The 56,573-nt window shown below is 64.5% G+C and carries 52 protein-coding genes and 2 pseudogenes (1 of these 54 only partly in view); 25 read left to right on the top strand and 29 right to left on the bottom strand.

The genetic code is table 11. The features are described from left to right. The coding region (locus tag RCO31_RS26955; protein WP_308971450.1) for an IS3-like element ISRj2 family transposase at positions 1–842 on the top strand (842 nt) is incomplete at its 5' end. Between the two features lie 1,098 nt (positions 843–1,940). On the opposite strand, the gene RCO31_RS26950 is transcribed toward RCO31_RS26955, so the two are convergent. Both RCO31_RS26950 and RCO31_RS26945 read right to left on the bottom strand, forming a co-directional pair. Next, on the bottom strand, positions 1,941–2,135 hold the full coding sequence (locus RCO31_RS26950; protein WP_167520709.1) for a hypothetical protein: 195 nt from the start codon (positions 2,133–2,135) through the stop codon (positions 1,941–1,943). Positions 2,136–2,500: 365 nt separating this feature from the next. After that, entirely contained in the window at positions 2,501–3,574 is a 1,074-nt protein-coding gene (locus tag RCO31_RS26945) for a hypothetical protein (RefSeq protein WP_145640733.1), read from the bottom strand. 234 nt (positions 3,575–3,808) lie between these two features. On the opposite strand from RCO31_RS26945, the gene RCO31_RS26940 reads away from it, so the two are divergent. After that, positions 3,809–4,849: a patatin-like phospholipase family protein gene (locus RCO31_RS26940; RefSeq protein WP_145640732.1), complete on the top strand. Its 1,041-nt coding sequence runs from the start codon at positions 3,809–3,811 to the stop codon at positions 4,847–4,849. 7 nt (positions 4,850–4,856) lie between these two features. On the opposite strand, the gene RCO31_RS26935 is transcribed toward RCO31_RS26940, so the two are convergent. Both RCO31_RS26935 and RCO31_RS26930 read right to left on the bottom strand, forming a co-directional pair. After that, positions 4,857–5,285, bottom strand: a complete 429-nt coding sequence (locus RCO31_RS26935) for a CBS domain-containing protein (RefSeq protein ID WP_145640729.1) — start codon at positions 5,283–5,285, stop codon at positions 4,857–4,859. A gap of 212 nt (positions 5,286–5,497) precedes the next feature. Further along, positions 5,498–6,292: a rhomboid family intramembrane serine protease gene (locus RCO31_RS26930; protein ID WP_145640725.1), complete on the bottom strand. Its 795-nt coding sequence runs from the start codon at positions 6,290–6,292 to the stop codon at positions 5,498–5,500. A gap of 452 nt (positions 6,293–6,744) precedes the next feature. Here RCO31_RS26930 and RCO31_RS26925 point away from each other — a divergent pair, with 452 nt between their 5' ends. From RCO31_RS26925 to RCO31_RS26910, 4 genes are all read left to right on the top strand, one after another. Beyond that, a complete protein-coding gene (locus tag RCO31_RS26925) occupies positions 6,745–7,299 on the top strand; it encodes a PAS domain-containing protein (RefSeq protein WP_145640723.1) in 555 nt (184 codons plus the stop codon). 131 nt (positions 7,300–7,430) lie between these two features. Further along, a complete protein-coding gene (locus RCO31_RS26920; RefSeq protein ID WP_145640721.1) occupies positions 7,431–8,564 on the top strand; it encodes a DJ-1/PfpI family protein in 1,134 nt (377 codons plus the stop codon). Positions 8,565–8,586: 22 nt separating this feature from the next. Beyond that, a complete protein-coding gene (locus tag RCO31_RS26915; RefSeq protein WP_145640718.1) occupies positions 8,587–9,093 on the top strand; it encodes a GNAT family N-acetyltransferase in 507 nt (168 codons plus the stop codon). 123 nt (positions 9,094–9,216) lie between these two features. After that, positions 9,217–9,510 (top strand): hypothetical protein, encoded by a 294-nt coding sequence (locus tag RCO31_RS26910; RefSeq protein WP_145640715.1) that lies wholly within the window; start codon positions 9,217–9,219, stop codon positions 9,508–9,510. A 75-nt stretch (positions 9,511–9,585) separates the two neighbouring features. On the opposite strand, the gene RCO31_RS26905 is transcribed toward RCO31_RS26910, so the two are convergent. The 4 genes from RCO31_RS26905 to RCO31_RS26890 form a co-directional block, all read right to left on the bottom strand. Continuing rightward, entirely contained in the window at positions 9,586–11,535 is a 1,950-nt protein-coding gene (locus RCO31_RS26905) for a DEAD/DEAH box helicase (protein WP_145640713.1), read from the bottom strand. Between the two features lie 225 nt (positions 11,536–11,760). Further along, on the bottom strand, positions 11,761–12,177 hold the full coding sequence (locus RCO31_RS26900) for a VOC family protein (protein ID WP_145640711.1): 417 nt from the start codon (positions 12,175–12,177) through the stop codon (positions 11,761–11,763). 8 nt (positions 12,178–12,185) lie between these two features. Continuing rightward, positions 12,186–13,337 (bottom strand): zinc-binding dehydrogenase, encoded by a 1,152-nt coding sequence (locus RCO31_RS26895; protein WP_145640708.1) that lies wholly within the window; start codon positions 13,335–13,337, stop codon positions 12,186–12,188. A 166-nt stretch (positions 13,338–13,503) separates the two neighbouring features. Continuing rightward, on the bottom strand, positions 13,504–14,253 hold the full coding sequence (locus RCO31_RS26890; RefSeq protein ID WP_308971449.1) for a bifunctional 2-polyprenyl-6-hydroxyphenol methylase/3-demethylubiquinol 3-O-methyltransferase UbiG: 750 nt from the start codon (positions 14,251–14,253) through the stop codon (positions 13,504–13,506). Positions 14,254–14,469: 216 nt separating this feature from the next. Here RCO31_RS26890 and RCO31_RS26885 point away from each other — a divergent pair, with 216 nt between their 5' ends. The 5 genes from RCO31_RS26885 (at position 14,470) to RCO31_RS26865 (ending at position 19,186) form a co-directional block, all read left to right on the top strand. After that, positions 14,470–14,970, top strand: a complete 501-nt coding sequence (locus RCO31_RS26885; RefSeq protein ID WP_145640703.1) for an AAA family ATPase — start codon at positions 14,470–14,472, stop codon at positions 14,968–14,970. 135 nt (positions 14,971–15,105) lie between these two features. Continuing rightward, positions 15,106–16,317 carry an MFS transporter gene (locus tag RCO31_RS26880; RefSeq protein ID WP_145640751.1) on the top strand — a complete coding sequence of 404 codons (1,212 nt, stop codon included), beginning with the start codon at positions 15,106–15,108 and terminating at the stop codon, positions 16,315–16,317. Between the two features lie 70 nt (positions 16,318–16,387). After that, positions 16,388–17,551 carry a CynX/NimT family MFS transporter gene (locus RCO31_RS26875; protein WP_145640700.1) on the top strand — a complete coding sequence of 388 codons (1,164 nt, stop codon included), beginning with the start codon at positions 16,388–16,390 and terminating at the stop codon, positions 17,549–17,551. Positions 17,552–17,620: 69 nt separating this feature from the next. Then, on the top strand, positions 17,621–18,232 hold the full coding sequence (locus tag RCO31_RS26870; protein ID WP_008565596.1) for a PilZ domain-containing protein: 612 nt from the start codon (positions 17,621–17,623) through the stop codon (positions 18,230–18,232). Positions 18,233–18,562: 330 nt separating this feature from the next. Continuing rightward, positions 18,563–19,186 (top strand): transglutaminase-like cysteine peptidase, encoded by a 624-nt coding sequence (locus tag RCO31_RS26865; protein ID WP_167520708.1) that lies wholly within the window; start codon positions 18,563–18,565, stop codon positions 19,184–19,186. A 117-nt stretch (positions 19,187–19,303) separates the two neighbouring features. Here the strand turns inward: RCO31_RS26865 and RCO31_RS26860 are convergent, their stop codons facing one another. From RCO31_RS26860 to glsA, 5 genes are all read right to left on the bottom strand, one after another. Beyond that, positions 19,304–21,049 (bottom strand): CYTH and CHAD domain-containing protein, encoded by a 1,746-nt coding sequence (locus RCO31_RS26860; RefSeq protein ID WP_145640696.1) that lies wholly within the window; start codon positions 21,047–21,049, stop codon positions 19,304–19,306. A gap of 229 nt (positions 21,050–21,278) precedes the next feature. After that, on the bottom strand, positions 21,279–22,619 hold the full coding sequence (locus RCO31_RS26855; protein ID WP_145640694.1) for an amidohydrolase family protein: 1,341 nt from the start codon (positions 22,617–22,619) through the stop codon (positions 21,279–21,281). Positions 22,620–22,636: 17 nt separating this feature from the next. Beyond that, on the bottom strand, positions 22,637–23,200 hold the full coding sequence (locus RCO31_RS26850) for an HdeD family acid-resistance protein (protein WP_145640692.1): 564 nt from the start codon (positions 23,198–23,200) through the stop codon (positions 22,637–22,639). 377 nt (positions 23,201–23,577) lie between these two features. Then, a complete protein-coding gene (locus tag RCO31_RS26845; RefSeq protein ID WP_231088449.1) occupies positions 23,578–25,221 on the bottom strand; it encodes an MFS transporter in 1,644 nt (547 codons plus the stop codon). A 69-nt stretch (positions 25,222–25,290) separates the two neighbouring features. After that, positions 25,291–26,286 carry a glutaminase A gene (gene glsA / locus RCO31_RS26840; protein ID WP_145640690.1) on the bottom strand — a complete coding sequence of 332 codons (996 nt, stop codon included), beginning with the start codon at positions 26,284–26,286 and terminating at the stop codon, positions 25,291–25,293. A 360-nt stretch (positions 26,287–26,646) separates the two neighbouring features. Here glsA and RCO31_RS26835 point away from each other — a divergent pair, with 360 nt between their 5' ends. After that, the gene (locus tag RCO31_RS26835; RefSeq protein WP_145640688.1) at positions 26,647–26,856 is read left to right on the top strand and encodes a hypothetical protein; all 210 of its coding nucleotides are present in this window, start codon (positions 26,647–26,649) and stop codon (positions 26,854–26,856) included. 38 nt (positions 26,857–26,894) lie between these two features. On the opposite strand, the gene RCO31_RS26830 is transcribed toward RCO31_RS26835, so the two are convergent. Together RCO31_RS26830 and RCO31_RS26825 are read right to left on the bottom strand one after the other, a co-directional pair. Further along, entirely contained in the window at positions 26,895–28,439 is a 1,545-nt protein-coding gene (locus tag RCO31_RS26830) for an FAD-dependent oxidoreductase (protein ID WP_167520707.1), read from the bottom strand. A 391-nt stretch (positions 28,440–28,830) separates the two neighbouring features. Beyond that, on the bottom strand, positions 28,831–29,538 hold the full coding sequence (locus RCO31_RS26825; RefSeq protein WP_145640686.1) for a GntR family transcriptional regulator: 708 nt from the start codon (positions 29,536–29,538) through the stop codon (positions 28,831–28,833). A gap of 269 nt (positions 29,539–29,807) precedes the next feature. On the opposite strand from RCO31_RS26825, the gene RCO31_RS26820 reads away from it, so the two are divergent. The 6 genes from RCO31_RS26820 (at position 29,808) to RCO31_RS26795 (ending at position 35,388) form a co-directional block, all read left to right on the top strand. Continuing rightward, positions 29,808–30,794 carry an ABC transporter ATP-binding protein gene (locus tag RCO31_RS26820; protein WP_145640684.1) on the top strand — a complete coding sequence of 329 codons (987 nt, stop codon included), beginning with the start codon at positions 29,808–29,810 and terminating at the stop codon, positions 30,792–30,794. A 44-nt stretch (positions 30,795–30,838) separates the two neighbouring features. Beyond that, on the top strand, positions 30,839–32,128 hold the full coding sequence (locus RCO31_RS26815; protein WP_145640681.1) for a PotD/PotF family extracellular solute-binding protein: 1,290 nt from the start codon (positions 30,839–30,841) through the stop codon (positions 32,126–32,128). Next, entirely contained in the window at positions 32,128–33,087 is a 960-nt protein-coding gene (locus tag RCO31_RS26810) for an ABC transporter permease (RefSeq protein WP_145640678.1), read from the top strand. The genes RCO31_RS26815 and RCO31_RS26810 overlap by 1 nt, the downstream gene beginning before the upstream one ends. Before the next feature lie 3 nt (positions 33,088–33,090). After that, positions 33,091–33,969, top strand: a complete 879-nt coding sequence (locus RCO31_RS26805; RefSeq protein ID WP_145640676.1) for an ABC transporter permease — start codon at positions 33,091–33,093, stop codon at positions 33,967–33,969. A gap of 18 nt (positions 33,970–33,987) precedes the next feature. Then, positions 33,988–34,719: an aspartate/glutamate racemase family protein gene (locus RCO31_RS26800; RefSeq protein WP_145640674.1), complete on the top strand. Its 732-nt coding sequence runs from the start codon at positions 33,988–33,990 to the stop codon at positions 34,717–34,719. Positions 34,720–34,893: 174 nt separating this feature from the next. Then, complete coding sequence (locus RCO31_RS26795; protein ID WP_145640672.1) at positions 34,894–35,388, top strand: hypothetical protein; 495 nt, start codon at positions 34,894–34,896, stop codon at positions 35,386–35,388. Between the two features lie 186 nt (positions 35,389–35,574). Here the strand turns inward: RCO31_RS26795 and RCO31_RS26790 are convergent. Together RCO31_RS26790 and RCO31_RS26785 are read right to left on the bottom strand one after the other, a co-directional pair. Further along, positions 35,575–35,942, bottom strand: a pseudogene (locus tag RCO31_RS26790) (hypothetical protein). Positions 35,943–36,045: 103 nt separating this feature from the next. Continuing rightward, positions 36,046–36,351, bottom strand: a complete 306-nt coding sequence (locus RCO31_RS26785) for a hypothetical protein (RefSeq protein ID WP_145640670.1) — start codon at positions 36,349–36,351, stop codon at positions 36,046–36,048. Positions 36,352–36,445: 94 nt separating this feature from the next. Between RCO31_RS26785 and RCO31_RS26780 the strand changes: the two genes are divergently transcribed. Next, entirely contained in the window at positions 36,446–36,610 is a 165-nt protein-coding gene (locus RCO31_RS26780) for a hypothetical protein (protein ID WP_167520706.1), read from the top strand. A 31-nt stretch (positions 36,611–36,641) separates the two neighbouring features. On the opposite strand, the gene RCO31_RS26775 is transcribed toward RCO31_RS26780, so the two are convergent. The 3 genes from RCO31_RS26775 to RCO31_RS26765 form a co-directional block, all read right to left on the bottom strand. Then, the gene (locus RCO31_RS26775) at positions 36,642–38,339 is read right to left on the bottom strand and encodes a PAS-domain containing protein (protein ID WP_145640667.1); all 1,698 of its coding nucleotides are present in this window, start codon (positions 38,337–38,339) and stop codon (positions 36,642–36,644) included. A gap of 107 nt (positions 38,340–38,446) precedes the next feature. Continuing rightward, on the bottom strand, positions 38,447–38,977 hold the full coding sequence (locus tag RCO31_RS26770; protein WP_145640664.1) for a gamma carbonic anhydrase family protein: 531 nt from the start codon (positions 38,975–38,977) through the stop codon (positions 38,447–38,449). Positions 38,978–39,049: 72 nt separating this feature from the next. Next, entirely contained in the window at positions 39,050–39,379 is a 330-nt protein-coding gene (locus RCO31_RS26765) for a DUF6949 family protein (RefSeq protein WP_145640661.1), read from the bottom strand. A gap of 220 nt (positions 39,380–39,599) precedes the next feature. Between RCO31_RS26765 and RCO31_RS26760 the strand changes: the two genes are divergently transcribed. Continuing rightward, positions 39,600–40,307, top strand: a complete 708-nt coding sequence (locus RCO31_RS26760; RefSeq protein ID WP_145640659.1) for a hypothetical protein — start codon at positions 39,600–39,602, stop codon at positions 40,305–40,307. Between the two features lie 310 nt (positions 40,308–40,617). Here the strand turns inward: RCO31_RS26760 and RCO31_RS26755 are convergent, their stop codons facing one another. Both RCO31_RS26755 and cysE read right to left on the bottom strand, forming a co-directional pair. Then, positions 40,618–40,836: a DUF3126 family protein gene (locus tag RCO31_RS26755; RefSeq protein ID WP_007602550.1), complete on the bottom strand. Its 219-nt coding sequence runs from the start codon at positions 40,834–40,836 to the stop codon at positions 40,618–40,620. Between the two features lie 121 nt (positions 40,837–40,957). Continuing rightward, a complete protein-coding gene (cysE, locus tag RCO31_RS26750; RefSeq protein WP_145640657.1) occupies positions 40,958–41,782 on the bottom strand; it encodes a serine O-acetyltransferase in 825 nt (274 codons plus the stop codon). 275 nt (positions 41,783–42,057) lie between these two features. On the opposite strand from cysE, the gene RCO31_RS26745 reads away from it, so the two are divergent. Then, a complete protein-coding gene (locus tag RCO31_RS26745; RefSeq protein WP_167520705.1) occupies positions 42,058–43,416 on the top strand; it encodes a hypothetical protein in 1,359 nt (452 codons plus the stop codon). An 824-nt stretch (positions 43,417–44,240) separates the two neighbouring features. Here RCO31_RS26745 and RCO31_RS26740 read toward each other — a convergent pair. Further along, a complete protein-coding gene (locus RCO31_RS26740; RefSeq protein ID WP_145640653.1) occupies positions 44,241–44,618 on the bottom strand; it encodes a PRC-barrel domain-containing protein in 378 nt (125 codons plus the stop codon). 461 nt (positions 44,619–45,079) lie between these two features. Between RCO31_RS26740 and RCO31_RS26735 the strand changes: the two genes are divergently transcribed. Further along, positions 45,080–46,048, top strand: a complete 969-nt coding sequence (locus tag RCO31_RS26735) for an ABC transporter substrate-binding protein (RefSeq protein WP_145640651.1) — start codon at positions 45,080–45,082, stop codon at positions 46,046–46,048. A gap of 561 nt (positions 46,049–46,609) precedes the next feature. Here RCO31_RS26735 and RCO31_RS26730 read toward each other — a convergent pair. The 3 genes and pseudogenes from RCO31_RS26730 to RCO31_RS26720 all read right to left on the bottom strand — a co-directional run bounded on the left by RCO31_RS26730 (position 46,610) and on the right by RCO31_RS26720 (position 51,349). Continuing rightward, positions 46,610–50,020 (bottom strand): AAA family ATPase, encoded by a 3,411-nt coding sequence (locus RCO31_RS26730; RefSeq protein ID WP_145640649.1) that lies wholly within the window; start codon positions 50,018–50,020, stop codon positions 46,610–46,612. A 298-nt stretch (positions 50,021–50,318) separates the two neighbouring features. Next, a pseudogene (locus RCO31_RS26725) lies at positions 50,319–50,780 on the bottom strand (alpha/beta fold hydrolase); the annotation flags it as partial. 155 nt (positions 50,781–50,935) lie between these two features. After that, a complete protein-coding gene (locus RCO31_RS26720) occupies positions 50,936–51,349 on the bottom strand; it encodes a hypothetical protein (RefSeq protein WP_145640647.1) in 414 nt (137 codons plus the stop codon). 106 nt (positions 51,350–51,455) lie between these two features. On the opposite strand from RCO31_RS26720, the gene RCO31_RS26715 reads away from it, so the two are divergent. After that, complete coding sequence (locus tag RCO31_RS26715; RefSeq protein WP_145640645.1) at positions 51,456–52,391, top strand: LysR family transcriptional regulator; 936 nt, start codon at positions 51,456–51,458, stop codon at positions 52,389–52,391. 29 nt (positions 52,392–52,420) lie between these two features. Here RCO31_RS26715 and RCO31_RS26710 read toward each other — a convergent pair whose 3' ends face one another. Together RCO31_RS26710 and RCO31_RS26705 are read right to left on the bottom strand one after the other, a co-directional pair. Continuing rightward, positions 52,421–53,176, bottom strand: coding sequence for an alpha/beta fold hydrolase (locus RCO31_RS26710; RefSeq protein WP_145640643.1), 756 nt, complete (start codon positions 53,174–53,176; stop codon positions 52,421–52,423). 167 nt (positions 53,177–53,343) lie between these two features. Next, a complete protein-coding gene (locus tag RCO31_RS26705; protein WP_145640641.1) occupies positions 53,344–54,480 on the bottom strand; it encodes a hypothetical protein in 1,137 nt (378 codons plus the stop codon). A gap of 307 nt (positions 54,481–54,787) precedes the next feature. Here RCO31_RS26705 and RCO31_RS26700 point away from each other — a divergent pair, with 307 nt between their 5' ends. Continuing rightward, positions 54,788–55,033, top strand: coding sequence for a zinc-finger domain-containing protein (locus RCO31_RS26700; RefSeq protein ID WP_008562814.1), 246 nt, complete (start codon positions 54,788–54,790; stop codon positions 55,031–55,033). Between the two features lie 19 nt (positions 55,034–55,052). Then, positions 55,053–56,255 (top strand): FAD-dependent monooxygenase, encoded by a 1,203-nt coding sequence (locus tag RCO31_RS26695; protein WP_145640640.1) that lies wholly within the window; start codon positions 55,053–55,055, stop codon positions 56,253–56,255. Between the two features lie 15 nt (positions 56,256–56,270). On the opposite strand, the gene RCO31_RS26690 is transcribed toward RCO31_RS26695, so the two are convergent. Continuing rightward, positions 56,271–56,573, bottom strand: partial view of a twin-arginine translocation pathway signal gene (locus RCO31_RS26690; protein ID WP_145640638.1) — the 3' portion only. The gene runs 123 nt beyond the window's last position; only the last 303 of its 426 coding nucleotides appear in the window; the start codon falls outside the window, past its right edge; it ends in the stop codon at positions 56,271–56,273.

The following is a 56,573-nucleotide window of genomic DNA, read 5'->3' as shown; positions in this document are numbered from 1 at the left end:
CTGAGCGCAAAGCGATGATCGACCGCGGTCATGATCTTTCTATCGTGCGCCAGGCGAAGGTCCTGAAGCTGGCTCGCAGCACGGTCTACTATGAACCTCGGCCAGTTTCGGCCGAGGACCTTGCCTTGATGCGTCGGCTCGATGAGCTGCATCTCGATTATCCCTTCGCGGGAGCGCGTATGCTGCGATCGTTGCTGCGGCGGGAGGGGGTATACGCCGGTCGCCGCCACATCGCGACGCTGATGAAGCGCATGGGGATCGAGGCGGTCTATCGTCGCCCGAACACGAGCAAGCCGGCTCCGGGTCACAAGATCTACCCGTACCTGTTGCGCGGATTGAAGATCGAGCGGCCCGACCATGCGTGGGCAATGGACATCACCTACATTCCGATGCGGCGTGGCTTCGTCTATCTCGCGGCGGTCGTCGATGTGTTCAGCCGACGGGTCCTGGCCCATCGCGTCTCGATCACAATGGAGGCGGCCTTCTGCGTCGAAGCGGTCCAGGAGGCGTTGGCGAAGCACGGCAGGCCCGCGATTTTCAACACGGACCAGGGCAGCCAGTTCACCAGCCTCGAGTTCACCGATGTGCTGCTGGACGCGAAGATCGCCATCAGCATGGATGGCAAGGGCGCCTGGCGCGACAACGTGTTTGTCGAGCGGCTCTGGCGCACGGTCAAATACGAAGAAGTTTATCTCCGCGCCTACGACAGCGTGTCCGAGGCGCGAGCGTCAATTGCCAAGTATCTGGCCTTCTACAATCAGGGACGCCCTCACTCGAGCCTTGACGGGCGCACGCCCGACGAGGCTTACTTCGGCACGCAAGCTATGGTGATGGCCGCATGACCGTCGCCGACGATTTTGTCGTCGCTCTGGTCGGGCTACGCCCTCCCGACGCAACGACAAAATCGTAAAGCCCCGCGTTCAGCATAACCCGGCAGGAATCCACTTAAATCCAGCGGGGCGCTGTCCAAACAACCGGGGCCAGCTCTGGTTCCGTTCGGTGACTATGACAGTTTTAAGTCAGGTGTTGGTTAGTGGGTGTTAGAGACTATGACGGTTGTGCAAACTGCGCTCGTCCGGGCATGCGCTGGCATTTTGGTCCACGACTGCTTTCGTCATTGCGAGCGCAGCGAAGCAATCCAGGATCTTTCCGCCGCGGCAGTCTGGATTGCTTCGTCGCAAGGGCTCCTCGCAATGACGGAGTGTGGGGCAACAGCTTCGCTCCATCGATCTTTGCAGGCACGCCTTCGCAGCCTCGCGGCAAATCGCGCCCGAGTTTTGCGTCGGTGCCTCACCCTCGATTGAAGAAGGGCGCAGGGAAGACCGGGTGCCGGCCGGGCACCCACGGTCCACTGTGCGAAAGCGTGTGCTTACAAAGATTGCACAGCGGCATACAGGTGAAGCCAAGCAACCGGCCTTCCCTGCGCAGTGGGTTTACGGCGTATGTCGTGCTCTCCCCGGGGAGCGATGCACTATTGCCCCCGTCGCCTTGCGGATGGCTGATGCTGCGAACCCGGTCGGGCCGCCTCATCACCGCAAGACTTGGCGTACAGACCCCGGACGCCAGGACGACACGATTTTGCCGTACGCGAACCGCACCCGTCGTTGGCGCGACGCTTTCGCTCACGGTTGCCCGCCCTGCGAAGCCCTTCGCGCCGGTGTGGTCCACGTCCCACCGCCGCCCGGCCCGCGTTCGTGACGATCGCGATACGCCCCTCTTCGTTGGGCCGGGTTGCGGCGATACATACGCCGTTTCCGAATTTCGGTAAAGTGGAATATTTTCGACGGTGCACGTTGACTCAGCTCTGGCGTGTTTTGCCCGGCGGGCAACGCAAAGCCTAGTAGCCCGGATGAGCGCAGCGACATCCGGGATTCTGCCGGCACCGTCCCGGGTGTCGCTTCGCTCACCCGGGCTACGAGGATGTACGCGCAGGAACGCCGCTAATCCTCGCTCGAGGCCGCGGAGCGGTTGTGCAGATAGGCCTGCGACAACAGGAAGAACAAGGCGCGCTCGCCTTGATATTTGGCGGACGGCCGGGTGCGCTCGAAGCCGTCGGCAAAGACCTTGCCGGACTGGTCGCACACTTGCCATCGCCAGCCAAACCGCTTGCGCCTGGTGAGGATCACTTCGAACATGCCGACGGGCTAGGTCCCCTGCTCCTGCCGGTCTCGCAAGGCACGCGCCTGCTCCGGCCTCCCCCGTTAGACGGATGCCCGACATATAACGCAGCAGGATGGAAAGAGAATAAAATTGATGATCGGAAATTGGTCTCTTCCACCACTGTGGTGAATTCACGGCGCATCGGAATAAGACGGCGCCCGCGGTGTAAGTCCAAGCTCAGCGCAACAGGCCGGTAGCAGTCATGGTATTCAAGGCAGTACACAAGAAATAACGAATGGTGAGCATCCGCTTACCCGACATGCAACGACAGAGGTAAGAAGGGATAGATCAATCGTGCGCTAGATGAGATGTGTCGTATCTGCAGCGTTACAGAAGGCCGCTACCGCGCGACGACCTCGACTTCGCCGTCGACGCCGTTCACGACGTTGAAGCCACGCTCGTAGACCTTGCCCTCGTTCTTGGCGATGGCGCGGTATTCGCCTTCGGAGAGCACGACGCGCGGAAAGGCGCCGATCGATTCCTTGATGACGTCGCCGCCCGGGGTGATCACCGACCAGGCGGTGTTGGCAAGCGCTTCGCCGCCCCTGTCGCTGACGAGCTTGAGCGTGATCACGGCGGCGCGGTGGGTGATGGTGACGTCGGTGAGCTTGCCGGCCTGGACGCGGATGTCCGAGCGCACCACCGAATTGGCGTCGCCGTAGTTGGAGACGATGTAATAGGTGCCTTCCGGAATCAGCACGACGTCGCCGGCGGCGACGTTGGGAACCAGCGAGGCGCGCTCGCCGGATTCGAACTGGCTGCCCTTGTAGATCGAGAACGAGATCTGGTTTTGCGGAATGCGGCTGGTGCCGACGCGGCCCTCGATGCGCAGGCCGCCCGCGGGCAGGACGAAGGATTCGCGGTCGGTCTCCGCCTTCAGGCTGACGGTGCGCACCGCGCTGACGAGGCCGAAAGCGACGTGGACGACGTAATTGCCGGGCGGCAGCACGATGTTGGGCGCGGCATTGCGGTCCTCGCGGATCAGCTTGAAGGTGCCGTTCTCGTCGGGACGGTCGGCGAACACGCGCCAGACCAGGCCGCTGGTGATCGCAGGAGAATCCTTGCCGTATCTTGCGGTCAGCGACAGCACGCCCTGGCCGGGCACGGCCGCATTCAGCGGCGCGGCCGGCGGCACGGTCGTGACCGCGGGCGGCGGCATGCTGGGCGAGAGCGGCTGCATCAGGGTCGGCGGCAGGCTCGGGGGGCCGGCGCCCGGCCCGGAGGGTGCGGCCAGATTGATGGCGGCGCCGGGATCGGGCACCGAAGCAGGGGGCACCGGCGGCGGACGATCGGAGAAAAGCTGCGCCTGAGCGGCGTTCTGGCCCAAGATCATGAGGCAGGCGGCAAGGCTCAGCGCCGGCAGCAGCCGAACGCTGCGCCGCCATCCGATGATGCCGTCACCCCCGCGTGTCATGCCTCCTGCTTTTCACCGAAAACGCGGCAAATTCAAGCCTCGGAACCCCCAGGAAATACGGTTCTCGGGAACCCGATTGACGCCTGCGTGATTGGCCGAGGACGACCAGCCGTCGCCACACTGCTGCCCCCTGCTTCCCGAACGGTATAAACCATGCTTCACCCTCGTTATGGCGGAGCGGAGGTCCGGCGCCTACTCTGGTGTGAGGGCTGGCCCGGGCAGGAGAGTTTTTCGGTGCTGGATATTTTGAAGGGTCGGGGCGCGAACGGCTCCAATGGGGAAAAAGCGGGGGAGAAGGTGGGGCTCGGCACCACCCGCCGGCCGGTCATCGGCCTTGCCCTCGGCGGCGGCGCGGCGCGCGGCTTTGCCCATATCGGGATCATCAGAACTCTGATCGCCAATGGGATCGTGCCCGACGTCGTGGTCGGCACCTCCATCGGCGCCGTGGTCGGCGGACTCCATGCGGCCGGCCGGCTCGATACGTTCGAAGATTGGGGGCGCAGCCTGCAGGGCATGCGCAACATCCTCGGCTATCTCGATATCCGCCTCAACGGCTCCGGCCTGCTCGGGGGCGAGAAATTGGCAACCCGGCTCGAGGAGGCGGTCGGGCAGGCCCTGATCGAGGACCTCCCGATCAAGTTCGCCGCCGTGGCGACCGAGGTCCGCACCGGCCACGAGATCTGGCTGACGCGCGGCCGCGTGGTCGATGCGATGCGCGCCTCCTATGCGCTGCCCGGCATCTTCGCGCCCGTGCTGATCGGCGACCGTTGGCTGGTCGACGGCGCGCTGGTCAATCCGGTGCCGGTCTCGGCCGCCCGCGCGCTCGGCGCCGAAATCGTCATCGCCGCAAATCTTTCCAGCGACATCTTCACCCATTCCACGACGATCTATTCGCACGGCGCGATGCCCGCGCCAGTGGCAGTCGTACCCGAAGTGTCGACTGCCAAGCGGCGCTTTCCGCGATTTTTCTCACCCGAGAAGACCATGAAGCGCGAGTTCTTCGGCGGCGGCGGACGGCCCGGCATCTCCTCGGTGATGGTGGATGCCTTCAACATCATGCAGGACCGCATCACGCGCGCCCGCCTTGCCGGCGATCCGCCCGACCTGTTGATCACACCGCGCGTCGGCCAGTTCGGCTGGTTCGACTTCCACCGCTCCGAGGACCTGATCGCGCACGGCACGCGCGCCGCCGAGCGCGCGTTGGACTCGATCCAGGAGGCGATCCACGTGCTGGCGCCGCCGCCTGAAGGGGCAGCGCCCACCGCACAAGAGTGAGATCCGATCAGGCGGTCTTGATGTAGTCGCGCAGGGCTTCCTGCTCGGACTCGTATTCCTGGACGCGGCGCTTGACGATGTCGCCGATCGAGATCAGGCCCACCACCTTGCCGTTGTCGATCACGGGCAGATGGCGGAACTTGCCCGTGGTCATCGTTTCCATGAGCTCGGCGACCGTATCGGTCTCCTTGCAGGTGACGACCTTGCGAGTCATGACCTGGGCAACCGGTTCATCCAGCACGCTGGCGCCGCGCTCGCCGAGCACGCGCACGATGTCGCGCTCGGACAGGATGCCTTCGAGCCGGCTCTGGTTCATCACCAGCACCGCACCGATCTTCTTTTCGCCCAGCAGCTTGACCGCGGCCGACAACTTGGCGTCGGGCTCGACGCTCATGATCTGATGGCCCTTGGTACTGAGAATGGAACGTACCGTCATTGTCGCCTCCCAGAATCGGAGCCGTTCGCGTTCGGCGGTCCGGACTTGTTCGCGAGTCTTCAACTAACAGTTACAGCGCCGGTTTCACGCTCGTGCGCTTTGCGAAGCGCTGCCGCTATGGGCTTGCCGCTTCGGAACATTCTTCCGGGGAATGATGGATGAATTCGGGCGGCGCTGCAAGCGCCGCTTCAAATATGGTCTGAAACGTCGCGTTATGACGCATCCGCAGCATCGCTTCGCACGCGCGGCACGGGATCGAACAGCGCGAACAGCAGGAGCCCTGCGAAAAAGCCGCCGATATGCGCCTGCCAGGCCACGCTCGTTGTCTCCGCATCGACGCCGATCGCGCCGAGACCGAAAATGATGTTGACGCCGAACCAGACCGCGAGGAAGCCGACCACGCGCCCGTCGCGCAGCGCGCGCGACAGCGGCAGCGCCGGAACCTTCGCGGCGGTAGCGGCGTCCGAGCGGCTGAACGAGAGAAAGCTGCCGCGGGCGAAGGCGAAGCGGATCGCCGCCGCCATTGCGCCGGACACCGAAGCCGAGGCGCCGATCATTGGCGCAACCGCATGCTCATGGGTGATGAGATGGGCGAGCGCGCCGGCCGCCGCCGTCACCGCCATGAACACGAAGAACCTGACGGCCCCGAACCGCCGCGCCAGCGCGCTGCCGAACGGCAACAGCCACAGCAGGTTGAAGCCGAGATGGGTCAGATTGGCGTGCAACAGCGAATAGGTGACGAAGGTCCAGACCTTCGCCCCCGTCCCGCCCGGGATCTGCAGATTCAGTAGCGAGGAATCGTACCGCTTCGGGATGAAGCCGAAGACGTCGATGGTCCAGTTCTCGAGCTCCGGCGGCAGCAGCACCCGCAGATGGATCACCGCGAGCAGAACGATATAGGCGGTCAGCGCCGCCGGCAGTGTCAGGATCGGCTCGCGCGGAGCCTTCTCCTGGACGGCCGGCAGATCCGGAGACTCCTGCGGCGGAGAATTTGGCGGGGAATCCAAGGCAGCTTCGCTTTCAGCGCGATCGGAGCGACATGCTTGGAGATAGTCGCCTTTGCCGCCCCTGCGCAAGTGCACAAGAGGAAAAGGCAGGGCCCCTGGGGAGCCCTGCCTGTCCATGTCGGTCTTCCGGTACTCCAAGGAATAAGGTGTATCCCCACCCCTCCCCGCGGCCCGTGACCAAACTGTTTGACGCCCTGTGTACAAGCCTCGCCGAGAACCTGGAAAACCGGCGGGGCTTGCGTCCGCGGTCACCATAGCAGCGGGGCTGCCGGCGGGAAGCGCATAGTTAATTTAACGTTAACGGTGCAAAGAAAGCTCCCAGGGGGCCTAAAACACGCCCGCGGCATGGACGCTGCAAATCCCCTCCTGCACAACAACCAAAGGGATCGCGGGTGCACTGAAGCGGGACAGGGTTGTCCCGTGGGGTTGCACCCCGGGGTTAGCGTTCAGTCATGAAACATCCGTCGAGCCGCGCGTTCTTCGCGTATTGGGACAAGAAGCGTGGCACCGCGCGGGCCCCTGATCGGGCCGACATCGACCCGGCTGCCGTCCGCGATCTGCTCAGCGACATCTTCGTGCTGTCCTGCGAGCCCAATCTCGGCTTCCCGTTCCGCGTGGCCGGCACGCGGGTCTGCGCGCTCGCCGGGGGCGACCTCAAGGACCGGAGCTTTGCGGCGCTGTTCACGCCGGAAACCCGCGGCGAGATCGAGGAGATCACCACCATTGTCGCCGACGAGACGCTGGGCGCAATCGCCGGCCTCACCGCCGCGCGCGAGGACGGCAGCAAGGCGCATCTCGAGCTGCTGCTGCTTCCCTTCAACGCCCGCCCGCACACACCCGTCAGCGTGACCGGCGTGCTGGCACCGTTCGACGATGAATGCGGCACGCTCGGTGCCTTCACCCTCACCTCATGGCGCTATCTGCATCAGCCGGAGAAGCTGCTGCCGCGCGCAATCCGCAAACTGCAGATCGCACGCGGGCTGATGGTGTATGAGGGGCTGCGCTAATCTCGAAAGCGCAGGCGACCGTGTCGATCGTCGCGCGGCATGGCCGCTTTTGCCGGATTTGCGTCATTCCTGAAGTAGCCGCGAGCGGCTAGCTTCCGCGCCGCGTGAGACGACGAGCGGGTGACATCATCATGAGCTGGCGCATTCTGGGCTGGACCGTAGTCGGCGGCGTGGCACTGCTTGCCGCGATCGGCGGAACATGGCTGCTTCTGCTGCCCGGCGCGCCATCATCGGGAACCGCGTCTGCGATCTCCAGCGAGGAAGCCGCGGCGACGCTGGCCGCGTTGAAACCGCCGAAACGAAAGCGCCCCTTGATCGCCATCGTCGGCATCAACGACATGAGCGAGACCACCGACTATCTCATGCCCTACGGCATCCTCGCACGCGCCGACATCGCCGACGTCCTCACCTTGGCGACGCAGCCCGGGCCCGTCACGCTCTATCCTGCGCTCAAGGTGCAGCCGCACGCGACCATCGCCGCCTTCGATGCAGCACACCCCGACGGCGCCGACTACGTCATCGTGCCCGCGATGAGCCGCGACGACGACGCAGCGGTCCTGCAATGGATCAGGAGCCAGGCCGGCAAGGGCGCGATCGTGATCGGCGTCTGCGTCGGCGCCACCGTCGTTGCCAAGACCGGGCTGCTCGACGGCAAGCGGGCCACGACGCATTGGTATTCCGTGCGCGACCTCCAGAAGCATACGACGATCCGCTATGCGCCGGATCGCAGACTGGTCGTCGACCAGGGCGTCGCGACGACCACCGGCATCACCGCATCCATGCCGATGGCCCTCACCTTGATCGAGGCGATCGCCGGCCGGGCCAAGGCCGAGGCGGTCGCCCGCGAGATCGGCCTTGCGGCGTGGGATGCGCGCCACCGCAGCGACGCCTTCAGCTTCACGCGCCCCTTCGCGCTGACCGCAATCGCGAACACGCTCGCGTTCTGGAACCGCGAGCAGCTCGGCATCGCCTTGACGCCCGGCATCGACGAGGTCTCACTCGCGCTGATCGCCGATGCATGGTCGCGAACCTATCGCTCGCGCGCCCTCACCTTCGCCGCCACGCCGCAGGTTCAGAAGAGCCGCGGCGGTCTCGGCATCCTGCCGGAGCGGATCGCCGACGATTGGCCGGCACACCAGACGCTGCCGGATACCGTCACCTCGCCGCCAGCGCAGGCACTGGACGAGACGCTGCGCGCGATCGAGACGCGCTATGGATCGCGCACGGCCGACTTCGTGGCGATGCAGCTAGAATATCCGCGATAGCGGCAGTAAAGATTTGTTCGACATGAGCAAGCCGCATTGGCGTCCCGCACGCGCGTCCGATCTCGCTGCGATCAGCGCGATCGCGGCGCGAATCCATCCTGGTCTGTTCGAGCGAACCGACGTGCTCGCGGAGAAGATGCGGCTTTGTCCCGATGGATGCCGCGTGCTCGCTGCGGACGAAGCGATCGTCGGCTACGGGCTCGCCCATCCCTGGAAGCAACATCGGATTCCACCGCTCGACGGCTTCCTCACTGGATTGCCCCACGATGCGGACTGCCTCTACGTGCATGATGTCGCCGTGCTGCCCGACGCCCGCGGCGGTGTCGCACGCGCCTATATCGCGATGATCGAGCAACTCGCGCGCGCATCCGGCATCACGGCGCTGGCGCTGGTCTCGGTCTATGCCACGCAGCCGCTGTGGCAACGCCTCGGCTTTCGGCCCGTGGCGGCAGACGCGGAATTGCGTACGAAGCTCGCCTCCTACGGCGAGGGCGCGACCTACATGCTTCGCGATCTCGCTGCGGCGTGACGCCCTTCCCGGTCGCGGCTCACGCGGGCGTGAAGCCGCCCGCTCGAACCGGCTTCGGCCGGCCTCCGTCGAAGAAACGTGCGGACCGTTCCGGTCTCGCCGAACCGAGACTGGAGACCTTCCATGAAGCTCACATTGTCGAAAGTTGCTTTGATTGCATTCGCTGCGACGGCCGCGTTCAGCGCGACCAGTGCCAACGCCACGCAGTACCGGGCCTACGGCTGCGAGTTCGCCTTCTTCGAGGGCTGTGCCGGTCTGGTCGAGGTGCCGAACCAGGGCGGACGGCGCGCTCGTACCGCTCCCGATATCTCGCCCGTCTACATGAAGCAGACCGACCCGCGCTACAATTCGGTGCTGCATGACGCCGGTGGTGGCGGCGGCGGAGGTGGCGGTGGTGGTGGCGGCGGCGGCCGCTGAGCCCACCGGACTTTTCCGATGATGTCGCCGGTGCGATCCGGCGGCATCATTGCCGTCCGGACTGGATGACGAGGCTCACCCGCGACGCTTCTTCTTCGCCTTCTTGCCTCCCGCACCCTTGACGGGCCATGGCGTGACTGAAGGCTCCGCGTGGGCCGGCTTGTTTCGCTGCTTGTTCTTCCTTCCGAAGGAAGGAGCCTCGTCGACTCTCGGACCGCGCTCGCCGTGAGCCTTGTCGCGCGGCTTGAATGCTTTTGTGTCGCGTGCGCGATCTTCACGACGCGGGCGGCGATCGGCATCGGCGCTCTCGCGCCGGGGCGTATATGACCTCTCCTCCGACGGCGCCTGCCGCTGCGGCGCCTCCGCCATCGGCTCGATGCGGATGCTGTCTTCCTTGTCCGGACGCTTGATCTTGGCGGCGAAGGACTCCGCCACGCGCTCGGAAATCTCGAACTCGGTGGTGGTGTCCATGATCTTGATGGCGCCGATGTCGCGCTTGTCGATGCCGCCGCGGCGGCAGATCATCGGCAGCAGCCAGCGCGCCTCCGCATTCTTGCGCCGACCGATCGCGGCGCGGAACCAGACGCTGCCCTCTGCCATATTGTGCTTCGACGATCCCTTGCCGGGCTTCGATCGCGACTTGCCAGGACGATCCTCGTCATCCGCACCTTGAAATTTGTCGCGACCGCGATCCTCCCGCGGCTTGCCGCTGCGTTCGCCGGGATCGAGGATGTCTTCGGGGGACGGCAGCCGTGCCCGATAAAGCCGCGCCAGCGCGGCGGCGATGTCCTCCGCCGACCGCTCGGCCAACAGCGCCTGCGCCAGCACCAGATCGTCCGGCGTCGTCTCCTCCGTGAACAACACGTCCTTCATGCGGGCGTGGTCGAGCTTGCGGATTTCGTCGGCCTGCGGCGCGGTGCCCCAGTCCGCATCGATGCCGGAAACATTGAGCAGCAGCTCGGCGCGCCGCCGCCGTGCCGGCGGCACGAGAAGAACGCTGGTGCCCTTGCGGCCCGCGCGCCCGGTACGGCCGGAGCGATGCTGCATCACCTCGGCGTCATTGGGCAGATCGGCATGGATGACGAGGTCGAGGCTCGGCAGATCGATGCCGCGGGCGGCAACGTCGGTCGCAACGCAAACACGGGAACGTCCGTCGCGGAGCGACTGCAGCGCCATGGTGCGCTCGTTCTGCGTCAGCTCGCCCGACAGCGCGACCACGGAAAAGCCGCGCTCGAGCAGCGCCGCCTGCAGATGCCTGACGGCATCGCGCGTGCTGCAGAACACCAGCGCGCTCGGCGCCTCATAGAAGCGGAGCATGTTGACGACGGCGTGCTCGATATCGCCAGGTGCGATCCGGATCGCGCGATACTCGATGTCGGCGTGCCCGCCTTCGTCGCCGGCGACCTCGATCCGGAACGCGTCGCGTTGATATTGCCTTGCCAGCGCGACGATGCCGCGCGGGAACGTCGCCGAGAACAGCAGGGTGCGGCGCGTCTCCGGCGTGGTCTCGAGAATGAACTCCATGTCCTCGCGGAAACCGAGATTGAGCATCTCGTCGGCCTCGTCGAGAACGACCGCCTTCAATTCCGAGATGTCGAGCCGGCCGCGGCGCAAATGATCGCAGAGCCGCCCGGGCGTGCCGACGACGATGTGCGCACCGGCGGCGAGCTCGCGCTGCTCGCGGCGCGGATCCATGCCGCCGACACAGGAGACGACGCGGCCGCCCGCATGCCCATAGAGCCAGGCAAGCTCGCGCTGCACCTGAAGCGCGAGCTCGCGGGTCGGCGCCACGATCAGGGCAAGCGGCGCGGCCGCCTGCCCGAACCGCTCGGCGTCATCGAGCAGATTCCTGGCGATCGCGAGCCCATAGGCGACGGTCTTGCCAGAGCCGGTCTGGGCCGAGACCAGGAGGTCGCGGCTGGTGGCTTCGTGGGCGAGCACCGCGAGCTGGACGGGGGTCAGTGAATCATAGTTCCGCTCAGCCAAAGCGCGGGCGAGCGGCGGGGTCAGGGCCGGAAGAGACACGAGATGGGAAACCTTGGTTAATTCAGGCGCGGCACAGCGAGCCGAGGCGCCTAAAGCTGCGTGCGCGGCAACGGCCCGGCCGCACGCCGGATTTGATCTGGCGCTCTTTACGCCAACAGGCCGGAAATCACCAGTGCCGTGATGCATGGCTTGGCGGAGAGTGCCGCGCCAAGGTTGCAGCGGATATCTGCTCTCGACCCCGGCATTTGTACCATCCGCGTGACCTCAGATCTCCGCGTAGACCTCCAGCAGGTTGCCGTCGGGATCGCGGAAGAACAGCGTCCGATGACCAAAGGGCTGGTCCGTCGGCGGCGACAGCAGCGCCACGCCCTGGCGCAGAAGCTCGTCGGCGCATTGGTCGACCTCGGGTGCAGACACTTTGAAAGCCAGTTGCAGCGAGGCGCTGCCTTCAGGCGTCGGCGCATCGGCCGCAGTCCGGCCCGGCTTCGCCAGCACCAGCGTGTTGGGGCCGAGGCCATACTCGATCCAGTTCGGCGACAGCTCGCGCAGCAGGGACAAGGCGAGCACGTCCTCGTAGAAGCGCCGCATCGCCGCCATGTCGCGCACGAAGATGACGGTGTAGTCGATCGCGCGGATGGCGCTGAAGGGCGAGCGGGCGGGCGCGCTGGATTCGCCTGTCATCGTCGCCATCATTCCACCAGCTCCGGCCACGGCACGATGGTGGACTTCACCGTCTTCATCGCCATCGCGTCCTTGACCGCCTGCGCGACGCCCTTCTCCGTAAACGGATAGATCGTCTGCATCTTCAGCCACGGATATTTGCCGGCCGTGCGGTAGAGCATGTCGACGCCGAGCGGCAGATCATTGCCGGTGAAGCCCCAGGATCCCAGCACGTTGAGGTCCTTGGTGCAGATGCGGTGCCAGGAGGTGTCGATCGAGCCGGCATCGGTGAACTGGCCCATCTCGACATAGGTGCCGCCGTCGCGCAGCATCTCGATGCCTTCGGGGCCGGCGGTGGGGTGGCCCGAGCAATCCATCACGAGATCGGCGCCGAAGCCGCCGACGATGTCGCGGACGCGCGCAATGCGCTCTTGCGGCGACGTCAGCTCTTCGATGTTCACGGTTGCCTCCGCGCCGAATTCGCGCGCGAGCTTGAGCCGCGGCTCCTCCGGGGCGCCGACGCAGATGATGCGCCCTGCCCCCATCTCCCTGGCCGCGGCGACCGCGAGAATGCCGATCGGGCCCGAGCCCTGTATCACTACCGTATCGCCCCAGGTGAAACCGCCGGCGCGGCTGGCGCGATTGAAGGCGCGGATGCAGGAGGTCAGCGGCTCCGACAGCGCGCCGAGGCGCAGCGACATGTCGTCGGGAAGCTTGTAGATTTTCGTGCCCGGCAGCATGTCGAGATCGACATAGACATATTCGGCCCAGCCGCCCCACATGTGCGGCGCCTTGTCGAAGCCGAGATAGCGGCCGTAATAGACCGGCGTCAGGCATTTGTTCGCGGTCTGCGGATAGTGGATGCAGTAATAGCAACGGCCGCACGGCATCAGCGGCGGGATCATCACCTTAGATCCGACCTTGAGCGGCTTGCTCATGAAGTCCTCGGTGAACTCATCGCCGCACTCGACGATGACGCCGCCAATCTCGTGGCCGAGCGTGAACGGCCAGGGCAGCGGCTTCGGCCAATGTCCCTTGAGAATATGCAGATCGGTGCCGCAGACACCGCAGGCGCCGACCTTGATCAGCGCAGCCTTGCGGCCGACCTTCGGCCACGGCACGCTGCGGATGACGGGCTCGGTGCCGGGACCGGCGTGGGTGCAGACGCGAATGGCTTCCATGGATGTGTCCTCAGTGCCCGCTTGTTATGATTGATGGGTGCAGGCTGACGACAAGCGTATGTGAGATAGGACGTCGTGCCAAGCAGCAGTCTCGTAGCCCCGCATGAGCGAAGCGACATGCGGGAAGATATGCCCCGGATATCGCTTCGCTCATCCAGGCTACGAACTAGAGACCGCAGAGACAGATCTGACGCATGCTGCCCGCAGTCAGAGGACTGTGATCGAAATCACCAAAGCGTGCGATGAGGCCGAGGCCGCCCGAAGCGATCAGCAATGGCATCTCCTGCGGGAAGATACTGCGCATCGGCAATTTCACCCGCCAAAAATCCGTTTCGGTCTCGCTCGACCAGTACCACTCCACATGCCTGACCTGTGCGAGCGGGTCGTATCGTGCCGTCTCCTCAATGGTGATCATGCCAAGGTCATCGTGGACGACCGTGCCGATCAACTCCCGCTTGTCGGGATCAGCGTTGAGCATGGCGATGTTGGGCAGGAACGCATCGAACACGAGCCGGCCGTTCGGCGACAGGTGCTTGCCGACCGATCCGAAGAAGCCTTTGAAGTCATCGAGGCTATGCAGGTGCAGGACCGAATTCATGGCGACGATGATGGTGTCGAAGGTCCGTCCCCCGAGATCGAAATCGCGCATGTCCACCTGGGCGAAGCCGGGCTCGACCGATTGCGCTCTGGCGTGATTCCGCGCGCGCTCCAGCATCGCCGAAGACAAATCGGCTCCGACGACCTCGAGCCCGGCTTGCGCCAGCGGAATGGTCAGGCGACCGCTGCCACATGCAAGATCGAGAACGCGCCTTCCGCGCTCGCGCGCAATCTCGACATAGAAGCGTTCGAGCATCGCGTTTGGCGGAGCCATCAGGTCATAGAGATCCGGGCGGTCATAGAGGCTGTTCGGTTCCATGGGGGGATCGTAGCCGATAATCTCGAGGCCCGCGCGGGGCGACTTGTCCGCCGCTGCTCGAGCGACGGCCTCAATCGGGCAGCCCGGATTACGCTTCCGCTCCAGCCAACCTACTGGACTTCGTCGCCCGCGTGAGCGAAGCAAACCTAGGAGCGTGCTCCGGCCTCGACGAACGAACCGTAACCGATCACAAGACATGACCAGCAATCGCCCCCTGTGTTGCTCGTATTCGGCGGCCTTCCGGCCACCGGCAAGACGACGGTCTCCCGCGAGTTGGCAACGCGGCTAAAGGCAACATACCTCCGCATCGACACCATCGAACAGGCCTTGCGGCAGGCTGGCCTGGCGGTCGGCACGACAGGGTATGCCATAGCGAATGCCATCGCCGCCGAAAACCTCAAGCTCAGCCGAACCGTGGTTGCCGATTGCGTAAACCCGGTGCTTCCGAGCCGTGCCGGCTGGCGGAAGACGGCGGCGGAAAATTCGATACATATCGTCGAGATCGAATTGATCTGCCGTGACCTCGCCATCCACCGGAGACGGGCGGAAGACCGCGTCGCCGATATCAGTGGCCACGAACTCCCAAACTGGGAGGAGATAGTGAACCACCACTATGAGCCGTGGGATCGAGAGCATCTCGTGCTCGATACGGCCGATGGGTCTGTCGATCATCTCCTCGAGCGGGTGGAGAAATACGTTCGGGGCAGGATCGGCTAGCCTATCAAGAGCCGGCCATCGCTTTGCACATATGGGCTGCGCACCCATGCATCTTGAAGCGCCCATTGATGAGCGTGTACGCACGGGCGAAATCTCACCCTTGGTGCTCCCTTGAATCCCCTTCCCCAAAATCCCATGGCCGCGTCCGGCTCGTTCGCGGCGATGAAATCCGTGCCGTATCGGCTCCAGTTCACGGCCTATGTGCTCGCGATGATGGCCGACAACATCGAGCATGTGATCAGCTATTGGGTGGTGTTCCAGAAATTCCATTCGCCGGCGCTGGCGGGCTTTGCCGTGCTGTCGCACTGGCTCCCCTTCCTGCTGTTCTCGGTCGCGGTCGGCGGGCTCGCCGACCGGTTCGATCCGCGCCGCATCATCCAATGCGGCATGCTGCTGTTCATCGTGGCGTCCGCCGGATGGGGCTTCTTCTTCATCACCGACACCATCCAGATGTGGCACGCGATGCTGCTGCTGGTGATCCATGGCTGCGCCGGCGTGCTCTGGCAGACGCCGAACCAGCTCCTGCTCTACGATCTCGTGGCGCCTGCGGACCTGCCGAGCGCGGTGCGGCTGAACGCGATGGCGCGCTATCTCGGCATCCTGGTCGGGCCTGCGGTGGGCGGCGTCATCATGCTCACCCTCGGCACCTCGCACGGCATCATCTTCAACACGCTGTTCTACCTGCCGATGCTGCTCTGGCTGTTCTGGGCACCGGTCCGCGACAGCAGCGTGGCGGTGCGGCGCTTCGCGGTGCGTGGCCTTGCCGACATCGTGCTGACGATGCGCGCGATCGGCACTCAGCCGGTGCTGGCGGCGATGACCTGGCTCGCCGGCCTCACCTCCTTCATGATCGGCAACGCCTATCACGCCCAGATGCCGGGCTATGCCGGTGATCTCGGCCATGGCGACCCCGGCGTCTCCTACAGCGTGCTGCTGGCGGCGGATGCGGCCGGCGCGGTGCTCGCCGCTATCGCGCTGGAATCCTGGGGCCGCCTCAAGGGCACGCCGCGCACCGCGATCATGCTGGCGATGCTCTGGAGCATGGCGCTGCTCGGCTTCGCCCTGGTCCGGATCTATCCGGTCGCCATCGTGCTGCTGTTCTGCGCGGGCTTCTTCGAGCTCTCGTTCAACACCATGGCGCAGGCGCTTGTGCAGCTGAACGCGCCGCACGACATCCGCGGCCGCGTCGTCGGCCTCTATAATATGGCCGGGCTCGGGATGCGGGCCTTCAGCGGCATCACCGTCGGGCTGTCAGGCGCGGCGATCGGCATCCACTGGTCGCTCGGCCTGTCTGCCGCCGTCCTGCTGGTGCTGCTGCTTCTGCTGCGCGCTGCGAAGCCGACGTAGCGAAGCGGGCCCGGTTGACTCCCGCCTGTCTCCGCCGCACGCTTGCAGCGGCGGCCGGGGAGACGACACGTTGCGCAATCGCTGGGGCATTCTTGCAATCCTGTTCGTCGTGCGCCTCACCATCGCATTTCAATTTCAGAGCGTGGCCGCGGTCGCGCCGCTGCTGCAAGGGAGCTTTGGCGTCGGGATTGCCGATATCGGGATCCTGATCGGGCTCTATTTCACGCCTGGCATCGTGCTGGCACTGCCAAGCGGCGCGATCGGCCGGGCTCTCGGCGACAAGCCGACGACGATCCTGGCGCTCTTGCTGATGACGGCCGGCAGCCTGGTCATGGCCACAACCGACATCTGGGGCTGGCAGATGGCCGGCCGCCTGGCCTCGGGCGCCGGCGGCGTGCTGCTGACGGTGCAGCTCACCAAGATGGCCACCGACTGGTTTGCCGGCAGGGAGATCGCGACCGCGATGGCGATCTTCGTCAATTCCTGGCCGGTTGGCGTTGGGATCTCGCTTCTGGTGCTGCCTTCGATCGGGACCGCCTATGGCGCAGGCGCGGTGTTCCTGGCAGCAGGTGTACTGACCGCAATCGGTATTGCGCTGATCATGTTCTACCAGCCGCCCCCGGCGGTAACGGTTGGCGCTGCCGCCTCGGGCTGGCCCGATGCTCTTGCCCTGCTGGCGGTGATCGTCGCGGGCATGATCTGGGGCCTTTATAATATTGCCTTTGCCATGATCTTCTCGTTCGGCCCGACGCTGCTGACGGAGCGCGGCTGGAGCATCGCGGCGGCGGGCTCGGCGATCAGCGTCGTGATGTGGCTGTCAGTGATCTCGGTACCGGCCGGTGGCTACCTCGCCGATCGCGGCAAGCCCTTTGTTCTGACGATCGCGGCCAGCCTCGTCGTGGCCGCCCTGCTGGCCTGGATGAGCCGATCCGACGCCGTGATCACCATCCTGATCCTGGGCGGACTGGTCGGCGGCCTTCCGGCCGGCCCGATGATGAGCCTCGCCGCCCGCGTCCTTGCGCCGGAGACGCGCGCCCTTGGGATGGGCGTGTTCTACACCCTCTTTTATGCCGCGATGATGTTGGGGCCGGCTCTCGCGGGCCGGCTCGCCAAGTCGGCCGGCACGGCCGCAGCTGCGTTCGACCTCGGCGCACTGACGGTGCTGGCCTGCCTGCCCCTGATGTTGCTTTTCGAGCGTATTGTGTCTGTCCGTGAGCGGCGCGCCCGATCCTAACGCGGCATTAACCCTATGCACCTTAGGGTCGTGCCGGACTCCGCCCGGGCGGGGGGTCGGGTGTTGAAAATGGCGTTGGCGAACAAAAAATTTCTTCCGGCCGCCGAGGAGCGTCGGCGTTTCCAGCGGGTGAAGGTGCACCTGCTCGGCCGTTACATGCTGCCGGACCGACGTGAATTCCCCTGCCAGGTCATCAACATGTCGCCGGGCGGGCTCGCGCTACTCGCCCCCGGCATCGGCAATGTCGGCGACCGCGTGGTTGCCTATCTCGACCATATCGGCCGGGTCGAGGGCAAGATCACCCGCATCATCGACAATGGCTTCGCCATGACGATCGGGGCAACGCCGCGCAAGCGCGACAAGCTCGCGGCCCAGCTGACCTGGCTCGCCAACCGCGACATCCTCAACCTGCCCGAGGACCGCCGCCACGACCGTATCGTGCCCCGCAACCCCATCGCCGTGCTGACGCTCGAGGACGGCACCAAGATGACCTGCCGCATCATCGACCTCTCGCTGTCAGGTGCTGCGATCGCCGCGGAAAACCGCCCGCCTCTGAAATCGACTGTTTTCCTCGGGCGGGTGCAGGGCCGCGTGGTCCGCAACCTCGAAGACGGCTTCGCGCTGGAGTTCATGCACGAGCAGCCGATCGAGACTCTCGAAGAGAGCGTTACCGCGCGGTAAAGCGCGACAGCGGGAACCCCCCTGTATTTCAAGCCTCGAAGGCGGCCTCCGCGATGCGGACGCCGCCTTTTTCGTGCGTTGCGGCCATCCCGATGCGAGTTAACGCAAGCGAGCAATTGCGCGCAAACGACGGTTCCGCCAGCGTTTGCGCGTTAATAGATAAAATTTGAATCAGTTGCAGTCATTTCAAATTTTATGAGAATTCGATTCAAGTATAGATCGAATTCGCCTCGCCTTTTACTTGCATTCGTCTCAACTTGACTTGACCGACTTAGCGGCAACTCAAAAGCTGCATGTCAAATGTGGTCCCAACAAGAAACGGGGGCCGCAATGTTTGATTTCAGGGGACAGGGGAAGGTGCTGGCGCTGGCCGCCATGCTCTTCGGGATCAGCGCAGCAGCGCAGGCCGGCGAGAGCCGACTGCTCTATGCGAGCCTCGGCGACACCACGCGTGCGCCGATCGGCTGGGTCGAATTCTGTGCGGACAACGCCGCTCAGTGCAAGGGCGCGCCGACGCAGGCACGCGACATCGTGATGTCGCAGGCGGCATGGCGCGACCTCGTCAAGGTCAATCGCTGGGTCAACGAGACCGTGAAGCCTTTGACCGACCAGGAGCACTGGGGCGTGATCGAGAAGTGGTCGCTGCCGACCGACGGTTACGGCGACTGTGAAGACTACGTGCTGTTGAAGCGCAAGATGCTGATGGATGCCGGATGGCCGCGCGAGGCCCTGCTCATCACCGTCGTGCGCGACAAGAAGGGCGAAGGTCACGCCGTGCTGACGGTGAAAACCGACAAGGGCGAGTTCGTTCTCGACAATCAGAACGAGAACGTCCTGGCCTGGACGGAGACCGGCTACCGCTTCGTCAAGCGCCAGTCGCAGAGCGATCCCAACGTCTGGGTCTCGCTCGGCGATACCAAGCCGGCGGTCTCCACCGCCAGCGCGAGAGATTAGGAACGAGACAACAGGTTACGCGACCCGGTCACATCCCCACCCCTCCCCGTCCCAGACCGGTTCGCGCGCGGCCAGCCATCCCCCAATGGCTGGCCGCAACTTTTCGAGGATGCGCAATCAGCCCTGTGACGCCCACGGCACCCGCGCGGCGGTGAAATCGCGCCACGTGCCTTGCAGTGATGGCTGGACGCCGATCGAGGCGCGCGCCTGCCAGCCGGCGATGGCCGCGGCGGCGACGGCGCTGTCGGGCTCGGCATCGAGCCCCTCGAGCAGCGATGCCGTGACCGCCATGTCGTTGAAGGCGCCGAGTTCCTCCTGCAGAGCGGCGAGCCGGCGCGAGAAGCGCTTGGTGGATTTGCGATCCTCGTAGAGCGGCAGCAGGAACTCGCTGAGATAGCGCAGCCGCTTGGTCGCGAGCCGCACCCGATGCAGCTGTTCCACGGAAAGCGATTTGAAACGGCGGCCCCGCTTGAGCAGCTTCACATATTGCTCCGACAGGATACGCTGGGCAAAATTGACCGCGGGCTCGGCGAGCCGGCCGAGATCTTCGGCAGGGACATCGCTGCGCCAGCCCCGCGCCTCGATCCAGTTGCCAAGGCCGATCAGGAATAGTGCACAGCGGCGATCGGCGAGCGCATGATGCGCCTTGCGATAGGCGCCGGACTGCCGCTGGGCCGCAGCCCGGCCGAGCGCATCGAAGCCGGCGACGGAAGGACAGGCCTTCGCGATCGTCGGCAGGGTTTCGAGCTGGAACACGTCCCAATCGCGCGCGGCGGACAGATCCTGCGCCAGCCATTTGGCTTCCGAGCGCAGCGCGTCGAGATTGCTGAGCGTGCCGACCGATCGCATCAGGTCCAGAGCCGACCGGAGCCGACGCAGCGCGACGCGGAGTTGATGCACGCCCTCCGGATTGCGGCCGTCCTCGGCCGCCGGCAGCGACTGCAGCAGATGCAGGAAGCAGGAGCGCAGGATCGTTGCGAAGGCGTCGTCGAGCGTGACTGAAGGATCGAGGCGAAGTTTGCGCGGACGGCGGGCCGCCGGCGGCACGCCCGCTGCGAGATCGAAGCCGCGCGCCGATTTGCTGCGGATGGACGGCTTCACCACCCCGTGCTCGGCCAGCCGCAACGCGATCTCGTAGATCGTGCTCGCGCTGCCATCCTTGAGCTCCAGCTCGATCTCGCTCACCGGCATCGACCGATCGCCGGCCGCCAGCTCGCCACGGTCGAAGGCGACCTCCACCGTTCCCGACGGCAAATCGACGATCCGGGCGTGGCGATGGGTGTCGGCGGTGAAGACGGCTTCGAGCGCCTGCGCTTCGAGAACGCCGCGAAGCTTCTCCGGGACGAAGGGCATCGCCAAAGCAAGATCGGGCGCGAGCGAAGGCACGCTCGCCTCCCACTCGCCACGACGCAGCGGATCATCCGCGGCATCGGTCTTCACGGTCTGCACGAAGCGCGCCCCGCTCTGGCGCACCCGCAGGCTGAGGCCGTTGCGCCGAAGCGTCCGCTCGGGCGTGTCGTAATAGACGGACTTCAGATGCTTCCGCGAGCCCTTGTTCCGCGCATGCGCCGCGATGACTGGCGCGGCGTTGAAATGCGCCATGCGATCGGCATCGACGATGAGCTTGAGCTCGATTTCGCCGGCGGGCTTTGCGGTGGCGGCCGACCGAGTTGACGGAGGGGTCGCGTCTTGCGATGGCGTCTGATCAATCACAGCGCCCTCGGTATTCGCGGGTTCCGCGCCGTCCTCAATTTGCCTCAGGAAGCCCGCAGCGACTTGCGTTCTCTTGTTGTCCTTGGGAGCAGGATTGGCGTCCCGCGCGCTCGGTGTCTTGCGAAGCGGCGCTGCGTCTGATTTTAGCATCTACGATAACATGACAGTTCAATGACAGAGCCACAGCATATAGCTGGACTGGTCCGCGATGAACAGTAGCCTTGAGCTTTCCCGGCATTCACATGACGCGCCAGGGGCCAGGATCGGACAAGTTGTCACAATGCGGCGCGACATGACGAGCTAAGTTGCTGCGGCGCCATCGTCAGGCAATCGAATCGATAGCGAGTCGCGCCGAGCTCGAAACCGACATGATCGCGCGTCAGTGCGCGAGCGTGTTCTTGTAGATCCTGCCATCCTTCATGATCACGACGAAATTCTTCGCGGGATCCTGGATGATCCTGATGTCGTCGAGCGGATTGCCGTCAACCAGCAAGAGGTCCGCGAGCGCGCCTTCCTCCACCACGCCGAGCCGGCCGGGGTATGGATTTCGCGGGCCCGAGAGGCCCAGCAGTTCCGCGTTTGTGGACGTTGCCATGGTCAGCGCTTCGGCCGGCGTGTACCAGCGCGTCAACGCGGCCAGCATCGAGCCCTGCTCGTCCGCCAGCTCCTTCGAGAACAGCACGTCGGTGCCGAACGCGGTCTTGATGCGGTACTTTTTCGCCAGCGCATAGACACGGTCGGTGCCGGCAACGACCTGCCGCAGCTTATCCTGCTCCGCTGGTCCCAACCCAGCCGCGGCGGACAGATCCAGGAACGGCTGCGTGCTGAGCCAGATTCCCTTTTCGGCGATCAGCTTCGCGCTCGCCTCGTCCATGAGATGGCCGTGCTCGATGCATCTGACGCCGGCCGCGATCGAGCGCTGGATCGCGACCGGCGTGTAAGCGTGCGTGACGACATAGGTGCCCCAATTGTCGGCGGCCTCGACCGCCGCGCGCAGCTCCGGCTCGGTGAAGGTGGAGACATCGAGCGGACTGAAGGGCGACGCGACGCCGCCGCCCGCGGTGAGCTTGACCTGCGAAGCGCCCTGCATGAGCTGCTCGCGCGCGCGCACGCGGACCTCGTCGGGGCTGTCGGCAACCATGCTGCCGCCGATCCGCTCCATGCGGCTGAGCATGCCGCCGATGGTGCGCGGCAGATCGGAGAGCTGCCGGAAGTCGCCGTGACCGCTGGTGACGGTGATGATGGCGCCGGACGGATAGATGCGGGGACCGACGACAAGGTCCTCGTCGATGGCCTGCTTGAGGCCGAAGCTCGGCCCGCCCATGTCGCGCACGGTGGTGAAGCCGCGCATCAGCGTCGCGGTGGCCTCAGCCGCCGCAAGCAGATTGTTGTAACCGATATCGCCCGCAAGCGCAGCCATCGGCGTCGGACGCACCAGCATCGTATGCCAGTGCGCGTCGATCAGCCCCGGCATCAACACGCGGCCCGCGCCGTCGATTATCTGATTGGAGGCGGTCAGGTCGCCGGACGAGATCTTCTCGATGTTCCTGTCCCTGACGAGGACATTGGACGCGGCCGAGAGCGTGCCGTTCTTCCCGTCGAATATCCTGACGTTGCGGAACAGGATGGCGGAGTCCTGCTGGGCCGGCGCAGGCAGCGCGCTACAGAGAAGCACCGCGAGCATCACCGCGAGTCCGGCTCGCGCCTTCAATCCTGACATGACCATTCTCCGTAGCGCTACGCGGGTCTGGCCGCGGGCAGCCAGGCGAAGGTCAGCCACCCGATGCCGTGGGACAGAAGGTCGATACCGAGCAGCAGTCCAAGGACCCAGATCCCCGTCATCGGAAAGCCCGTGAGGATGACGAGACCCGCCAGAACGCCGAACAGGCCGGATGCGACCATGATCCCGCCGCCCTGCTGCCACCGGCCGAAGCCAATCAGCATGCGCACAACGCCGGAGATGAGCAGCGCAAGGCCGAGCACATAGGTGAGCAGCAGCGCGCCCGTCAGTGGCTGGCTAACGAGGATGATGCCGAAGGCGATGTAGAGAATGCCGAGCACCACTTGCCAGAGGAAGCCGCCCCAGCCCTTGGTCCAGAACGCGTGGAATATCTCGAAGGCGCCGGTGGCGATGGCCACCCAGCCGATGAAGAGGGCACTGACCACGGTGAAGAACGCGACGTCGCCCAGCACCATGAGTCCCGCGAACATCATGAAGAGCCCCAGCAGGACGCAGACCCAGCGGGATGGTTGCGGCAGGCCGGTAGCGCCCATCGGCGCGCTGTGATCGTAAATCGTCATGACGTCCTCCTTCGATTATCTCCAGCGCCAGCCGCAATGGCGGCGGCCGCGATGCCACCAGCATTCCCAGCGCCGGCGTCGCCGATGCCAAGACGGCGGCCGGTGCGGTGGTCGATGTGGCGGACGATGGCTTGGTGCCGGCAATGGACGGGCATTTTGCGCAAAGTCGCGACCGGCGCCGTCACGTCTGGACGGAGTTGTGGCATCGATCCGTTCCAACTCCGGCAATGCAGCTGCGTCCTGCGGCCACAGGCTCACGCCGGCGCCCGCGAGGATCACGCCTCCCAACAGTGTGCGCAGCGCGTCGCGGCGATCCATCTCACTCATCGATCTCATGTCCGGGCTCTCCTTCGGAAAGTCCCTGCCCCTAGTTCAACTCACGTTTTTGCAGTGGACTCATCGCTCGGGATTTCGCCCGGCAGATAGTCTGGAAGACGCCCCGCCGGGATGATTGCGATCAGCGAGAGACCCGCCATGATCAGGAGCCCGATCTTCAGCGCGCGCAGTCGCGCCTCGGTGTTGACGCGGACGGCCTCCGTGACTTGCTCCGGCGTGCCGCTGGTGCGCTCGAGCACGCTACGCAGGCGGTCGTTGCTGACGAAGGTGATGTTGTCGAGATCGACCTGGGCCTGGAGCTCGGGCGTGAGGACCGGATTTGCCGTGATCTTGCCGAGGGCGATGGTACTGAGGAGACCGACCATAAGTGCACCGGCCACCGCGGTCCCGACTGCGGCGGCAAGGTTTTGCGTCGTGCCACGCAGGGAGCCGACATCGCCGGCGAGCGCTTTTGGAGAGGCCGTCACCAGCACATTGAACAGCAGTGTCACCAGCGAGCCCTGGCCGATGCCGAACAGGACGAGCCCGAACAGAACCGGAATCTCGCTCCAGTCATTGCGCACGACGAAGGCGAGCCAGACCAGCGCGATGGTGCAAAGCGCAAAGCCATAGCGGCCGATCTGTCGTGGCGTCAGCCGTTCGTAGACGTTGACGATCAGCATCGCCGAGAAGAAGACAGTGAGGTTGAAAGGCATCATTGCGACTGCCGTGGCAAGCGGCGAACGCCCCTGCACGATCTGGATGTAGAGCGGCACCGTGAAGTTCAACGCGGCTTCCAGCGCGACTACGGCAAATAGCGCGAAGACCGCGCAGCGCTCCTCCGGCGAATCGATCACCTCCAGCGCCAGCAGCGGCGTCTTGCCGGCGGCCTGCCGCCGGTGCGTCCACAGCAGAAACGCCTGCCCGAGGACGACCCCGAGCACGATCATGACCGGTGCAGGTGAGAACCCGAGCAGATCGAACGGCGCGCTCGGCGTCGCCACCGCGAGACCCCAGCCGTTCAGATTATTGAAGCCGAAGCTGATCAGGATGATCGCGCTCGCGGCAAGCGCAACGCCGACGAGATCGATCTGCACATCGGGGCGGCCGCGATCAGGCTTCAGGCGGAAGCTCATCAGGAACACGATCGCGGATGCAGCGATCAGAATGCCGAATGCCGGTCGCCAGCCGATATACGTTCCAAGCACGCCGCCGACCACGAAGGCCAGCACGCCGGCTGCCGCGCGGGCCGAGCCAAGCGCGCCGAGCGCCGTTGCCTGCTGGCGACCGGCATAATTTTCGGCGATCAGAGCGACCAGCGAGGGCACGATGACCGAACCTGCGGCGCCGCACAGCGCCTGCGCCGAGATCATGACAGCGGCCGACGGGCTGAATGTCATCATGAGCTGTGAGACGAAAAACAGCACGACCGCGCCGCGGAACACCTGCAACGCGCCAAAGCGCTGGGCGAGCTTGGCGCCGAGCATGACGAAACCGGCTACCAGCATCGAATAGGCGACGATACCCGTCGCGACCGTGGTGGGTGCGACGCCAAAGGTGGCGACCATGCCGCCCATGGCCACCGGCAGCGAAGCCACGTTGAACGACATGATCATTTGGCCGAGCGCGATTGCGATCATGGGAAGCCAGGATGCACGCTCTTCCTGGTGGACGGTGCCGATCGGCATTGTCTGCGTGGTCGCCATGACGTCCTCCGGCTCAAATCGGCGTTGCGACCGGCCCAGCTATGAGCCCGCCACTCCTCCCGGCATCGATCATTCTTCCGGTTTCGACACGAACAGATCCATTCCCAGCCGCTGCGACAGGAACTTTGCTGCGAGCTGTCCCCGCACGCTGTTGCCGGCGGCATCGAGCGGCGGTGCGAAGGTGCCGAAGCCGCCCTTGCCCGGAGATACCGCGACGATGCCACCGCCGATCCCGCTCTTGCCGGGCAGGCCGATGTCGTAGAGCCAGTCGCCCGAGGTCTCGTAGAGCCCGGCTGTGATCATGACGGCGAGCGCATAATGGCAGACCGAAGCATCGACCACGCGCTGCCTGGTTACCGGATTGACGCCACCATCGGCCAGAGTCGCGCCCATCACGGCGAGGTCACGGGCGGTCACGTTGAGCGAGCACTGCCTCGTGTAGAGGTCCGTCGCTTCCTTTGCGTCGCAATAGATGCGGTCATAGCTCTCCAGCAACCGCGCAATGCTGCGGTTGCGGAAATTGGTCTCCGATGCCGATGCGTAGACCTCTTCATTGAGCGGCAGCTTACGACCGGCAAAGCGCGACAGTCCGTCATGAATGAACTCCCACCGCGCCGCGGCATTGGCTCCGGGCGCGAGGCTGGTGGTCGCAATTGCACCAGCATTCACCATGGGATTGGTGCGGCCGCTGCCCTGCTCGATGGCCGCAAGCGAATTGAACGGAAGCCCGGTCGCATTGGCCCCGAGCCTGGTGCGCGCTTCCTCCGGTCCGATGGTCTCGCAGACCAGCGCGAACACGAACGGCTTTGACACGCTCATGATTGAAAATTCGTAGTCGATTTCGCCGGCGCCATAGACCTGACCGCTGGTTCCGACGACACACACGCCGAACAACTCGCTCGGCACGCGCGCAAGCGCGGGGTACACCTGCGAATTGGTCCCATCACGGTTTGATTGAAAGCGCCGCTGCGCCTCGACAACCAGTGCCTGCACCGTTTCCGGACCAGGCAGATGGCCGGTCGAAACGTAAGCCGCCTCTCGTTCGTCAGCCAGAGGTCGCGCCATGGCACTACTCCGTAGAACGGATTCAACGCAGGTCGGCTCCGTTCTAGAACTCGACGCTCCAGCCAGTTGATTCCGCAAACCCGACGGAGTCAATTTGCAACCATAAGGCGATTCTGCAACTCTGCCATACGGCTCCATGAGAGATGCACGACCGGGCAATCAACCGGGATATTTAGGCAAATATGTAAGGCCAACTGTCGCGCATACGGCGAACTCTATTAAAACAAGATCCCAAGAGAGATTGATATCAACGCCAGATTGCATTGCTCCCGCACTGGAGTACGATGATGCAACGGGCTGCGAAGATCATGGAGCGAAAAGAGACGCTACGGCAGCCAGCATCAAGTAACGAGGCCCAACATGGTGGCACAAGCGAGTGACGGACATGTCCTGCTGGTCAAGAAGCTCGGCGGACTCATCGCAATCGTCGTCGGATGCTTGCTGACCGCGGTCGGAGTGACCTTCGAATCCGGCAGCATGACCTTCTTTGGCGTCATCTTACTGGTGCTTGGCGCAGGTCTACTCGTACTGAAGATCGTCAGACGGAACGAAGGATCTTCGTTACCATAGGCCACGGACGCGCTTCGCTTACGCGTCAAGACCGCCGCTCACTCCGCGGCTTCAAGATTGGCGGGCTTGTCGACCTCGCCGAGCGGCGAAACAGCAGGGCCGTTGAGCGCGGTGCCGTCGGGTGCAAACTGCGACCCGTGGCACGGGCAGTCCCAACACTGCTCCAGCGCATTCCAGTGCACGACGCAGCCGAGATGGGTGCAGCTTGCCGAATGCAGGTGCAAATGTCCGTTCCGGTCCCGGCACGCCGCGATTTTTTTCAGGCCGCTGCGGACAAGGCGCCCCTCCCCGGGCCGCAGACGTTCGACGCTCGCGATCTCGCTTGCCGTCAGATACTCGGCGAGATTCTTCAGCGGCGTGATGTTCTCGCTGATGAACGTGCCGATGTTCTTCTGAATCTTCCGTGCCGGGGCGTAGACCTCCTCCCATGGGCTTGCGCCAGTCATAATGAGATCTGCAATCAACATGCCCGCTACAAGCCCATTCGTGATGCCCTGTCCGGAGTCTCCGCTGACGACAAAGACGTGCTCCTCGCCGGGGCTGCGACCAATGAAGCCGACGAAATCGGCCGGCTCCAGCACCTGACCGGACCATCGATGAGTAATCTCGCGCAGGGCCGGCAATCGCTCGCGTGCCCAGCGTTCGAGCAGGGCAAGGCGCAGTGAGCCATCGTCCGCTTCACCGGACTTGTGATCTTCTCCGCCGATGATGACGAAGTCCTCGTCCGCGGAGAAGGGCTGAAGTCTGACATAGTGATAGGGGTCGAGCGTATCCCAGTACAGCGCATCCTCTATCGCACCGGCCGGGATTTTGGCGGCGAGCGCATAGGTGCGGTAAGGCGCCTGCTTGGTATGGATCGCCACCTGCACATGGACCGGCGAGTTCGTCGCAACGACCACGTCGGCGGCGTGGACTTCGCGGCCCGAGGCAGTCGTCACGACCATGTCGCCACGTTCTTGACGGATGCTCGCTACGCAGGTGTCGGCGTAGAGCTGCGCCCCGCGGCGCTGAAGTGCGCCGGCCAGCCCGGCGAGATATTTGGTCGGGTGCAGACGCGCCTGGCGGGCAAAACGCAACGAACGCACCAGGCCTCCGGAATGGAATGCGGTCCGCTCGACGCAGTTTTCGACGGGGATCCCGAGCCGGCGACAGCAATCCAATTCCTGATCCAGCTCAGATGCGGACGTTTCGCGCGCCAACAGCCAGTAGCCGTCGACCCTACGAAAATCGCAGCGGATGTCCTCGGCTCGCTGAATTGCCTCGGCGCGGTCAATTGCCGCTTCGACGCTTTGATAATAGTGCCGCGCACAATCAGGGCCGCGTACCCTGACCAGTTCGTCATAGCCATCGTCGAGCGCCGTCGCCAGATGCGCCGTGGTGCGCGCCGTCATCCCACTGCCAATGCGGCCGCGATCGAGTACCGCGACCGAACGTCCGCGGCTGGCGAGTTCATATGCAACCGACAGTCCAGCTATCCCGGATCCGATGACGGCGACGTCTACGCCCGTCTGCGACAGCGCCGGAGCCTCTGCGACCGGAACTTCCATCCAGAGCGATCGCGTGTACTCGTCCCGTACGTTCATGACGCTGCTCCTTGAAAAAAGAACGATGCAGCAGAACGGGGGTTCCTAGCGGCCCTGCCGAGGAGAAACGCCATTGCAGGTCCCTCGCGCCCATTAGGAACCTTCACTGCACCGGCGCTTAAACCGGCATGGCAAATCCATCACCTGGAATGCGTAGGGCATTGCGTCTGGCCCAGCTGTACGGCCACCTGCAGGTCCGAAACGACAGGCTGTACCACCCCGGGGGCAGCAATCCGGTCTGCTCGGTACAGCTTGCGTGCGAAATGGTCAGGTCAGGGCTGATGACAAAGCGAAACGGCGACTACGAGATCACCCCAGAGGGACGGTTCGCCGCAGAAAGCAAATCGGGCCACTGAGTCAGGAACGCAGCTCCGGCTGCGATCCGTTCGGGTCAGACGCCAAGCACATCCGCGAGCCGAAGCTCATCGGCCGCCGGATCCTTCAGGAACAGCTCGGCCTCGATCTCGGTCAGATGCGACAGCATCTGCGCGCGCGCGGCCTCCCTGTCGCGCTTGCGGATCGCGGCGACGATCCCTGCGTGATGATCGGTGCCGCAGGCCGGCGTGTCGTGGCGACGATAGAGCAGGATGATGAGCGAGGAGCGCGCGATCAGCTCCTTCAGGAAGCCGAGATAGATGCTGTGGCCGCTCATCTCGGCGACGAGCCGGTGGAACTCGCCGGAGAGGCGGACGGAGGCGCGCGCATCGCCGCGCAGCTCGGCCTCGCGCTCGTCGGCGAGATGTCGTTGCAGGCGATCAACCCAGTCCGGCGACACGGCATCGATGGCGTGATCGACGATCGTCGGCTCAATCAGGCGACGCGCCTCGAACACCTCGCGGGCATCGGCAGGGGTCGGGCGTGCGACGAAGGCCCCGCGATTCTTCTCGATGTTGACGATGCCCTCATGCGCGAGCTGCTGCAGCGCGGTGCGAACCAGCGTACGGCTCGCGCCATAGATGTCGCCGATCTCGTCCTCCCCGAGCTTGGTCCCCGGCAGCAGACGATGCTCCAGGATCGCGGCAGTCACGCCCTCCCTGATGCGGCTGACGCGATCACTGGCGTCTGGCGCGTCGGATTTCGGACGGGTTCTGGCAGCCATGGGTGCAGGCGTCGAATTTGAGGGCTGATCGGCAACGTTCGAATGCGGATGTTAGTCGACGATCTGTATCCAATCACAGGTGAAACTTTATACAATCGTCGCACATTTTGTGTGCAGGTGTCCGGACAGCCGACAGGTGCCCCGGATCAATCGGATTCGATCTAACGTTCTGACTCCGCTGCACAGTTTTGGGAATCGGGGCAGACAGGAGCTGTTGGCACGGACCTTGCGGAGAGACCCGGAAGCACCGCCCTCCTCTCGGACACGCCATGGCCATTCCCGCCGCTCTCGAACTGGTCGCCGTCACCAAACGCTACGACGCCACGCTGGCGGTCGACAACGTCAACCTGAAGATCCCGGCCGGCACCTATTGCTGCCTGCTCGGCCCGTCCGGCTGCGGCAAGACCTCGACCCTGCGCATGATCGCGGGCCACGAGGCGGTCAGCGCGGGCGACATCATCCTCGGCGCGCAGAACGTCACTGATCTTCCGCCCGCCGAGCGCGGCACGGCGATGATGTTCCAGTCCTACGCGCTGTTTCCGCATCTATCCGTGATCGACAACGTCGCTTTCGCACTCAAGATGCGCGGCATCGACAAGCCGACCCGGCACAAGCGGGCCGGCGAACTGCTCGAGCTGGTGGCGATGAGCCAATATGCGGGCCGTCTGCCGGCGCAGCTCTCCGGCGGCCAGCAGCAGCGCGTGGCGCTCGCCCGTGCGCTGATCACCGAGCCGCAGATCCTCCTGCTCGACGAGCCGCTCTCGGCGCTCGACCCGTTCCTGCGGGTCAAGATGCGCGGCGAGTTGAAGCGACTGCAGCGCGAGCTCGGCATCAGCTTCATCCAGGTCACCCACGGCCAGGAGGAGGCGATGGCGCTCGCCGACCACATCGTGGTGATGAACCATGGCCGCATCGAACAGCAGGGCACGGCCCGCGACATCTTCCACCATCCCCGCACGGAATTCGTGGCGCGCTTCATCGGCGGGCACAACGTGCTCAGCGACGCCGGCAGGCTCATCGCCGTGCGCGCCGATCAGCTCGGCATCCTGCCGTTCACTGACGGCGCATTCGGCGCGCCGGCGCTGCTGACCCAGACCGAATACCAGGGCTCCTACATCGCCGTCTCGCTCACGCTCGACGACGGCACCGCCCTGTTCTCCCACGTTCCCGAGGCCGCCTTTGACGTCCATCCATTCCGTCCGGGCGATCGCGTGCTGGCCACCTGGGATCCCGCCAAGGCGCAACGCCTGCAATAGCGCCCGTCATGCCAGAGAATGCGCAACACAGAGGAGTGAGCGAAATGACCGAGACGACCAGAAAGACCGGCGTCAGCCGCCGCACGCTATTGAAGGGCACCGCGGGTCTGGCAGGCCTTGCCGCTGGCTCCGGCGCCATCACCGGCTTTCCCTACGTGAAATCGGCCGATGCGAAGGTGCTGCGTTATCTCGGCACCGCCGTGAACGAGGGCGACGACATCGCCAAGCAGTGCCTGAAGGACACCGGCATCAAGATCGAGTACATCACCGCGACCACCGACGACGTCACCAAGCGCGTGATGACTCAGCCGAACTCTTTCGACGTGCTGGATACCGAATATTTCTCGCTGAAGAAGATCGTGCCGTCGGGCAACATCCTTGCGCTCGACGCCAAGAAGATCAAACAGTTCGATAACATCACACCCGTCTTCACCAAGGGCGAGACCCCCGGCGGCAAGAAGATCGGCGGCCAGGGCACCGCGCCCTGGAAGGTGCTCTATCTCGAAGGCAAGGACTCCAAGAAGTTCGCGACGTCGGCGACGGAGTTCGTCACGCTGATCCCGACCGTCTACAACGCCGACACGCTCGGCATCCGCCCCGACCTGATCAAGCGTCCGATCAGCTCGTGGTCTGAGCTGCTCAACCCCGAGTTCAAAGGCAAGGCCTCGATCCTCAACATCCCCTCGATCGGCATCATGGACGCCGCGATGGTCGTGGAAGCCTCCGGCAAGTACAAATATGCCGACAAGGGTAACATGACGAAGGAGGAGATCGATCTCACCATGAAGGTGATGACCGAAGCCAAGAAGGCCGGCCAGTTCCGCGCGTTCTGGAAGGACTTCAACGAGAGCGTCAATCTGATGGCCTCGGGCGAGACCGTGATCCAGTCGATGTGGTCGCCGGCGGTGACGAAGGTGCGCTCGATGGGGATCGCCTGCACCTTCCAGCCGCTCAAGGAAGGCTATCGCTCCTGGGCGTCGGGCTTCTGCGTCTCCAAGGGCGTCTCGGGTGCGAAGCTCGAATGGGCCTATGAGTTCGTCAACTGGTTCCTGTCCGGCTATGCCGGCGCCTATCTCAACCGCCAGGGCTACTACTCCGCCGTGCTCTCGACTGCGAAGGCGCATATGGAGCCCTACGAATGGGCCTATTGGATGGAAGGCAAGCCGGCCGAGAAGGACATCAAGGCACCCGACGGCTCGCTGCTGGAGAAGGCCGGCGCGGTGCGCGACGGCGGCTCCTATGAGGACCGCATGGGCGGCGTCGCCTGCTGGAACGCGGTGATGGACGAGAACGACTACATGGTCCGCAAGTGGAACGAGTTCATCGCGGCGTAGTGGACATGTCGGAAGAAGTCCTGCAACAGGCATCCCCGGGCCTGATCCCGGGGTCGGGCACAGCGCGCGCGGCAAAGCCGACGCGCCTGTCGCCGTCCTTCATCTCCTGGCTCCAGGCCGGGCCGATGATGCTGGTGTTTCTCGCCTTCTTCCTCATTCCGCTGGCCTTCGTCGTCATCGTCTCGTTCTGGGATTACAACGAATACCAGCTGCTGCCGCACTTCTCCGGCCGCGGCTACACCGACACCTTCGAGGGCTGCCTCGCGCAGCTCCCCGAGCTCTGCACCATCGGCAAGACCTATTTGAAGACGCTGAAGCTGTGCTTCCTGGTCTGGGCCATCACGCTCTTCATCGGCTTCTGGGTCGCCTATTTCCTCGCCTTCCACGTCAAGTCCAAGACCTGGCAGATGGGATTGTCGCTGCTCTGCACGATCCCGTTCTGGACTTCCAACGTGATCCGCATGATCGCCTGGATTCCGCTGCTCGGGCGCAATGGCCTCGTGAACTCAGGCCTGATGAAGATGGGCTTGATCAACCATCCCGTGGAATGGCTGCTGTTCTCCGAATTCTCGGTGGTGCTGGCGCTGGTCCATCTCTTCACCTTCTTCATGGTGGTGCCGATCTTCAATTCCATGGTACGCATCGACAAATCGCTGATCGAAGCCGCCTATGACGCCGGTGCGAGCGGCTTCCAGACCCTCGTCAACGTCATCATCCCGCTGTCGAAACCCGGCATCGTGATCGGCTCGATCTTCGTCATCACCATCGTGATGGGCGACTTCATCACCATCGGCGTGATGGGCGGCCAGCAGATCGCGGCCGCCGGCAAGATCATCGAGACGCGGGTCAACGCGCTGCAATTCCCGGCTGCCGCGGCCAACGCCGTGATCCTGCTCGTCATCACCTTCCTGATCATCACCATGATGTCGCGCATCGTCGACATCAAGAAGGAGCTCTAGCGCATGACGGAAGGACGGCCGCGCTCTTTCTACGTGCTCGCGATCTTCTTCGCGGCCTATGTGCTGTTCCTCTACGGCCCGATGATCGCGATCTACGTGCTGTCGTTCCAGGGACCGCAGGGCGGCCTCACCTTCCCGATGAACGGCGTCTCGACCTTCTGGATCGCAAAACTGTTCCAGGGCACCGGCATCGTCGATCTCGGCGCGGCCTTCCGCCGCTCGCTGCTGCTCGGCGTGATCGTGATGATCGTCACCGTCGTGCTGTCGGTCGCCGCAGGCATGGCGTTCCGCAGGAAGTTCAGGGCACAGAGCATCCTGTTCTACTCGGCGATCGCCAGCCTCATCGTGCCCTCGATCATCACCTCGCTCGGCATCTCGCTGGAATTCCGCATCATCGACGATCTGATCAAGGCGCATTGGAACGAGAATTTCGAGACCTCGATGGGCCTGCTCACCTCGGGTCTCGGCGCGCATCTGACCTGGACGCTGCCGTTCGGCCTGCTCATCATGTTCGCGATCTTCAACCGCTTCGATCCCAGGCTCGAGGAAGCCGCGCGCGATCTCGGCGCGACGCCGTGGCAGACGTTCCGTCACGTCGTGCTGCCGATCATCCTGCCGTCCGTGATCGGCATCGGGCTATTCGGCTTCACGCTTTCCTGGGACGAGCTCGCCCGCTCCAGCCAGGCGATCGGGGCGGTGAATACGTTGCCGCTCGATCTTCAGGGTCTCACCACCACCGTGACGAATCCCGATATCTACGCGCTCGGCACCGTGATCTCGGCGGTCTCGTTCACGGTGATCACGCTTGCGCTCGGCACCATCCACGTGCTCAACAAGCGGCAGGCGGCCAAGGGTTCGGACGCCGGCAAGGGGCTCGTCTAAGGGACTGGTCTGATCGAGATGCGGCTGCACGTCGTCAATCCCAACACCACCGCGTCGATGACGGCGAAGATCGCCGCTGCCGCGCGCAGTGTCGCCCTGCCCGACACCGTGATCGACGCGCGCCAGCCGGCGATGGGTCCGGTCTCCATCGAGGGATTTTACGACGAGGCCTTTGCCGTCCCCGGCATGCTCGGCTGCATCCGCGCAGCCGATCGCGACGGCGCTGACGCGCACATCATCGCCTGCTTCGATGACACAGGCCTTGATGCCGCGCGCGCCGCGGCAAAAGCGCCGGTGATCGGCATCGGGGAAGCCGGCTTCCACATGGCGAGCCTGGTCGCCGCACGATTCGCCGTGGTGACGACGCTCGGTGTCTCCATCGTTCCGATCGAGCACAATTTGCGGAAATACGGCCTCGCCGAGCGTTGCGCCCGCGTCCGCGCCGCCGAGGTCCCGGTGCTCGCGCTCGAGGAGCGCAACGCTGGCGCTGTCGGCAAAATCTCGGCGGAGATCACCGCCGCGATCCGCGACGACCGCGCCGAGGCGATCGTGCTCGGCTGCGCCGGCATGGCCGAGCTCGCCGGCGAGCTCGCCGCCGCGCACGGCCTGCCCGTGATCGACGGCGTCGCCGCCGCCGTGACGCTGGCGGAATCAGTGGTGCGGCTGGGGCTGACGACATCCCGGCTCGGCCCTTACGCCGCGCCGCGGCCAAAGACCTATTCCGGGCCGTTTTCGCCGTTTCAGCCCTGATCCCCATCCCTGACGGGCATTCGGAGGCTGATAAAGCCTGCTGGTTGTTGGTTTTTCGCCTTTAGCCTCTTTTTGGTCCCATTCCTTGCGGAAACCTGACGCTTTCGGGACGCCCCGGCCGCCGAAGGGTTGCCGGTCTTCGCCACTCAAGTTTCAATTTGGGTTTTGTCAGCGATGATCGATCTCGCCCAGGACGGACCGTCCACCCCCCTTCTTCGCATCGGCGCCCAGCCGATCGCGCTGACCGCCGCTGCCCTTCTCCTGCTGATCGCAGGCGTGACCTCGATCGCGATCTGGCGCGCCTACACCGGCGCGGCCCCGGAAGCCGACCGGGTGGTGGCCTCGCGACAACTCCAGGCCCGCACGGCCCAGGTATCCGAGCAGCTCGTTGAGAAGACCAAGGGGCTGGAGGCGACCCAGCAGGAATCGATCGACCAGATCCAGGTCGTGCAGGACCAGCTTTTGACCATGAAACGACTGATGGCGGCGCAGCAGGCCGATACCAAGCGCCTGTCCGAGCAGGTCGCGGCATTGAACGAGTCGATCGACGGTTTGCGGCAATCCTTTGCCAGCGCACGGGGCACCGAGGTCGAAACGCCCTCAGTTACCCGCAGGAAACCGGCGCGGCACCGCGTCCATGCCAGCGCGCGCAAGCGCTCACGTGGCTGAGCACGGCTCCCACGCCGCTTTAATTTGCCGACTTGTGAACTGGATCACATTCCCCCATGTGATTCCGCGCGATGCTCGCGGTTACCGGATGGCGTGAGCCGATTTCAATGTCCGGGGCTGGCAAGGTCGTTGACGGTATACTGCGTCAACGGCCTTGTTTTTTGGTCGGTCCGGCCGATCCGTCCGTTACTCGCAGACATCGACGCTGCGGTATCGCCATCCCGCAGGCGTCATCACCCGCTTCCGGGCGACATAGCAACCACCATAGTCGTTATAGCCGGTACCATAATAGGTGGGCCACCGTAATAGGGATAGCCGTAGCCATATCCATAATAGCCGCCGTAGAGGCCGGCGCCGGCAATGCCCGCCCCGATGGCCACGCCAGGCCAGAACCCGCCGCCACGCCAATGGCCGCCATGCCCCCAACCGCCGCCATGCCAACCACCGCCGTGGCCCCAGCCGCCATGTCCGAAGCCCCGTGCCTCAGCCGATTGCGGCACCGATAGTCCAACAGCCGCGACGGCCAGCACCGCGATCATCATCTTCCGTAACATCACTCGATCCTCCGCGTGGATACGCTCCACGCTTCAAAGCAGGATCAAGCTAACGTCACTTGGGTGTTCGTGACAGCCACACTGTCTCACTTCCGCGCGAGCGTCAGCAGCCGCGGCAGATGCTCTTCATCTTCTTGTCGAGCTGCTTGTTCTCGGCGTTGACGGTGGCATCAGCCGCTCCGCTTGCGCCGGTGCCCGTGGTGACTCCGGAGCCCGGGCCGGACGATTGAGCCGTACCGAGGCTGTTGGTCCCGGGCGGCGGCGCCGGCGCGTTGGCGACACCTCCGGTCGATCCCGTCGAGCCGCCGGCACCGCCGGTCGCCTGCGCGAACGATGCGGCCGGCATCGCCGCGAGGACGAGGATCACGACCATGGACTTGATTGCAGCGGTTGCGGACGATCGGGCCATCGGAATTCTCCCTTTGGCGGTCAACCGCTGCGGTGAAGACCGGTTCCGGAACAAATGCCGTCACATCAGCTTGAAAGCGAGGAGGCCAATCACGATGACCGATCGCGATCCGTTTGCAGAGGGCGAGCGCGCCGCGCGCGACAACATTCCGGCCGAGGCCAATCCATATTCGAACGGCAGCGACGAGCATGCGCTCTGGGCCGCCGGCCACGAGAAGGTGGCAGGCGCGATCGAGGCTCGCGAATCCGAGGGAAGCTGACGCTTCCTCTCGGAGTGGCGCCGGGCGGTCGCTACGCGGCCGCCACCATCTTCTCGGTGCGATCCTCGACCATGGTCACGAACATGTGGGACTCTTCGCCCGCGCCGCCGATCTGGACCCGGCGGGCCGAGATCACGCGGCGCCCGCGCGCAGGATTGTCGATGGTGTCGATGATCGGTTCGAGCTGCTGCTTTTGTGCCAGCAGTTGCTTGTCGCGTCGTTCGATCAACTCGGCCGCCTCCGCGGAGAACAGTTCCCGCGCGGTCTTGCCGATGATCTCGCCGCGCGACATGCCGATCATCTTCTCGGCGGCCTTGTTGACGAAGACGTAGCGCAGATTGCGCGCATCCTTGGCGATGATGCCTTCGGCCACGTTCTCGATGATGGTCGCGAGGAAGCGCTCCATCCGCTCCAAGATGCGCTGGCGCTGGCGCTGCTCGGTGACGTCCTCCTGGACCGACACCCAGCCGCCACCGTCCATCGGCCGCTCGTAGATCTTGATGATGCGGTCGTCGTTCAACACGATCTCGTAGGACGTCGGCTCGCGCCTGGCGATGCGGTCGAGAACCGCCGCAACATATTTCGTGACGTCGCCGCTGAACAGCCCGCTCTCGACCCGGTGTTGGAGGATGTCCTCGAGGGTTGCCGATCCCGGCTGGATCGTCTCGGGCAGATCGTAGATCTTCCGGTAGTTGGTGTTCATCGCCACCACGCCGGCCTTGCCGTCCAGCATGATCAGGCCCTGCGGGATGCTGTTGATCGCAGCCGAGAGCTGCCACTTCTTGGCCTGGTATTTATCGTTGAACTTGTCGCGCTCGGTCATCGCGGCGTCGCGCGCCTGCGCGGTGCCGAGCTCCAGCTCCTCGAGCTCGAAGATGCGCGAGACTGCGTCGCGGAAGTTCTGCACCGCGCGTGCAAGATGCCCGATCTCGTCGTGACGGCCGAGATGCGGCACCTCGCTCTTGACGTCGCCTTGCGCGATCCGATCGGTCGCCTGGGTGATTTCGGACAGGGCGCCGACGATCGAGCTGCGCATGACCACGACGTTGAGCGCCGCCAGCATCAAGGCGGCGAGCCCGAGCGCGAACAGATAGGCGGCCGCATAGCGGTTGTCGTTGGCGAGATCGTCCGCCTCGCGGGCACGCTGCTGGTAGATGCGTTCGAGCGCCTCGATATCGCTGTTGAGCTTGCTGCGCACCGACCGGTTGGCGTCGTTGTCGCCCCATTCGCGCGCCGCAGCCGAGCTGATCTCCACTCCGCGTCGCACCAGCTCCTGACGGAAGTCGATGAACTGCTGGATGCGCTGCCGGAAGCTCGAGAACAGTTCGGCCTCCTCTTTGCCGATGTTCTTCTCCATGTTCTTCACGGCTTCGGCAAGCTCTCGGTTGCGCCGCAAGAGGCCATCCGCGAACTGCTTCATCCTGGCGCGATCGGCCGTCATATAGATGCCGCGCGATTCCATGACGATCGCATAGATCAGCGCATTGATGCGCCCGACGTTGATCGCCGCCGCGGCCGAGGAGGCATGCATGTGGCGGTAGGTCGTCTGCAGGCGCACCGACTGGACCGACATCACGAGCAGGAAGGTGGTGACGATCGCCAGGAAGGCGGCGATGCTGTAGACCTTCTCGGCGACCGTCAGCGTGTCGGCGCCGCGCGCGAACCTTACAAACTTCTTCAATAATTTGGTCCCGGCACCGAAGCCGGATCCCAGCGCCGTCGTACGCATGGCGCCGCTCCTCCTGGTTGAAAACGCTCAACAATGAGCGCGATCGCACTAGCGGAGGATTAAGCGAGCGAGCTGTATTTTTACGGTAAGGAGCCCCTGCGGGCCGGTCAGCCGATCCGCTTCAGGCCCTTCTTGAACCGCGGACCGTTGGCCACGTAGAACCTGGCCGCGCTCCCCATCTTCTGGACCTGGGCGTCGTCGAGCGTGCGGATTACGCGCGCCGGCGAGCCGATGATCAGTGAGCGCTCGGGGAACTCCTTGCCCTCGGTGATGACGGAGCCGGCACCGACGATGCTGTTGCGGCCGATTTTGGCGCCGTTCATCACGATCGAGCCCATGCCGACGAGCGCGCCCTCCTCGATGGTGCAGCCGTGCAGGATGACATTGTGGCCGACGGTGCAGTTCCTGCCGATGTGAAGCGGAAAGCCGAGATCGGTGTGGCAGGTCGAGCCGTCCTGGACATTGGCGCCCTCGCCGACCTCGATCCACTCATTGTCGCCGCGCAGCACCGCGCCGAACCAGACGCTCGCGCCCGGCTTCAGGCGCACCCGGCCGATCACGGTGGCGGTCTCCGCGATGAAATAATTGCCGTCGGCGGGAAGGTCGGGCGCCTGCCCGTCGAGCTCGTAGATCGCCATGGGGGTCTCCTGTCAGGATGATCCTGGCATAGCGAAACGGCGGCCTGGACGCAAAGGGCCGAATGGCGGGCGTCAGCCCAGCACGCCGGCCGCGCGCAGCGTCATCAGGAAGAAGGTGCCGCTCATCATGCTCCAGAAGCCGGCGATGACGGTCGCCATCATCACGAACTCGGCGCGGCGGCTTTCCATCCGCAGGCCGCGAAGCGTGTTGCGCATGATGATGAAGGGCGCCGCGAACACCAGGAACGGCACCGCCGCGAAGGTCTTCGGCGCCACGCCGTCCTGCAGCAGGCTGAAGCCGGCGGGACGCTGCGCGAACGCCTGATATCCGTTCACGAGCGCGCCCGCGAGCGCGAAACCGATAAAGATCGAGAAGAAGGTATTGAGAGCTTCAGGTGTCATCGGAAGTCCGCCCTTACGCAACGCCACCGCCTTCCTGTGACAAAGAGTGCGGGTTAACGCTACATTATCCTTAAGGGAAGGTTAACGCCGCCCGCCAGCCTGCGCAGGGCCCTCCCCCTTGCCCCGCAGCCGGGAACGCTCCGCCAAATCGCCGCCGCGTGGCATATTCGCCGCTGATTCGTCGGCTAGCGGCCGACGTCCCGCTCTCTTGCGCTAGTTCATGACGGTGTTTTCGGCAGCCTCCCCTCGCTTTCCCCGGATGCGCACCCGCGCGCACGTCGTCCCGATCGTGCTCGGCGGCATCGCTGCGGTCTCCGCGGTGGGGCTCGTCGCCTATCTCTTGTGGCCGACCTGGGGCACGCGCGGCGCCAACGCCCCGGACAAGCTGCCGGTGAGCGTCGGCGGCACGCTGTTCAACCTGCCGGTGACCGCGATCCGGATGAAGATCCAGCGCCATTCCGGACCGCAGGAGCGGATCGATCTCGACTTCCTCTATCCCTCGCTGGAACCGCCCGGCGCACCCAAGCACGTCACCGCCGACACGGTGGAGGCGGCGGTGCACTCGATCGACCGCATCTTCCTGTCGATCGCGGCCCATCACGATGCGCTCGCGCCCGAGCAGCGCACGACCACGATCTATCCCCGCTATCTCGACCCGGCCGCACCGAAAGCCGAGGACGGCCTGACGATGCGGATGTTCCGCGCGGACACGCCCTATGGCAGCGAAGACCTCTATTCCGCCGCCAGCCCCGCACTGACCGCGCGCTGCACCCGCGATGCGGCGACCCCGGGCATGTGCCTCTCCGAGCGCCGCGTCGGCGGCGCCGACCTCACCTTCCGCTTTCCGCGCAGCTGGCTGTCGCAGTGGCGCGACGTGGCGGAGGCGATGGAGAAGCTGACGGCGCAGCTGCGCGGGCCGAAGGGGTGAGCGGTCGGGACGGCTTGGTGCCTCTCAAAACGAACCGCGAAAACAACCCCATGCACAGTAGACAAGTGCTTGGCAGGACTTGGTATTTCAAAAGCGCTCCACAGCGCTTCTGATTTTTAGAAATCAGGTTGCTGCATCGGGCAAAACAGAGGCATGATGGCAGGATAAAGCAGTCCTCGTCATTGCGAGCCACCGGGGCCGCGCGTTCGCGCGGACCCGGTGGCTCACAATGACGATGTGGAAAGAGCGCGCTTCAATCTTCGCTGCGTGCCGGACGCAGCGCAGCGTCCGCAGCGACGGCGTAAAAAAGCTACTCCTGATCAACGAGATCGTCTTCGAGGATCGCCATCTGGAACTGGAACGAGCGATCGTCGTCCTCGTCGTCGACGAAGAGCACGCCGATGAATTCCTCGCCGATATAGACCTCGGCGGAATCGTCCTTCTTCGGCCGCGGCACGACGCGGATCTTGGGATTGCCGAATACGCGCTTCAGATACGCGTCCAGCTTTCTGACTTCTTTGACGTCCACGGCAAGTCTCCGATCGAAATGGGTCGGCGGGTTTTAGGACGAGACGCGACGAACCGCCAGCATGAATTGCCAAACAATTTGGGGACGAAAAAAGGGCGGAAAATCCGCCCTTTTCGCAAGATCAAAGCCCCATCGCGTTGATCATCTGATCCATGGTGCGCGACGGCTCAGCGCAGCCGGCTTCGCCGACGATCTTGGCGGGCACGCCAGCGACCGTGACGTTGTGCGGCACCGGCTTGACCACGACAGAGCCCGCCGCGATGCGCGCGCAATGGCCGATCTCGATGTTGCCAAGGATCTTCGCGCCGGCGCCGATCAGGACGCCATGGCGGATCTTCGGGTGACGGTCCTCGTTCTCCTTGCCGGTGCCGCCGAGCGTGACGCCGTGCAGGATCGAGACGTCGTCCTCGATCACCGCCGTCTCACCGCAGACGAAGCCGGTGGCGTGGTCGAGGAAGATGCCGCGGCCGATGCGCGCGGCCGGATTGATGTCAGTCTGGAACACCGCCGACGACCGGCTCTGAAGGTAGTAGGCGAAATCCTTGCGACCCTTCAGATAGAGCCAGTGCGCGAGGCGATGGGTCTGGATGGCATGAAAGCCCTTGAAGTAGAGCAAGGGATCGATGAAGCGCGAGGTCGCGGGATCGCGGTCGTAAACGGCAACGAGGTCGGCACGGAAGGCATTGCCGAGATCAGGATCGTCGCGCAGCGCCTCAATATAAGCCTGGCGCACGAGGTCGCCCGACAGCGCGGAGTGATCGAGGCGGTCGGCGACGCGGTGGACCACAGAATCTTCCAGTCGGCCGTGATGCAGCACCGCCGAATAGATGAAGGTCGCAAGCTCCGGCTCGCGGCGGACGATGTCCTCCGCTTCGCTGCGGATCCGGTCCCAGATCGGATCGAGCGAAGCGAGCTTTCCTCCCGGATTGACCTGATGCACTGCCATGGGATCTGCTCTTTCGAATGGGCTGGTTTTGCTGGCTCTATAGCACAGTCTAGGCGACGAAGTCCTGACGGGCTTGCCTGAGAGTGAACAGTGCCTTGCCCGGGAAGGCAAGCCAAAGCATTGATAAACAAGACTTTCTTCTGACGCTCCCGGACGGGAAGGTCGGCTCAAAGTGGTCAGAGTTTTGCCAAATTCAAGCCGGGCGGCGTCAAACTATTGGTGAATTCTCCCCCAACCGTTATTGCGGGCATGATCCGAACGGGGGCAGAGCAGATTTGAGCATCACCACCGACCAATTGCGCACGCGCGCCGCGGCTTCCTTTTGGCTGCGGGTGGCTGCAATGGCCCTGCCCCTCCTGATGATCGTGCCGGCATTTTGGAACGGCTATCCGTTGTTGCAGTGGGATACCGGCGGCTATCTGGCGCGCTGGTACGAAGGCTATCTCGTCCCGAGCCGCTCCACCGTGTTCGGCATCTATCTGCACTATGGCGAGAGCTTCGGCTTCTGGATCAATCTCGCGGTCCAATCGCTGGCGACGCTGTGGCTGTTGCAGCTCACCTTGCGCGTGCTCTCGATGATGCAGACCGTCCGCTTCGTCGCGATCAGTGTGCTCCTGATCCTGTCGACAGCCCTGCCCTGGCTCGCGAGCATGTTGCTCACCGACATCTTTGCGGGACTATCGGTGCTGTCGCTGTTCCTGCTGGTGATCGGCGGACACCGCACCTCGGCACTCGAAAAGATCGCGCTGTTCGTCTTCACCGCCTTTGCGGCCGCGACCCACAGCGCAACGCTCGGCGTGCTGCTCGGCCTGTGCGCGGCCGGCTGGATGGCGCGGCCGCTGCTCGGACCTCGGCTTCCGCTGGCGGGATTGGCGCAGGCGAGCCTGACCATCGTCGCGGGCGGCCTGATGCTGATGTCGGCGAATTATGCGCTGTCGGGCAAATGGACCTGGACGCCCGGCGGCTATGGCGTCGCCTTCGGCCGCATGATGCAGGACGGCATCGTTGCGCGCTACCTCAACGACCGCTGCCCGCGTGAAAGTTACAAGCTCTGCCCCTATCGCAACGAGCTTCCGACGAGCGCCGACGAGTTCCTGTGGGGCAAGAGCGTGTTCAACACGCTCGGCCGCTTCCAGGGCATGAACGAGGAGATGGGCTACATCGTCGTGCATTCGCTGGCGGACTATCCGGCCTGGCAGGCCGGCGCGGCACTACGGGCGATGGGCCAGCAATTGCTGCATGTCGCGACCGGCGAAGGCACCAACGGCTGGATCCCGCACACCCGCGGCATCATTGAGCGCTACATTCCCTCACAGGCCGCCCCGATGCGCGCGGCGCGGCAGCAGCACTGGGGTGTCGATTTCGACTACGTGAACTGGCTGCATGTTCCCGTTGCGCTGGTTTCGATGCTGGGGCTGGTTTTGCTCCTTGCGCATGCGCTGACGAACCGCCGGCTCGACGATCTGACGCTGCTGGCGGCGACGGTGACGCTGGCGCTGCTCGGCAACGCCTTCATCTGCGGCGTGGTCTCGGGCCCGCACGACCGCTACGGCGCGCGGATGGTGTGGGTCGCGACCTTCGTGGTGCTGATCGCGCTGGCGCGGCGGTTTGGTGACAACGTCAAGGCGCGATGAGATTGGGATGAACCTTGTCGGGCTTGGTTTCGTCCGAGCAAGCGATCGCTTTCATCGGAAAGGAACACCCCGAACAGACTTGGCGTTCAACGGCCTATCCGCCGCGGCAAAGAAGGATCACGTGGGACCTAAAGCGCTTAAAAGCCCGACGACTATGGGAACGAGCCCAACGATGATCCATAGGACAGGTGAGCTGGACGACAGGCCGGCAACAATGATCCAGACGCCGAAGAGGACGATGATCGTCGAAATCGCATAAGCAACCGCTCTGTCCATGTGCGAACCGTTTTGTCGCCATTCGACGCCGAGCCGTGCCAAACGTTCCTGCGCAAGCGCTTCCGAGAGATAACAGCGGGATCGCCACGCGAACCGGCGCGCCCCTCGGAGTGATCCGAGGAGCGGCAAGTTCTCCGGCATCCGGAAATGCAGCGGCCCCGGCGAACAAACGCCGGGACCGTTTATTTAGTCGGCAAGCGGAACGACTTTCCCCATTCAGAGTCGAATCCAAGCTCCCGACCCGTCCCCAAGCCAAAAGCCCCCCGTCGGGAGCAAACCTTCCGCAAGGTTGGCGACCTCGGACCCCAAACCGAGGTCGTTTGCGCGGATACCAATAGAAAACGGCCGCCCGAAGGCGGCAGCTAACTTCGTTGAGAGACCTGCTGCAAGGTGGGCCGCCTCAACTGGCCCCTTTGCAGATCAGCACCAAACCTTGCGACAAGAATTGCTAGAGTCAGTCGCTAGGATCAAATCCGACAATATCCAGTGGAGGCCGGCCGATCAGTTCAGCTGGCACTCATCACGGAGGTTTTTAGCGCCGCTCGGCGTTATAGGCCACCTCGCCCTTCCCAATAGGTGGGCGTCCCATAATACCGGTGAGTCTGCGTTTCCCAGTCTCGATCCTGCCAAGAGTCATCGCTGAACTCAGGCGCGTCTCTCAGCTGTTGCTCAGTGATGTTGGTTCGAAAACCGTCAAGCGACGTATCATATTTCAGAGCGCCCCAGGGAATGGGGTAGTGGCTGTGACCCAAGCCAACAAATCCACCGAAGCTCATGACGGCATAAGCTACGCGGCCTGACACCTTGTCGATGATGAGGTGATCAATCTCGCCGATATTCGTTCCGTCTGCTCCATAAACTTCGGTTCCCTGAATGTCCTCGCTTGAGATGCAGTGATGATCCGGATGGGCTGTTGCGCGGGCCATGACTTTGTCTCCTTCACAGGTGGCTTTGTCCGCTTAACTCGGCCGCTCCAAGCGCGTTCCTGCCTTGGGCAAACATGCCGCGGCTCGATCATCACCGTCGCGGACATTTTCTCAAAATGGACGCTAACGGGCACTACAGGCGAAGGAAAAAGATCGAGGTCCGAGGATGTGACTTCTACACTTTTCGCGCGGGCGAGGTGATCCGCAAGGACTCGCCTTGTGTCAGCCTAAGGACGCACATGTCCGAATGTGGCCCGATGCTGCCCAGCTCGTTGCTAGCCGCGCGTCCGCTATCGAGTGTAAACCGGAAGCGGCTTCCGGCGGTTTAGACAGCCGAGTTTGACCCAAAGCCGTCCTGCACCACGCACCGCATTTGCGACGCAACATTTGCACACGCTGTGGGTACAACCATCGAAACGTGATACTCTGCGCCCATCGTCCTCTAGCTTGATGAGGAACGAATGAAGCGGCGGGAGTTCATAGCGGGCACCGCGGCAATACTCGTTTCGCCAAGGCGTTCGGGGGCGCAGGGGACGCCTCGGCGAATTGGTTTCCTCGGCGCTTGGGCGGATGAGCCGGCTCGCGATCCAGCTCACGCCGCATGGCTCAGGGGCTTGCGCGAGAAGGGCTGGATCGAGGGCAAGAACCTGCTTGTCGAATATCGTTATGCCCGGGATCGACTGCCAGCTTTAGCCGCCGAGTTGATCGCTCTAGCTCCCGATCTGCTAATTGCCTCCGGGCCGGCAGCAGCCCTAGCCCTGAAATCAGCAACTGCTACCATTCCGATTGTATTCGTGGCTGTGTTCGATCCCGTGGGGCTTGGCCTCGTCCGAAGCTTGTCGCATCCAGGCGGCAACATCACGGGCCTTGCGACCACCGCGGGAGTGGCGGTCGCAAAACAAATAGAAATCCTCCGCGAACTGGTCCCTGGCGCCTCGAAGGTTGCGATCCTGGTCAATCCGGATAACCCCATGCACCGGTTGGCATTAGCCGAGGAGATACCCCGCACAGCGCGAGAGCTAGGCGTGGCTCTGCCGATTGTCGAGGCGACCAAGGCCGAAGAACTCAACAGTGCCTTTGCCTCGGCCTCCGCCCAGCACGCCATGGCAATCATTGTCCTTGGCGATTATCTGACTGTTTTCGAGTCTCCGCGAGTTATCGCACTTGCGGCCGAACATCAACTGCCCGCGATTCATCTCTTTCGGCAATTCGCCAAGGACGGATTGGTCGTCTACGGTCCTGATTTGGCCGACATCTGGCGTCGTGCAGGCAGCTATCTCGATAAGATCCTCAAAGGCACCAAGCCTGCCGATCTGCCGGTAGAGCAGCCAACCAAACTCGAGCTCGTAATCAACATGAAGACTGCCAAGGCGCTTGGTCTCACAGTGCCGCCCTCGCTGCTCGCCCGTGCTGACGACGTGATCGAATGACGCGCAGTTTGCTGCGATGCATGAGTCCGGATTTGGCCCGAATGCGAAGTCCGGGCAGTGTCCCATGTGCCAAAAGACGCCCGGCAACATGGAGTCTTTTTGCAGCTGTTGGGCGGATAGCGCGGTGGCTGAACTCCCCCGCGAGACGCGCCAGTATCTGTATGTAATTTGGATCCACCCAACGGATTTCAATTTTAAAGAGCCGATGCCCGCGCGCGATCTTGCGTCAGTCGATGAGGAGCGGTGGGGACCGTGGCAACGGAAGACAGCTGCCGCCTGTACTCAAGTTCAGAACAGGCCTCTGCCAAAATCAAAGTAGGCCACTCCGGGTTAAAAAGTGGCCAGTAGGCACGAGTCCGCTCTTGGCCCGTAGCGGACCTTAGCTCAGAGCGCAGTGTCGTCTGAGTGTACCGCAACGCGGTTATTCTCCGGGAGACCGAACGCCGCATGAAGGCTAATTGACCTTTGATCCTGAGCCGCCGTTCAGACGTGGCCATTGCTAAAAACCGGACAGATCCGTCCAAGCGACCGGCAAAGTGCCAGCCATGCTCATGCACCTCATTAACTAGCGGCATCTCGGGTCTTCGGCTCGGAGCTGGCAGTGATCTCGCGAAGTGTTGCTCTGGCAGCCTGAAGATCCGCTGTCCCAAAACCCTCGGTGAATTGGCTGTAGAGCGGGATGAGCAGGTCGTGAGCCTCGTCGTACCGACCTTGTTCGTTCCACAAGCGTGCAAGGCGTGTCGCTGCGCGCAACTCCCACAGCTTGGCGCTCTGTTGTCGCGCAACTGACGCCGCTTGTCGGAACCGTGCTTCCGCAGCGGCCGGGTCGGCCTTCGGCAGCCGAAGCATCAGCTCGCCCCTCACCCGATTAAGTTCGGCCTCGAACCATCGCTCGCCGGTTTCCTCCACCCGGTTCAGCGTTTCGTCAATAAGATCCAAGCCCTCGTCGATTGCGCCGGACCGAGCGTGGACCTCACTAAGCAGACTTCTGAAATAGGGCACCAGGAAGCCCGCCCCGGTGGCCTGCCACATCGCAAGTCCGTCTCGGATTTGCGCTATACTAGCCCTATAATCCCCAGCTTCGCCCAGCGTCCAACCGCGAATGATTGCGCCGGCCCCGAAAAAGTGCGGGGAGTCCTGCTCTGCTGCAAGCGCGATCAGCGAATTCGCCTGATCTCCAGCCTCGTGTGGGTCTTGGCGGAGCTGCGACAGAATGCAGCCGTAAAGCAGGGCATAGCCAAGGGTGTTGCGGTGAGACAACTCCTTCGCATCTGTCGAAGCCTCTTCGCTTCTCGCCCGGGCCTGCTCGGGATGGCCGAGGGCGAACAGTGCCCAGGATAGAACGGATAGGCCCGCCACCTTTGGATCCTGCGCGAAGAGGAAGGCAAGCGAGCGATGGGTCGCCGGATCGTAAAGAGCGAGCGTCCGCTCCAGATGAGCTCGCGCGGCCACTAAGTCGCCGCGAAGCAATTCAGCGGTTCCGACGATGCGGTTACCGACGGTTTCCGCGGCAACATCGTTCTGTGCCTGCGCGCGATGGAGTAATTCCTCGCCTGCCGTTCGACCGGCCTCGAGCTCCGCCCTCACGACGTGAAAAACCCACTCCCCATAGAGCACAGGGAAGAGCCGCGACGTGTCGCCGAGGCACTCGCACAAGCTTCGGGCACGTGCGTTGGCCCGCCCGACCTCCGGCGCGGCCCAGCCCTTCGAAGCCATCAGGGCGACACCGAGGGCAACCTGCAGTTCGAGTTCGCGACGCCATCGCGCGGCGTCATCGGGGAGATTAGGGATTAGCTCGAGCCCCTTGGTCAGTTGCGTGACTGCCTCTGCCGTTGCCGAGCGCGCGATCTCTGCTTGCCCTGCCCTCAGCCAATAATCGATCGCCGGTTCGGCCAGCCCGGCCTCTGTGAAATGATGGGCCAGAAGCTCCGGTTGTGCCTGCACCGTCTCCGGAAAATGCTGCTCGATCGCGGCGGCGATCCGGGCGTGCAAGCGCTGCCGCTTCGGACGCACCAAGGTCGCATAAGCGGTGTCCTGCACAAGTGCGTGCTTGAAGCTGTAGGTCGCCTGAGGCGGCGTCCCGCGCCGGAACACCAGGCCCGAGTCGACGAGGTCGTCCAACGCCGGCTGAAGGTCATCCTCCGGCACTGCGGCCGTCATCGCGAGCAGCTCGTGCGAGAACTCCCGGCCAATCGCGGCCGCGACCTGGGCCACTTCACGGGCCGGAGCGAGCCGGTCGAGCCGGGCCAACAGCGACTCCTGGAGCGTGGTTGGGATCGCCATCGGCGGCAGCGGCCCTGCGAGCGCATAGTGGTCGCCCTCATCACGGAGCAGATTGGTCTCCAACACGGTTCGCGTCAGCTCCTCGACGAACAGGGGCACGCCATCCGTCTTGGCGACGATCTGGTCGAGCACCGCAGGAGGCAGCGCCTTGCCGCCGCTCACCCGCTCGACCATGGCGGCACCCTGCCGGCGGCTCAACCGGCTGAGGGTCAGCGCGGTGACATGGGCATAGCGCATCCAGGGCGGCTCGAACTCGGGTCGGAAGGTGATGAGGACGAGAACGGAGGCCCCTTGCACCCGGTCGACCAGGAGATCGAGCAGCTCGAGCAAGGTCGGATCTGCCCAGTGCACGTCCTCGTAGAGGGCGAGGACAGGCCGCTGCCTTGCGAGGCCCAGCACTTGATTGACAAGTTCCTCGAGCGTCCGCTCCTTCTGCCGATGTGGGCTCATGTCGAGCGGCGGGTAGCGCGCACCCGTCTCGAGCGACAGCAATGCCGCGAGCAGCGGCGCCACCTCGGTGACATCATCGGTCGATAGCGCAAGCAGCGCCTCGAGGTTGTCGAGCCGCGTTGCCGCGGGATCGCCCGCGGCAAAACCCGCCGCGCGCTCCAGCAGGCCGATCACAGGATAAAGCGGGCTGGTCTGATGGTGCGGCGAGCAGTAGTGGCTCAGGGGCGTATGCGGCTCATTCTCAAGCCGCCCGCGCAGCGCCCGCAAGAGGCGCGACTTGCCGATGCCGGGTTCGCCCGCCAGCAGCACCACCTGGCCTTCACTTTCCTTGGCTCGCTCCCAGTGATCGAGCAGCAGGCCGATCTCATTTTCGCGGCCGACAAGCGGCGTCAGACCCGCCCCGTGCAAGGCCTCGAACCGGCTCTCGGCGGCGCCTTCCCCGACCACCCGCCACGGGCGTACCGGTACGGGAAATCCTTTCAATATCTGCATGCCAAGCTCGGCGAGTTCGAACAGCCCGCCAACGAGCTCCCGGGTGCGAGCGGAGATCACCACCGTGCCCGGGTCGGCCAAGGCTTGCAGCCGCGCCGCGAGGTTCGGCGTGTCGCCGACCACCGTCTCCTCCCGCGCCGCGCCTTCGCCGATCAATTCGCCGACAACCACCGGGCCGGTCGCGATACCGACCCGGGCCGCCAGTTTCTCTCCATGCGCCGATTCCAGGCTGTGCACCGCCGCGACTGCAGCGAGGCCGGCCCGTACCGCGCGTTCGGCCTCATCCTCATGGGCGCGAGGAAAACCGAAATAGGCCAGCACACCATCCCCCATGTACTTTGCCACGTACCCTTCGAACCGCGCGATCGCGCCGGTCACTACGCTCTGATAGATCCGCAGGACTTCGGCCATTTCCTCCGGATCGAGGCGCGCCGCGAGGGCGGTCGAGTCGACCAGGTCGACAAACATCACCGTGAGCTGGCGGCGCTCAGCCTCGGGTGCAAGCCAAGCCTTTTCGGAGATAGCGGCGGGTGCGGACGTGGCAGGAGTGGTGGCCGAAATTGAGACGGCACGCAGGTCAGCAATGGCGGCGAGCAGCTTGCGGCGATGGCCGATCGAGGCGACGCCGAGCCCGATTAAATCCTCGGCGGTGAGATCGGCGAGGACCCCGGCGTCAACGTCGTTCTCGCGGAACGCCTGCTCGTACTGTCCCAGCCCCAAACCACGCAGCCAGGCCGCGACGTCCATGGGCTCATCTCCCCGCTCGGCCGTCCTCAGACGCCGTCAGAGTAGTTACTCCAGTCTATCTCAAAATGGCGTGCGGTGGGCGCGGTGAAACGTCACGAGTTGACTGTGAGGAAAGCCAGCTTCTGTCCCGTTGCCTTACGTTCCGATAACCGTCGAAGACGTGAAGAGTGCAGCATCCATGGGCATGGCCGACTTGGCCAAGGACGTGCTGCCGGGGGGCTGAGGTGCGACCCTTGCGCTTATGGCGTGACATTCGGGCCAATTCGGCAACAAACTCCTCGTCTCCGGCAACATCGCCTCACCCCCGCCGTGACAAAAACTCCAGCACGCCGGTCTTGTAGACCTTGTCGCCGAACGCGCGCATATGATCGCGGTTGGGGATGTCGAGCACTTGCGCGCCCGGGATGCCCGCGCCGAATGCGCTCGCACTTCCCGCAACGTCGTCGGCCGTGACCGCGATCAGCACCGGCACCTCGATGCGCGCGGCCTGCTGTCTCGTCATCTGGTCGCGCGCGCCGTGGAAGCACGCGGCGAGTGCGCGATGGTCGGAGCGGGTCTGGTCGGCGAAGGCGCGAAAGGTGCGGCCCATGGGATCGGTGACGTCGTCCAGCGAGGGCGCCTCCAGCGCCTTCGCGACATTCTCGCCGGGGCCGGAGCCCTCGATCAGGCCGCCGATGCCGATGCCGCCGAGGATCGCCGAGCGCAGGCGATGCGGCTCATTGAGCGCGAGCCACGCCGTCATCCGTCCGCCCATCGAATAACTCCATGATGTCAAATTACGGTAACAGTGCACAAATCTCCGCGCATCTGACGGCTCTGGTCAGGCAAATTGGTGCACTGTTACGTAGTTTTGCGTAATCTCCGTGTCTCACCTAAAGGTGCAGCCCAGCATCGTCACCGTAGTTTCGAAACTGTTCACGTCGCCTTGGCGACCGCGAACAGGCGGAAATCTTCGAGCGCCGCGTGTCGATGCGGGGCGACTTCGCGCCGGTAGGTCTCGGTGTCGACGATCGAGCGGAAAGTGGCGAAATCGCCGTATTCGTTGAGCGCCACCTCGTCCCAGCGTTCGCTTGGCGAGCCGACGAGGCTCGCCAGGACCGGGACGGAAAACACGCGCACGAGCGGCTTCCCGGCCGCGAGACGGCGGAATGCCGGCCTGTAGCGTTCATCGAACGCTTCGCGGCCCGAGCAGGGCGCAGCATCGAATCCGTCCTCGTAATGCGCTTGCGCGCGGTAGCGTATCAGATTGAGCATAAAGATCGGCTGGCCGGCTGGAATCGCCCGCTCGGCGGCATCGAGGGCTTGCAGAGTGATTTCCATCAGGGTCATCGGACTTCCCGGATTTATAGCGCTGCGGAATGCGCGCTGACGCTCGCTGCTAGCCGTTGCCGGACGACCCTTGTAGTGACCCTGCGGCCATGATTATGTGGACTGAATGTCCACAACAACTTTCCCTCCCGATCTCTCACGTCTCCTCGCCTTCGTCCGCGTCGTCGAGGCGGGTTCCTTCGCAGAAGCCGCGCGGCGGGCGGGGACGACGACCTCGGCGATGTCCAAGGCGGTCGCCCGCTTCGAAAAGGCTCACGGGTTGCGGCTCCTGCATCGCTCCACCCATTCGTTGGCGCTGACCGAAGAGGGCGACAGGCTCATGACGGCGGGTCGCGCGCTGGTCGAAAGTCTCGCCCGCGTCCAATCCGCGCTCGGCGACGTCGCGCGCGACGATGGCGGTCGGGTGCGCGTGACCGCCCCCGCCTCCTTCGCCCGCGCCTGCATCCTGCCGCGACTGCCCGCGTTCCTGCGGGAGCGGCCGGAAATCGAGATCGAGGTTAAATTCCGCAACGAGATCCTCGATCTCGCAGCGGAAGGCGTCGACATCGCTATCCGCTCGGGGCCACTCGACCGCGCGCCGGGCCATCAGGCACGGCGGCTTTGCACGTTCTCCTGGATCGCTTGCGCCTCGCCTGTCTATCTGAAGGCGCGCGGCGTGCCGGTCACGCCTTACGAGCTTGCCGCGCACGACCATGTCGGCTTCCGCAATCCCGCGACCGGTCAGATCCTGACTTGGCGCTTCGCCGACCCGCGCGGCAAAGGACCCATTCGCGTCACGCCCAAGCCCAAGCACATTTGCGACGACGCGCATGCTACGCTCGACTTGATCACGAGCGGCTTTGGAATTGGCTGGGGGCCAGCATGGCTCGTCACCGAAGACCTTCGCGCCGGCCGGCTGGTCGAGGTTCTGGAGTCTTGGCGCGTCCCAGGGGAACCCTTATGGATGGTGCGCACCTCGGGCCGCCGCCCTCCCCTGCGCACGCAGCGCGTGATGTCATTCCTCAACACGCTTCCCGCCGCGTTCAGCGACAAGGCAGCGTAGGCGAAGACCCCTCTTGGCCCTTTGCCGCCTCACCCCCGCCGTGACAAAAACTCCAGCACGCCGGTCTTGTAGACCTTGTCCCCGACCGCGCGCATGTGATCGCGGTTCGGGATGTCGAGCACTTGCGCGCCCGGGATGATCGCGCCGAGCGCGCTCGCGGAGCCCGCGACGTCGTCGGCGGTGCCGACCGCGATCAGCACGGACACCTCGATGCGTGCGGCCTGCTGCCTCGTCATGAGATCGCGCGTGCCGCGCAGGCACGCGGCCAGCGCACGATGGTCGGAGCGGGTCTGGTCCGCGAAGGCGCGGAAGGTGCGGCCCATAGGATCAGTGACGTCGTCCAGCGAGGGCGCCTCCAGCGCCTTCGCGACATTCTCGCCGGGGCCCGTGCCTTCGATCAGCCCGCCGATGCCGATGCCGCCGAGGATCGCCGAGCGCAGGCGATGCGGCTCATTGAGCGCGAGCCACGCCGTCATCCGCCCGCCCATCGAATAGCCCATGATGTCGGCCTGCGGGATGGCGAGATGATCCATCAGCGCCAGCACGTCGCCGGCCATGACGGGAATCGAATATTGCGCGGGCTCGTAGAGCTTGGCGCTCTCGCCGTGGCCACGATTGTCGAGCGCGATGACGCGGCGGCCGTTCTTGCGCAGCTCCGAAACCCAGGTCGGATAGACCCAGTTTACGTTCTTGCTGGAGGCAAAGCCGTGCACGAGGATGATCGGCTCGCCCTCGCCTTCGTCGAGATAGGCAATTTCAACGGCGCCGTTGTTGAAGCTCGGCATCATCAGTTCCGGAGGTCTCGAGGGGGGACAAGCCGATCTTAGAGCACGATCCGGAAAGTTGTGCAGCGGTTTTTGCGCGCGGCACACGCGGAACGCGTTTGCGTGGAGATCATGTGCTCAAACAATAGCCTGGAGCGCGGCTCCGAATGACCGCAATCTGGTCGCGTTTAGGCCCGAAGGCCTGCATCCGCCAAAGCAGCCTCCGCCGCCATCTGCGCCCGGCGGAGCCGGCGCGCGCGCCTGCGATCGCACCAGGCCTGCGTGAGGCGCTCGGTGGTGACCTTGATCGAGGACAACAGGCCGAACAGCGTCAGCGCCGCACCGAACAGCCAGAGCGCCAGATCGAACATGCCGCCGACGAGCAGCAGCGCGCCGCGGCCCAGCAGCTTGATGATGGCGCGGGTCTTGCCGCCTTGGGCTTCCGCGAGCCGCGCCGCGCGCGCGACGTCCTTGGGACCTTCGGCGATCCGCAACGTGTCCATCGCCCCGCGTGTGCCGGTCTTGCCGGCAACACGCGTCACGTCCTTACCGAGCCGGACCAGCGCACCCGCCTTCTCGGCACGGAACGCAGCCTTGATCGCGCGCACGGTCTCGCCCGGGCGCAGCACCGAACCCTTGGCCACCGCATTCTGAAGCATCGGCGTGTCGACGACCTCGCGCGCGGACCGGCCGGCCCAGGCGGCAAGCCCCTCGCCGAGCCGCCCCACCTTGCGCGCGTCCTTCACCAGCGTCAGCCCGGCGCGCACCGGCGCGGCGCCGCCGACGGACACATAGGTTGCCGCGGTCACCGCGAGCCCCGCCGCCGCAAGCCCGAGCACGAGGCGGTCGGTGTCCTCGCCCATGGCGAGGTGCTTGCCCTCGCGGACGATGTCCCTGATGTCGCCGAACACGAAGAGATCGCCGGCCACCGTTCCCGACAGGCTCGCGACGTCCTCGGCATTGCCGGTGACGAGACCGGTGGCAAACCGCTTGGCGAATTGCGAGGTGGAATTCTCCGCCTTGACCGCATCGCTGACGCGGCTGATGAGGTCATCCGGCAGCGCGATGTTGCGGTCACGCGCGAGTGCGACGAAACTGTCGGCGAGATCGGCATCGCCAGATGCGAGCGCAGCCTCGATGTTGTCCTGGACCAGGCGCTCGTTCTGCCGCAGCAGCACGTCGAGCTTGAGCTCGGAGAGCGCGACCGGATCGTCCTGCGCGGCGAGGATGGCGCCGGCCTCGCGGGCATATGGTGCTACCTGCGCGAGCATGAAGCTGCATGCCGCGATACCGGCCAACGCTGTGCTGATTCGCAGCCATTTCATGCGGAAAAACCTGGAAGGTCCTGAAATCGTTGACGCCTGACGCGTCGTCTTTGGTCGCAACTGCGTTCGTCCCACAGACATAGTACGCCAAAATTGCGACACAACGTCCCCGACGAAAGAAGGGCTTCTCTCAGGCCGCAAGATTGTGTCGAATTTGCATGAGCAAATGAGCATGGGGCGTTGCGGAGCTTTCGGTTCCGCTGGACTAGCAATCATCACCACCCGCCAGTATGGTCCGCGGCGCCATAATGATGCCGCGTCAGTTTTGATTGTATCTGCCGCCATTGCCACTCCAGGATGAGTTACGATGTCCGACCATGTCGTCCCGCACTTCCACAACGATGCCGGTGTTCCCGTCATCGAGATCGGCTCGCAAGAGTTCATGTGCGTGGGCGCCAACCCTCCGTTCGATCATCCGCACGTCTTCCTCGACCTCGGCAACGACAACGAGATCATCTGCCCCTATTGCTCGACGCTGTACCGCTTCGCGGCCGACCTGAAGCCGGGCGAAGCCCGCCCGCCGGAATGCGTGCTGAAGGACAAGGTGGCCTGACCGCCCGCATCGGTCAGGGGTGGCGCTCTCCCGAACGATTGTCATCGCCGGTGCCGGCATCGGTGGACTGACGGCCGCACTTGCGCTCGCGGCCCGCGGCTTTCGCATCGTCGTGCTGGAAAAGGCCGAGCGGCTCGAGGAAGTCGGCGCCGGCCTGCAACTCTCCCCCAATGCCAGCCGCGTGCTGGTCGAGCTCGGCCTCGCCGAACGGCTCAAGGAGCGCGCCGTGACGCCGGAGGCGGTCTCGATCATGAGCGCCCGGGCCGGCGGCGAGCTGCTCCGCATGCCGCTCGGTGAAGCTGCATCCTTGCGCGCCGGCGCCCCCTATTGGGTGGTGCACCGCGCCGACCTGCAATCCATGCTCGCCGACGCCGTTTCCGACCATCCCGACATCGACCTGAAGCTGGGCGCGACCTTCGAGGACGTCGCGCCGCACGCCAAGGGGCTGACAGTGGTCCATCGCAGCGGCACGATCCGCCGCAGCGATCTGGCGAGCGCATTGATCGGCGCCGACGGCATCTGGTCGACGGTCCGCCAGCATCTGTTTCCCGAGGTGCAGCCGCGCTTCTCGGGCCTGATCGCCTGGCGCGGCACGCTCGATGCCACGCAGCTGCCGAAGGATTACACCGCACGCCGGGTGCAGCTCTGGATGGGCCGCAACGCCCATCTCGTGGCCTATCCGATCGCGGGCGGACGCCAGATCAACGTGGTCGCGGTGCTGCCGGGCACATGGAACAGGCCGGGCTGGAGCACGCCCGGCGATCGGCGCGAGGTGATGGACGCCTTCGCCGCGCCCCATTGGCCGGCCTCGGCGCGGATGATGCTCGCCACGGTCGACAGCTGGCGCAAATGGGCGCTGTTCGGCGTTCCCGACGGCTGTCCCTGGAGCAACGGGCCGATCGGGCTGCTCGGCGATGCCGTGCATGCGATGCTGCCGTTCGCGGCGCAAGGCGCCGGCATGGCGATCGAGGATGCCGCCGTGCTCGCCCGGCATTTGAGCCTAGAGACCGCCGAAAGCACTGCGGACATCACGGCCGCGCTGACGCAATACGGCCGGGCACGCCAGGCGCGCGTGCGGCGGGTGCAGCGGACGGCGCGGCAGCAGGGTCGCATCTATCATTTCACCGGGCCGCTCGCGGTCGCGCGCGATCTTGCGATCCGCGCCCTCGGCCCGGACCGGATGCTGGCGCGGCAGGACTGGATCTACAATTGGCGGCCGTGAAGCGATTGCGGCGGCTCAGCGCGCGGCGCTGCCGGATCTCGGAGCGGGTTTGATCACCGGCGGCTGCGGAGCGGGCGCCGTCGGCGCGGCATTCGGCGGCGTTTCCCGGCACCTGTTGCGGCGCCAGGCGTCCTCGACCAGTTGCGACTGGCCCCGCACCGCAACGTACTCGTTGCGATAGGCGAGCTCGGAGACGACGGCCCCGCCGACGCCGGTCTCTGCCTTGTCCATCAGCCGCTGCAAATCGGCCGTGCGGGCGGCCAGCGCCTTGCGCTCCGCCTCGAGCTGCTTGCAGTCGTACAATTCGTATTTGCCGGG

The sequence above is a fragment of the Bradyrhizobium sp. LHD-71 genome, from assembly GCF_031157255.1.
Taxonomy (GTDB): Bacteria; Pseudomonadota; Alphaproteobacteria; order Rhizobiales; family Xanthobacteraceae; genus P52-10.
This window is presented reverse-complemented; position numbering and strand designations above follow the sequence as displayed.

What these genes read in the sequence shown, in the direction of transcription:
- RCO31_RS26950 (WP_167520709.1), bottom strand. Translation starts at nt 2,135, where the DNA reads ATGTTCGAAGTGATCCTCACCAGGCGCAAGCGGTTTGGCTGGCGATGG.
- RCO31_RS26945 (WP_145640733.1), bottom strand. Translation starts at nt 3,574, where the DNA reads ATGACACGCGGGGGTGACGGCATCATCGGATGGCGGCGCAGCGTTCGG.
- RCO31_RS26935 (WP_145640729.1), bottom strand. Translation starts at nt 5,285, where the DNA reads ATGACGGTACGTTCCATTCTCAGTACCAAGGGCCATCAGATCATGAGC.
- RCO31_RS26925 (WP_145640723.1), top strand. Translation starts at nt 6,745, where the DNA reads ATGAAACATCCGTCGAGCCGCGCGTTCTTCGCGTATTGGGACAAGAAG.
- RCO31_RS26920 (WP_145640721.1), top strand. Translation starts at nt 7,431, where the DNA reads ATGAGCTGGCGCATTCTGGGCTGGACCGTAGTCGGCGGCGTGGCACTG.
- RCO31_RS26915 (WP_145640718.1), top strand. Translation starts at nt 8,587, where the DNA reads ATGAGCAAGCCGCATTGGCGTCCCGCACGCGCGTCCGATCTCGCTGCG.
- RCO31_RS26910 (WP_145640715.1), top strand. Translation starts at nt 9,217, where the DNA reads ATGAAGCTCACATTGTCGAAAGTTGCTTTGATTGCATTCGCTGCGACG.
- RCO31_RS26900 (WP_145640711.1), bottom strand. Translation starts at nt 12,177, where the DNA reads ATGACAGGCGAATCCAGCGCGCCCGCCCGCTCGCCCTTCAGCGCCATC.
- RCO31_RS26895 (WP_145640708.1), bottom strand. Translation starts at nt 13,337, where the DNA reads ATGGAAGCCATTCGCGTCTGCACCCACGCCGGTCCCGGCACCGAGCCC.
- RCO31_RS26890 (WP_308971449.1), bottom strand. Translation starts at nt 14,253, where the DNA reads ATGGAACCGAACAGCCTCTATGACCGCCCGGATCTCTATGACCTGATG.
- RCO31_RS26880 (WP_145640751.1), top strand. Translation starts at nt 15,106, where the DNA reads ATGGCCGCGTCCGGCTCGTTCGCGGCGATGAAATCCGTGCCGTATCGG.
- RCO31_RS26870 (WP_008565596.1), top strand. Translation starts at nt 17,621, where the DNA reads ATGGCGTTGGCGAACAAAAAATTTCTTCCGGCCGCCGAGGAGCGTCGG.
- RCO31_RS26865 (WP_167520708.1), top strand. Translation starts at nt 18,563, where the DNA reads ATGTTTGATTTCAGGGGACAGGGGAAGGTGCTGGCGCTGGCCGCCATG.
- RCO31_RS26860 (WP_145640696.1), bottom strand. Translation starts at nt 21,049, where the DNA reads ATGCTAAAATCAGACGCAGCGCCGCTTCGCAAGACACCGAGCGCGCGG.
- RCO31_RS26855 (WP_145640694.1), bottom strand. Translation starts at nt 22,619, where the DNA reads ATGTCAGGATTGAAGGCGCGAGCCGGACTCGCGGTGATGCTCGCGGTG.
- RCO31_RS26850 (WP_145640692.1), bottom strand. Translation starts at nt 23,200, where the DNA reads ATGACGATTTACGATCACAGCGCGCCGATGGGCGCTACCGGCCTGCCG.
- RCO31_RS26845 (WP_231088449.1), bottom strand. Translation starts at nt 25,221, where the DNA reads ATGGCGACCACGCAGACAATGCCGATCGGCACCGTCCACCAGGAAGAG.
- glsA (WP_145640690.1), bottom strand. Translation starts at nt 26,286, where the DNA reads ATGGCGCGACCTCTGGCTGACGAACGAGAGGCGGCTTACGTTTCGACC.
- RCO31_RS26835 (WP_145640688.1), top strand. Translation starts at nt 26,647, where the DNA reads ATGGTGGCACAAGCGAGTGACGGACATGTCCTGCTGGTCAAGAAGCTC.
- RCO31_RS26830 (WP_167520707.1), bottom strand. Translation starts at nt 28,439, where the DNA reads ATGAACGTACGGGACGAGTACACGCGATCGCTCTGGATGGAAGTTCCG.
- RCO31_RS26825 (WP_145640686.1), bottom strand. Translation starts at nt 29,538, where the DNA reads ATGGCTGCCAGAACCCGTCCGAAATCCGACGCGCCAGACGCCAGTGAT.
- RCO31_RS26820 (WP_145640684.1), top strand. Translation starts at nt 29,808, where the DNA reads ATGGCCATTCCCGCCGCTCTCGAACTGGTCGCCGTCACCAAACGCTAC.
- RCO31_RS26815 (WP_145640681.1), top strand. Translation starts at nt 30,839, where the DNA reads ATGACCGAGACGACCAGAAAGACCGGCGTCAGCCGCCGCACGCTATTG.
- RCO31_RS26805 (WP_145640676.1), top strand. Translation starts at nt 33,091, where the DNA reads ATGACGGAAGGACGGCCGCGCTCTTTCTACGTGCTCGCGATCTTCTTC.
- RCO31_RS26800 (WP_145640674.1), top strand. Translation starts at nt 33,988, where the DNA reads ATGCGGCTGCACGTCGTCAATCCCAACACCACCGCGTCGATGACGGCG.
- RCO31_RS26795 (WP_145640672.1), top strand. Translation starts at nt 34,894, where the DNA reads ATGATCGATCTCGCCCAGGACGGACCGTCCACCCCCCTTCTTCGCATC.
- RCO31_RS26785 (WP_145640670.1), bottom strand. Translation starts at nt 36,351, where the DNA reads ATGGCCCGATCGTCCGCAACCGCTGCAATCAAGTCCATGGTCGTGATC.
- RCO31_RS26780 (WP_167520706.1), top strand. Translation starts at nt 36,446, where the DNA reads ATGACCGATCGCGATCCGTTTGCAGAGGGCGAGCGCGCCGCGCGCGAC.
- RCO31_RS26775 (WP_145640667.1), bottom strand. Translation starts at nt 38,339, where the DNA reads ATGCGTACGACGGCGCTGGGATCCGGCTTCGGTGCCGGGACCAAATTA.
- RCO31_RS26770 (WP_145640664.1), bottom strand. Translation starts at nt 38,977, where the DNA reads ATGGCGATCTACGAGCTCGACGGGCAGGCGCCCGACCTTCCCGCCGAC.
- RCO31_RS26765 (WP_145640661.1), bottom strand. Translation starts at nt 39,379, where the DNA reads ATGACACCTGAAGCTCTCAATACCTTCTTCTCGATCTTTATCGGTTTC.
- RCO31_RS26760 (WP_145640659.1), top strand. Translation starts at nt 39,600, where the DNA reads ATGACGGTGTTTTCGGCAGCCTCCCCTCGCTTTCCCCGGATGCGCACC.
- cysE (WP_145640657.1), bottom strand. Translation starts at nt 41,782, where the DNA reads ATGGCAGTGCATCAGGTCAATCCGGGAGGAAAGCTCGCTTCGCTCGAT.
- RCO31_RS26740 (WP_145640653.1), bottom strand. Translation starts at nt 44,618, where the DNA reads ATGGCCCGCGCAACAGCCCATCCGGATCATCACTGCATCTCAAGCGAG.
- RCO31_RS26735 (WP_145640651.1), top strand. Translation starts at nt 45,080, where the DNA reads ATGAAGCGGCGGGAGTTCATAGCGGGCACCGCGGCAATACTCGTTTCG.
- RCO31_RS26730 (WP_145640649.1), bottom strand. Translation starts at nt 50,020, where the DNA reads ATGGACGTCGCGGCCTGGCTGCGTGGTTTGGGGCTGGGACAGTACGAG.
- RCO31_RS26720 (WP_145640647.1), bottom strand. Translation starts at nt 51,349, where the DNA reads ATGACCCTGATGGAAATCACTCTGCAAGCCCTCGATGCCGCCGAGCGG.
- RCO31_RS26715 (WP_145640645.1), top strand. Translation starts at nt 51,456, where the DNA reads ATGTCCACAACAACTTTCCCTCCCGATCTCTCACGTCTCCTCGCCTTC.
- RCO31_RS26710 (WP_145640643.1), bottom strand. Translation starts at nt 53,176, where the DNA reads ATGCCGAGCTTCAACAACGGCGCCGTTGAAATTGCCTATCTCGACGAA.
- RCO31_RS26705 (WP_145640641.1), bottom strand. Translation starts at nt 54,480, where the DNA reads ATGAAATGGCTGCGAATCAGCACAGCGTTGGCCGGTATCGCGGCATGC.
- RCO31_RS26700 (WP_008562814.1), top strand. Translation starts at nt 54,788, where the DNA reads ATGTCCGACCATGTCGTCCCGCACTTCCACAACGATGCCGGTGTTCCC.